53 protein-coding genes (2 of these 53 running past the window's edge) are annotated in these 55,495 nt (G+C 67.8%); 31 read left to right on the plus strand and 22 right to left on the minus strand.

Annotation, left to right across the window (positions count from 1 at the left end; translation table 11 throughout):
* Together argJ and AC1DW4_RS08535 are read left to right on the plus strand one after the other, a co-directional pair.
* Window positions 1-659 carry the end of a bifunctional glutamate N-acetyltransferase/amino-acid acetyltransferase ArgJ gene (gene argJ, locus AC1DW4_RS08530; RefSeq protein WP_477016814.1) on the plus strand. It extends 745 nt beyond the left edge of the window, so 659 of the gene's 1,404 nt are visible here — the last part of the coding sequence; the start codon falls outside the window, past its left edge; it ends in the stop codon at window positions 657-659.
* The gene (locus tag AC1DW4_RS08535) at window positions 659-883 is read left to right on the plus strand and encodes a hypothetical protein (protein WP_477016815.1); all 225 of its coding nucleotides are present in this window, start codon (window positions 659-661) and stop codon (window positions 881-883) included. The genes argJ and AC1DW4_RS08535 overlap by 1 nt, the downstream gene beginning before the upstream one ends.
* Window position 884: 1 nt before the next feature.
* Here the strand turns inward: AC1DW4_RS08535 and rlmN are convergent, their stop codons facing one another.
* The 3 genes from rlmN to hslV form a co-directional block, all read right to left on the minus strand.
* Complete coding sequence (gene rlmN, locus AC1DW4_RS08540) at window positions 885-2,042, minus strand: dual-specificity RNA methyltransferase RlmN (protein ID WP_477016816.1); 1,158 nt, start codon at window positions 2,040-2,042, stop codon at window positions 885-887.
* 73 nt (window positions 2,043-2,115) lie between these two features.
* The gene (gene hslU, locus AC1DW4_RS08545) at window positions 2,116-3,417 is read right to left on the minus strand and encodes an ATP-dependent protease ATPase subunit HslU (protein WP_477016817.1); all 1,302 of its coding nucleotides are present in this window, start codon (window positions 3,415-3,417) and stop codon (window positions 2,116-2,118) included.
* On the minus strand, window positions 3,414-3,983 hold the full coding sequence (gene hslV / locus AC1DW4_RS08550; RefSeq protein ID WP_477016818.1) for an ATP-dependent protease subunit HslV: 570 nt from the start codon (window positions 3,981-3,983) through the stop codon (window positions 3,414-3,416). Before hslV ends, hslU begins: the two co-directional genes overlap by 4 nt.
* A gap of 142 nt (window positions 3,984-4,125) precedes the next feature.
* Between hslV and AC1DW4_RS08555 the strand changes: the two genes are divergently transcribed.
* Complete coding sequence (locus AC1DW4_RS08555) at window positions 4,126-4,515, plus strand: BLUF domain-containing protein (RefSeq protein ID WP_477016819.1); 390 nt, start codon at window positions 4,126-4,128, stop codon at window positions 4,513-4,515.
* Between the two features lie 31 nt (window positions 4,516-4,546).
* Window positions 4,547-5,284, plus strand: a complete 738-nt coding sequence (locus AC1DW4_RS08560) for a HesA/MoeB/ThiF family protein (protein WP_477016820.1) — start codon at window positions 4,547-4,549, stop codon at window positions 5,282-5,284.
* A gap of 81 nt (window positions 5,285-5,365) precedes the next feature.
* Here AC1DW4_RS08560 and typA read toward each other — a convergent pair whose 3' ends face one another.
* The gene (gene typA / locus AC1DW4_RS08565) at window positions 5,366-7,204 is read right to left on the minus strand and encodes a translational GTPase TypA (protein ID WP_477016821.1); all 1,839 of its coding nucleotides are present in this window, start codon (window positions 7,202-7,204) and stop codon (window positions 5,366-5,368) included.
* A 181-nt stretch (window positions 7,205-7,385) separates the two neighbouring features.
* On the opposite strand from typA, the gene AC1DW4_RS08570 reads away from it, so the two are divergent.
* Window positions 7,386-7,847 carry a c-type cytochrome gene (locus AC1DW4_RS08570; RefSeq protein ID WP_477016822.1) on the plus strand — a complete coding sequence of 154 codons (462 nt, stop codon included), beginning with the start codon at window positions 7,386-7,388 and terminating at the stop codon, window positions 7,845-7,847.
* 9 nt (window positions 7,848-7,856) lie between these two features.
* Here the strand turns inward: AC1DW4_RS08570 and AC1DW4_RS08575 are convergent, their stop codons facing one another.
* Together AC1DW4_RS08575 and AC1DW4_RS08580 are read right to left on the minus strand one after the other, a co-directional pair.
* Entirely contained in the window at window positions 7,857-9,908 is a 2,052-nt protein-coding gene (locus AC1DW4_RS08575; protein ID WP_477016823.1) for an OPT family oligopeptide transporter, read from the minus strand.
* A gap of 84 nt (window positions 9,909-9,992) precedes the next feature.
* The gene (locus AC1DW4_RS08580; RefSeq protein WP_477016824.1) at window positions 9,993-10,817 is read right to left on the minus strand and encodes a phosphatase PAP2 family protein; all 825 of its coding nucleotides are present in this window, start codon (window positions 10,815-10,817) and stop codon (window positions 9,993-9,995) included.
* A 191-nt stretch (window positions 10,818-11,008) separates the two neighbouring features.
* On the opposite strand from AC1DW4_RS08580, the gene mutM reads away from it, so the two are divergent.
* From mutM to AC1DW4_RS08595, 3 genes are all read left to right on the plus strand, one after another.
* Window positions 11,009-11,872, plus strand: a complete 864-nt coding sequence (gene mutM / locus AC1DW4_RS08585) for a bifunctional DNA-formamidopyrimidine glycosylase/DNA-(apurinic or apyrimidinic site) lyase (RefSeq protein WP_477016825.1) — start codon at window positions 11,009-11,011, stop codon at window positions 11,870-11,872.
* A complete protein-coding gene (locus tag AC1DW4_RS08590; protein ID WP_477016826.1) occupies window positions 11,869-12,405 on the plus strand; it encodes a DUF1697 domain-containing protein in 537 nt (178 codons plus the stop codon). Before mutM ends, AC1DW4_RS08590 begins: the two co-directional genes overlap by 4 nt.
* 71 nt (window positions 12,406-12,476) lie before the next feature.
* Window positions 12,477-13,412 (plus strand): pirin family protein, encoded by a 936-nt coding sequence (locus AC1DW4_RS08595; RefSeq protein WP_477016827.1) that lies wholly within the window; start codon window positions 12,477-12,479, stop codon window positions 13,410-13,412.
* Here the strand turns inward: AC1DW4_RS08595 and AC1DW4_RS08600 are convergent.
* On the minus strand, window positions 13,409-14,785 hold the full coding sequence (locus AC1DW4_RS08600) for an alpha/beta hydrolase family protein (RefSeq protein ID WP_477016828.1): 1,377 nt from the start codon (window positions 14,783-14,785) through the stop codon (window positions 13,409-13,411). The genes AC1DW4_RS08595 and AC1DW4_RS08600 overlap by 4 nt on opposite strands.
* A gap of 140 nt (window positions 14,786-14,925) precedes the next feature.
* On the opposite strand from AC1DW4_RS08600, the gene AC1DW4_RS08605 reads away from it, so the two are divergent.
* Together AC1DW4_RS08605 and AC1DW4_RS08610 are read left to right on the plus strand one after the other, a co-directional pair.
* The gene (locus AC1DW4_RS08605) at window positions 14,926-15,891 is read left to right on the plus strand and encodes an alpha/beta fold hydrolase (protein ID WP_477016829.1); all 966 of its coding nucleotides are present in this window, start codon (window positions 14,926-14,928) and stop codon (window positions 15,889-15,891) included.
* A gap of 290 nt (window positions 15,892-16,181) precedes the next feature.
* On the plus strand, window positions 16,182-17,009 hold the full coding sequence (locus AC1DW4_RS08610; RefSeq protein WP_477016830.1) for an aldo/keto reductase: 828 nt from the start codon (window positions 16,182-16,184) through the stop codon (window positions 17,007-17,009).
* Between the two features lie 33 nt (window positions 17,010-17,042).
* Here AC1DW4_RS08610 and gyrB read toward each other — a convergent pair whose 3' ends face one another.
* Window positions 17,043-19,490 carry a DNA topoisomerase (ATP-hydrolyzing) subunit B gene (gene gyrB, locus AC1DW4_RS08615; protein WP_477016831.1) on the minus strand — a complete coding sequence of 816 codons (2,448 nt, stop codon included), beginning with the start codon at window positions 19,488-19,490 and terminating at the stop codon, window positions 17,043-17,045.
* 230 nt (window positions 19,491-19,720) lie between these two features.
* Here gyrB and AC1DW4_RS08620 point away from each other — a divergent pair, with 230 nt between their 5' ends.
* Window positions 19,721-20,944 (plus strand): cation:proton antiporter domain-containing protein, encoded by a 1,224-nt coding sequence (locus AC1DW4_RS08620; RefSeq protein ID WP_477016832.1) that lies wholly within the window; start codon window positions 19,721-19,723, stop codon window positions 20,942-20,944.
* 163 nt (window positions 20,945-21,107) lie between these two features.
* On the opposite strand, the gene recF is transcribed toward AC1DW4_RS08620, so the two are convergent.
* Window positions 21,108-22,253, minus strand: a complete 1,146-nt coding sequence (gene recF / locus AC1DW4_RS08625) for a DNA replication/repair protein RecF (RefSeq protein WP_477016930.1) — start codon at window positions 22,251-22,253, stop codon at window positions 21,108-21,110.
* A 66-nt stretch (window positions 22,254-22,319) separates the two neighbouring features.
* On the opposite strand from recF, the gene AC1DW4_RS08630 reads away from it, so the two are divergent.
* Complete coding sequence (locus tag AC1DW4_RS08630) at window positions 22,320-23,393, plus strand: lysozyme inhibitor LprI family protein (protein WP_477016833.1); 1,074 nt, start codon at window positions 22,320-22,322, stop codon at window positions 23,391-23,393.
* Window positions 23,394-23,472: 79 nt separating this feature from the next.
* On the opposite strand, the gene dnaN is transcribed toward AC1DW4_RS08630, so the two are convergent.
* From dnaN to AC1DW4_RS08665, 7 genes are all read right to left on the minus strand, one after another.
* Window positions 23,473-24,591, minus strand: a complete 1,119-nt coding sequence (dnaN, locus tag AC1DW4_RS08635) for a DNA polymerase III subunit beta (protein WP_477016834.1) — start codon at window positions 24,589-24,591, stop codon at window positions 23,473-23,475.
* Between the two features lie 192 nt (window positions 24,592-24,783).
* Window positions 24,784-26,220 carry a chromosomal replication initiator protein DnaA gene (dnaA, locus tag AC1DW4_RS08640; protein ID WP_477016835.1) on the minus strand — a complete coding sequence of 479 codons (1,437 nt, stop codon included), beginning with the start codon at window positions 26,218-26,220 and terminating at the stop codon, window positions 24,784-24,786.
* 524 nt (window positions 26,221-26,744) lie between these two features.
* Window positions 26,745-27,014 carry a 30S ribosomal protein S20 gene (gene rpsT, locus AC1DW4_RS08645; RefSeq protein ID WP_013270743.1) on the minus strand — a complete coding sequence of 90 codons (270 nt, stop codon included), beginning with the start codon at window positions 27,012-27,014 and terminating at the stop codon, window positions 26,745-26,747.
* Between the two features lie 249 nt (window positions 27,015-27,263).
* A complete protein-coding gene (locus AC1DW4_RS08650) occupies window positions 27,264-28,052 on the minus strand; it encodes an enoyl-CoA hydratase-related protein (protein WP_477016836.1) in 789 nt (262 codons plus the stop codon).
* Between the two features lie 40 nt (window positions 28,053-28,092).
* Window positions 28,093-28,311: a helix-turn-helix transcriptional regulator gene (locus AC1DW4_RS08655; RefSeq protein ID WP_477016837.1), complete on the minus strand. Its 219-nt coding sequence runs from the start codon at window positions 28,309-28,311 to the stop codon at window positions 28,093-28,095.
* On the minus strand, window positions 28,308-28,775 hold the full coding sequence (locus tag AC1DW4_RS08660; RefSeq protein ID WP_477016838.1) for a hypothetical protein: 468 nt from the start codon (window positions 28,773-28,775) through the stop codon (window positions 28,308-28,310). The genes AC1DW4_RS08655 and AC1DW4_RS08660 overlap by 4 nt, the downstream gene beginning before the upstream one ends.
* A gap of 96 nt (window positions 28,776-28,871) precedes the next feature.
* Complete coding sequence (locus tag AC1DW4_RS08665) at window positions 28,872-29,363, minus strand: Lrp/AsnC family transcriptional regulator (protein ID WP_477016839.1); 492 nt, start codon at window positions 29,361-29,363, stop codon at window positions 28,872-28,874.
* A gap of 142 nt (window positions 29,364-29,505) precedes the next feature.
* Here AC1DW4_RS08665 and AC1DW4_RS08670 point away from each other — a divergent pair, with 142 nt between their 5' ends.
* From AC1DW4_RS08670 to AC1DW4_RS08725, 12 genes are all read left to right on the plus strand, one after another.
* On the plus strand, window positions 29,506-30,738 hold the full coding sequence (locus tag AC1DW4_RS08670; protein ID WP_477016840.1) for a thiamine pyrophosphate-dependent enzyme: 1,233 nt from the start codon (window positions 29,506-29,508) through the stop codon (window positions 30,736-30,738).
* Window positions 30,735-31,853 (plus strand): alpha-ketoacid dehydrogenase subunit beta, encoded by a 1,119-nt coding sequence (locus AC1DW4_RS08675; RefSeq protein WP_477016841.1) that lies wholly within the window; start codon window positions 30,735-30,737, stop codon window positions 31,851-31,853. The genes AC1DW4_RS08670 and AC1DW4_RS08675 overlap by 4 nt, the downstream gene beginning before the upstream one ends.
* Window position 31,854: 1 nt before the next feature.
* Window positions 31,855-33,543, plus strand: a complete 1,689-nt coding sequence (locus tag AC1DW4_RS08680) for a 2-oxo acid dehydrogenase subunit E2 (protein WP_477016842.1) — start codon at window positions 31,855-31,857, stop codon at window positions 33,541-33,543.
* A 60-nt stretch (window positions 33,544-33,603) separates the two neighbouring features.
* Complete coding sequence (locus AC1DW4_RS08685) at window positions 33,604-33,819, plus strand: ribbon-helix-helix protein, CopG family (protein WP_477016843.1); 216 nt, start codon at window positions 33,604-33,606, stop codon at window positions 33,817-33,819.
* A complete protein-coding gene (locus AC1DW4_RS08690) occupies window positions 33,813-34,178 on the plus strand; it encodes a PIN domain-containing protein (protein ID WP_477016844.1) in 366 nt (121 codons plus the stop codon). Before AC1DW4_RS08685 ends, AC1DW4_RS08690 begins: the two co-directional genes overlap by 7 nt.
* Window positions 34,179-34,189: 11 nt before the next feature.
* Window positions 34,190-35,584, plus strand: a complete 1,395-nt coding sequence (gene lpdA, locus AC1DW4_RS08695; protein WP_477016845.1) for a dihydrolipoyl dehydrogenase — start codon at window positions 34,190-34,192, stop codon at window positions 35,582-35,584.
* Between the two features lie 49 nt (window positions 35,585-35,633).
* Window positions 35,634-36,455 (plus strand): ABC transporter permease, encoded by an 822-nt coding sequence (locus tag AC1DW4_RS08700; protein WP_477016846.1) that lies wholly within the window; start codon window positions 35,634-35,636, stop codon window positions 36,453-36,455.
* 67 nt (window positions 36,456-36,522) lie between these two features.
* Window positions 36,523-36,855: a hypothetical protein gene (locus AC1DW4_RS08705; protein ID WP_477016847.1), complete on the plus strand. Its 333-nt coding sequence runs from the start codon at window positions 36,523-36,525 to the stop codon at window positions 36,853-36,855.
* 123 nt (window positions 36,856-36,978) lie between these two features.
* Window positions 36,979-38,160: an acetylornithine transaminase gene (locus tag AC1DW4_RS08710; protein ID WP_477016931.1), complete on the plus strand. Its 1,182-nt coding sequence runs from the start codon at window positions 36,979-36,981 to the stop codon at window positions 38,158-38,160.
* Window positions 38,161-38,349: 189 nt separating this feature from the next.
* Entirely contained in the window at window positions 38,350-39,264 is a 915-nt protein-coding gene (gene argF, locus AC1DW4_RS08715; protein ID WP_477016848.1) for an ornithine carbamoyltransferase, read from the plus strand.
* Between the two features lie 39 nt (window positions 39,265-39,303).
* Entirely contained in the window at window positions 39,304-39,567 is a 264-nt protein-coding gene (locus AC1DW4_RS08720; protein WP_477016849.1) for a type II toxin-antitoxin system ParD family antitoxin, read from the plus strand.
* Complete coding sequence (locus tag AC1DW4_RS08725) at window positions 39,564-39,863, plus strand: type II toxin-antitoxin system RelE/ParE family toxin (RefSeq protein ID WP_477016850.1); 300 nt, start codon at window positions 39,564-39,566, stop codon at window positions 39,861-39,863. Before AC1DW4_RS08720 ends, AC1DW4_RS08725 begins: the two co-directional genes overlap by 4 nt.
* 66 nt (window positions 39,864-39,929) lie before the next feature.
* Here AC1DW4_RS08725 and AC1DW4_RS08730 read toward each other — a convergent pair whose 3' ends face one another.
* Both AC1DW4_RS08730 and AC1DW4_RS08735 read right to left on the minus strand, forming a co-directional pair.
* A complete protein-coding gene (locus tag AC1DW4_RS08730; protein ID WP_477016851.1) occupies window positions 39,930-40,439 on the minus strand; it encodes a pyridoxamine 5'-phosphate oxidase family protein in 510 nt (169 codons plus the stop codon).
* Between the two features lie 73 nt (window positions 40,440-40,512).
* Entirely contained in the window at window positions 40,513-40,722 is a 210-nt protein-coding gene (locus AC1DW4_RS08735; RefSeq protein ID WP_477016852.1) for a hypothetical protein, read from the minus strand.
* A 207-nt stretch (window positions 40,723-40,929) separates the two neighbouring features.
* Here AC1DW4_RS08735 and AC1DW4_RS08740 point away from each other — a divergent pair, with 207 nt between their 5' ends.
* The 4 genes from AC1DW4_RS08740 (at window position 40,930) to AC1DW4_RS08755 (ending at window position 46,172) form a co-directional block, all read left to right on the plus strand.
* Complete coding sequence (locus tag AC1DW4_RS08740; protein ID WP_477016853.1) at window positions 40,930-43,926, plus strand: SEL1-like repeat protein; 2,997 nt, start codon at window positions 40,930-40,932, stop codon at window positions 43,924-43,926.
* A 97-nt stretch (window positions 43,927-44,023) separates the two neighbouring features.
* Window positions 44,024-44,950 carry a sulfite exporter TauE/SafE family protein gene (locus tag AC1DW4_RS08745; protein WP_477016932.1) on the plus strand — a complete coding sequence of 309 codons (927 nt, stop codon included), beginning with the start codon at window positions 44,024-44,026 and terminating at the stop codon, window positions 44,948-44,950.
* Complete coding sequence (locus AC1DW4_RS08750) at window positions 44,947-45,756, plus strand: TIGR02186 family protein (protein ID WP_477016854.1); 810 nt, start codon at window positions 44,947-44,949, stop codon at window positions 45,754-45,756. The genes AC1DW4_RS08745 and AC1DW4_RS08750 overlap by 4 nt, the downstream gene beginning before the upstream one ends.
* A complete protein-coding gene (locus tag AC1DW4_RS08755) occupies window positions 45,753-46,172 on the plus strand; it encodes a DUF3429 domain-containing protein (RefSeq protein ID WP_477016855.1) in 420 nt (139 codons plus the stop codon). Before AC1DW4_RS08750 ends, AC1DW4_RS08755 begins: the two co-directional genes overlap by 4 nt.
* Here the strand turns inward: AC1DW4_RS08755 and pdeM are convergent.
* Genes pdeM through AC1DW4_RS08775 form a run of 4 tightly spaced genes read right to left on the minus strand, consistent with a single transcriptional unit; the run spans window position 46,169 to window position 50,062 of the window.
* Window positions 46,169-46,912: a ligase-associated DNA damage response endonuclease PdeM gene (pdeM, locus tag AC1DW4_RS08760; protein WP_477016856.1), complete on the minus strand. Its 744-nt coding sequence runs from the start codon at window positions 46,910-46,912 to the stop codon at window positions 46,169-46,171. The genes AC1DW4_RS08755 and pdeM overlap by 4 nt on opposite strands.
* The gene (locus AC1DW4_RS08765) at window positions 46,909-49,398 is read right to left on the minus strand and encodes a ligase-associated DNA damage response DEXH box helicase (RefSeq protein WP_477016857.1); all 2,490 of its coding nucleotides are present in this window, start codon (window positions 49,396-49,398) and stop codon (window positions 46,909-46,911) included. The genes pdeM and AC1DW4_RS08765 overlap by 4 nt, the downstream gene beginning before the upstream one ends.
* Complete coding sequence (locus tag AC1DW4_RS08770) at window positions 49,395-49,811, minus strand: PIN domain-containing protein (protein WP_477016858.1); 417 nt, start codon at window positions 49,809-49,811, stop codon at window positions 49,395-49,397. The genes AC1DW4_RS08765 and AC1DW4_RS08770 overlap by 4 nt, the downstream gene beginning before the upstream one ends.
* A complete protein-coding gene (locus AC1DW4_RS08775) occupies window positions 49,811-50,062 on the minus strand; it encodes a type II toxin-antitoxin system Phd/YefM family antitoxin (protein ID WP_029417302.1) in 252 nt (83 codons plus the stop codon). Before AC1DW4_RS08775 ends, AC1DW4_RS08770 begins: the two co-directional genes overlap by 1 nt.
* 107 nt (window positions 50,063-50,169) lie before the next feature.
* Between AC1DW4_RS08775 and AC1DW4_RS08780 the strand changes: the two genes are divergently transcribed.
* The 3 genes in view from AC1DW4_RS08780 to AC1DW4_RS08790 are tightly spaced (at most 51 nt apart) and all read left to right on the plus strand, a layout consistent with a single transcriptional unit that may run on beyond the window.
* Window positions 50,170-53,055 carry an ATP-dependent DNA helicase gene (locus AC1DW4_RS08780; RefSeq protein WP_477016859.1) on the plus strand — a complete coding sequence of 962 codons (2,886 nt, stop codon included), beginning with the start codon at window positions 50,170-50,172 and terminating at the stop codon, window positions 53,053-53,055.
* 51 nt (window positions 53,056-53,106) lie between these two features.
* Window positions 53,107-54,657, plus strand: coding sequence for a DUF1800 domain-containing protein (locus tag AC1DW4_RS08785; RefSeq protein ID WP_477016860.1), 1,551 nt, complete (start codon window positions 53,107-53,109; stop codon window positions 54,655-54,657).
* Window positions 54,654-55,495, plus strand: partial view of a DUF1501 domain-containing protein gene (locus AC1DW4_RS08790; protein ID WP_477016861.1) — the 5' portion only. 322 nt of this gene lie beyond the right edge of the window; the window shows 842 of its 1,164 coding nt (coding positions 1-842); it begins with the start codon at window positions 54,654-54,656; the stop codon falls past the right edge of the window. The genes AC1DW4_RS08785 and AC1DW4_RS08790 overlap by 4 nt, the downstream gene beginning before the upstream one ends.

A 55,495-nucleotide genomic window follows, 5' to 3' on the forward strand; every position in this document is an offset into this window, starting at 1 on the left:
ACATGGCGACCATGCTGGCCTTCATCGTCACCGACGCCAGCATCCATCCGAATGTCCTGCGCGCCATGCTGGGCCTGCATGTCAGGACCACCTTCAACAGCGTGACTGTCGATGGCGACACCTCGACCAACGACACCTGTCTGCTGTTCGCCACGGGGGCCTCGGGCGCGCCGCGCATCGGCCGGCTGGGCGACCGGCGGCTGAAGGAGTTCTCGGTCGCGCTCGACAAGGTCATGCTGGACCTGGCGCACCAGCTGGTCCGGGACGGCGAGGGCGCGACCAAGTTCGTCCGCGTCACCGTGGACGGCGCCGCCAGCCCGGCGTCTGCCCGCAAGCTCGCCAAATCGATCGCCGACAGCCCCCTGGTCAAGACCGCCATCGCGGGTGAGGACGCCAACTGGGGTCGCGTCGTCATGGCGGTGGGCAAGACCGAGGAGCCGGTCGACCGCGACCACCTGGCCATCCGCTTCGGCCCGCATCAGGCCGCCGTGGATGGCGCGATCTCGCCCACCTACGACGAGGCGAAGATGAGCGCCTATATGAAGAACTCCGATATCGACATCAGCGTGGATGTGGGCTCGGGCCGGGCGTCGGCGACGGTGTGGACCTGCGATCTGACCAAGGGCTACATCGAGATCAACGGGGACTATCGGAGCTGATGATCGGCGCGATCGCATGCAGCGCTTTGAGCGACGCATGCCGCGTCATTCTTGAGCCATGCGAGGGCGGTGCCTGCTTGTTCGTTTTTCGAACACAGCATTCAGGCTCGCCGGAAGCGGATTACTTCTTCGAATCCGTAAATCAGGCCAAGGCCGTCGCGGAGAGTGATTACGGCGTGCCGTCGGATGGTTGGACGCCTTGGGCAGGCCCGACGTTCGGCTAGCCTAGGCCGCCGCCTGCTCGGCCTTCCTGACCGCGCTGGCGCGAATCTTTTCGCTCTCGGACTTCAGCTGCCCGCACGCCGCCAGGATGTCCCGTCCCCGCGGCGTGCGGATCGGCGAGGCATAGCCCGCCTTGTTCAGGATGGCGGCGAAGCGTTCGATCGTCTTCCAGTCCGAACATTCATAATCGGTGCCGGGCCAGGGGTTGAAGGGGATCAGGTTGACCTTGGCGGGGATGCCCTCGATCAGCTTGACCAGGGCGCGGGCCTCGTCGGGGCTGTCGTTGACCCCCTTCAGCATCACATATTCGAAGGTGACCCGGCGGGCGTTGGAGATGCCGGGATAGGCGCGGATGCCGTCCATCAGCTGTTGCAGCGGATACTTCTTGTTCAGCGGGACCAGGACGTCGCGCAGCGGGTCGTTGGTGGCGTGCAGGCTGATGGCCAGCATGGCCTGGGTGCGGGTGCCCAGCGGCTCCAGCATCGGCACCACGCCACTGGTTGAGACCGTGATGCGGCGGCGCGACAGGGCGATGCCCTCGTTGTCCGAGATGATGTCGATGGCGTCCGAGACGTGATCCAGATTGTAGAGCGGCTCGCCCATGCCCATGAAGACGATGTTGGACAGGCGGCGGTCTTCCTTGGGCGACGGCCATTCGTTCAGGTCGTCACGCGCCACCTGCACCTGGGCCACGATCTCGGAGGCGGTCAGGTTCCTGACCAGGGCCTGGGTGCCCGTGTGGCAGAAGGTGCAGTTCAGCGTGCAGCCGACCTGGCTAGACACGCAGAGGGCGCCCGCGCGGCCCACGTCGGGGATATAGACGGTCTCGATCTCGATGCCCGGCGCGGTGCGGATCAGCCATTTGCGCGTGCCGTCGGCGGACACCTGGCGCTCGACGATCTCGGGCCGGGCCAGGGTGAAGGCGTCGGCCATCTTCGCCTTGGCGTCCTTGGCCATGTTGGTCATGGCGTCGAAGTCAGTGACCCCGAAATGGTGGATCCAGCCCCACACTTGGCTGGCGCGCATCTTCGCCTTCTCCGGCGGACAGATGTCGGCGTCGATCAGCGCCTGACGCAGACCGCTGCGCGTCAGACCGGACAGGTTGACGGGAGCCTTGTGCGCGGGCGCGGAAACACGGGACAGGTCGAGCGTGACGCTCACGGGCAGGGATCCTTGGGTGGGGAGGCGAGGCGTATAGCACAAAACCCTCTCCCACTGGGAGAGGGACCGAAACTCACAAAATGAACCGGCTCAGGTCCGCGTTCTTCGACAGGTCGCCCACCTTCTCCCGCACCGCGTCACCGTCGAAGGCGACCGTCTGGCCCGACAGATCGGAGGCCTTGAAGGAGGTCTCCTCCAGCACCCGCTCGATCACGGTCACAAGCCGCCGCGCCCCGATGTTCTCGACCGCGCCATTGGCCGCCACCGCTGCGTCGGCCAGGGCCTCGACCGCATCCGGGGTGAAGGTCAGGGTCACATCCTCCGTGGCCAGCAACGCCTGGTTCTGGCGGATCAGGTTGGCCTCGGGCTCGGTCAGGATGCGCACGAAGTCGTCGCGGGTCAGGGCTTTCAGTTCGACCCGGATCGGCAGCCGGCCCTGAAGCTCGGGCAGCAGGTCGCTGGGCTTGGCGACATGGAAGGCGCCCGAGGCGATGAACAGCACATGGTCCGACTTCACCGGCCCGTATTTGGTCGAGACCGTTGTGCCCTCGATCAGGGGCAGCAGGTCGCGCTGCACGCCTTCGCGGGACACGTCGGCCCCGCCGCGATCCTGTCGTCCCGCGACCTTGTCGATCTCGTCGATGAAGACGATGCCTTCGTTTTCGGCCAGCAGCAGGGCCTCGCGGGTCAGGCTGTCCTGATCCAGCAGCTTGTCGCTCTCCTCGGCCAGCAGGGGTGCCATGGCGTCGCGCACGGTCGTCTTGACCGACTTCGTGCGTCCGCCGCCCAGCTTGCCCAGCATGTCCGAAAGATTCAGCAGGCCTACATTGCCGCCGCCCCCGACATCCAGGCCCTGGATCGGCGAGGATGTATCGGCCAGCTGCAGCTCGATCTCCTTGTCGTCCATCTCGCCGGCCCGCAGCTTCGTTCTGAAACTGTCGCGGGTCGCGGGCTGCGAACCGGGCCCCACCAGGGCGTCCAGGATCCGCTCCTCCGCCGCGCTTCCGGCCTTGGCCCGCACGCCGGTGCGGCGCTGGTCGCGCACCATGACCAGGGCGGCTTCCACCAGGTCTCGCATGATCTGATCCACGTCACGTCCGACGTAGCCGACCTCGGTGAACTTGGTCGCCTCGACCTTCAGGAAGGGCGATCCCGCCAGCCGGGCCAGACGTCGCGCGATCTCGGTCTTGCCGACGCCCGTCGGCCCGATCATCAGGATGTTCTTGGGCGTGACCTCGTCGCGCAGGTCGGCGGGCACGCGCTTGCGCCGCCAGCGGTTGCGCAGGGCGACCGCGACGGCGCGCTTGGCGTCATCCTGGCCGACGATGTAGCGGTCGAGTTCGGAAACGATCTCGCGGGGGGACAGGTCGGTCACGCGCGAGCTCCGCCCAGGGTCTCTACCGTCAGATTGCCGTTGGTGTAGACGCAGATGTCGGCGGCGATCGCCATGGCGCGACGGGCCACGGCTTCGGCATCCATGTCGGTGTTGTCGATGAGCGCGCGGGCGGCGGCCAGGGCATAGTTGCCGCCCGACCCCACGGCCGCGACGCCATATTCGGGCTCCAGCACATCGCCGACCCCGGTGACGGTGAAGATGGCGTCCTTGTCGGCCACCAGCAGCATGGCCTCCAGCCGACGCAGATAGCGATCCGTGCGCCAGTCCTTGGCCAGGTCGACGCAGGCCCTGGCCAGCTGATCCGGATATTGCTCCAGCTTGGCCTCCAGCCGCTCGATCAGGGTGAAGGCGTCGGCGGTGGCGCCGGCGAACCCCGCCAGCACCTTGCCGCCCGCCAGGGTCCGGACCTTGCGCGCCGCGCCCTTGACGATCGTCGCGCCCATGGAGACCTGGCCGTCACCGGCGATGACGGTGCGCCCGTCTTTGCGCACGGCCAGGATCGTGGTGCCGTGCCAGTCGGGGAAGGTGGGTGATGTCTGGCTCATGAATGCCAGATGGAGACGCAAATGCGGCGCGGCAAGCCGAAAGCTGAGCAAATACAATATGGCGGGCCGGCCACATTTCTACCAATGTAACAGGTTACATTGACACAATCATTTCAATAAATCTTCAATCCTGGGGTATGTCGTGCTTCACCGCCTCATCTATGTCAGCGAAGCCGTTGGGTCCACGGGCGTTTCGACCCTGTCCGTCGCCCAAATATTGGGCATCGCCGAACGCAACAATCGCCGTGACCACATCACGAGCGGCGTGATGTTTCACGACGGGTGGTGCCTTCATGCCATCGAGGGGGCGCGCGTCGATATCGATCGGCTGATGGGTCGGCTGCGTGAGGATCGGCGCCACAGGAACATCCGGGTGCTGGTCGACAGGCCGATCACGGCGCGCCGCTTCTGCGAGCCGATGGGATTGTGCCTCGACCCCGTGGCCATGCTGAAGGCGATCGGATCCCCGGACATGGCGGCCATCACCGGCTACGACGCCGAACGCATCGTCGAGATCAAATTGGCGGCGTGACGCCGTTCGCTCCAGCGCCTAGTGGGAGCGAATGGCATTTTCCCCCGAAGAGGTCGAACGCTACGCCCGTCATCTGGTCCTGGCCGAGATCGGCGGCCCGGGTCAGCAGAAACTGGCGGCCGCGACGATCCTGATCGTCGGTGCCGGCGGCGTCGGAGGACCGGCCGCCCTTTATCTGGCTGCGGCGGGCGTCGGGACGATCCGGATCGTGGATGGCGACACGGTCGCCCTGTCCAATCTGCAGCGCCAGATCCTGTTCGACACAGCCGATGTCGGTCATTCCAAGGTCGAGGCGGCCGCCGACCGGCTGGCCGCGATCAACCCCCACAGCCGCGTCGAGGCACTGTATTATCCCCTCATCGCGAACAACGCCGCAGCCCTGATCGCCGGCGCCGATATCGTGATCGACGGCACGGACGATTTCGTCACACGGCACGCCGTCAACGCGGCCTGCGTCATCGCGGGCTTGCCGCTGGTGTCCGGGGCGCTGGGTCGATGGAGTGGCCAGGTTGGGGTGTTCGCGGGCCGGCCCTGCTATCGCTGCCTGGTCCCCGACAGCCCCCCGGATGCGGAGACCTGCGCGCGTGTCGGCGTCGTCGGGGCCTTGGCGGGCGTCATCGGCGCGATGGCGGCGCTGGAGGCGATCAAGCTGATCACCGGGGCGGGCGAGCCCCTGACGGGTCGGCTGCTGATTTACGACGGCCTGTCGGCGACCAGCCGGACGGTGACCGTCACGGCCGATCCGGCGTGTCCGGTGTGCGGGCAATAGGCAATAGGGAACAGCAACCGTTTCAGAGCGGCAGCGGCTTGACCCGCTGTTGCCCGTTGCCTGTTCCCTATTCCCTGATCGTCACGCCCAGTCGGGACGCGCGCGCTTCTTGCGGAACGAGGGGTTCAGCGTCTGCTTGCGCAGACGGATCGACTTGGGCGTGACCTCAACCAGCTCGTCGTCCGAAATGTAGGCGATGGCCTGTTCCAGCGACATCTGGCGCGGTGGCGTCAGGCGGACGGCCTCGTCCTTGCCGGAGGCGCGGACGTTGGTCAGCTGCTTGCCCTTGATCGGGTTGACGTCCAGGTCGTCCCAGCGGGCGTTCTCGCCGATGATCATGCCCTCATAGGTCTTCTCGCCGGCGCCGACGAACATCACGCCGCGATCCTCGAGGTTCCACAGGGCGAAGGCGGCGGTGTCGCCGTCGGAGTTCGAGATCAGCACGCCCTTCAGACGGCCGGCGATCTCGCCCTTGAATGGCTCGTAGTGGCTGAACACGCGGTTCAGCACGCCCGAGCCGCGCGTGTCGGTCAGGAACTCGCCCTGATAGCCGATCAGCGACCGCGACGGCGCCTTCAGGCTGATGCGGGTCTTGCCGGCGCCCGACGGACCCATATCGGTCAGCTCGGCCTTGCGCTGCGACAGCTTCTCGATGACGACGCCGGAGTATTCGTCGTCGACGTCGATCATGACGTCCTCGATCGGCTCCATCTTCTCGCCGTTCGGGCCTTCCTGATAGACCACGCGCGGACGGCTGATGGAGACCTCGAAGCCTTCGCGGCGCATGTTCTCGATCAGCACGCCCAGCTGCAGTTCGCCACGGCCCGCGACCTCATAGGCGTCGCCGCCTTCGGTCGTCGTGACGCGGATGGCGACGTTGGCCTCGGCTTCCTTCAGCAGGCGGTCGCGGATGACGCGCGACTGGACCTTGTCGCCCTCGCGACCGGCCAGGGGGCTGTCGTTGACCGAGACCGTCATGGAGATGGTCGGCGGATCGATCGGCTGGGCGGGCAGGGCGTCGGTGACTTCCATGGCGCACAGGGTGTCGGCCACGGTCGCCTTGGACATGCCGGCGATGGCGACGATGTCGCCCGCCTCGGCGCCCTCGTCGACGGCCTGACGCTTCAGGCCGCGGAACGCCAGCACCTTGGTGATGCGGCCGCGTTCGATTTCCTTGCCTTCGCGGTCCAGGGCGTGGATCGCCATGCCGGGAACGGCCTTGCCGCTTTCGATGCGGCCGGTCAGCAGACGCCCGAGGAAGGGGTCCGACTCGATCAGCACGTTCAGCATCTGGAACGGCTTGTCCTTGTTCTCCTGCACCTTGGGCGGGGGAACGTGGTCGACGATCAGGTCGAACAGCGGGGCCAGGTTGTCGTTCGGCTGGTTCAGATCCATCGTCGCCCAGCCGTTGCGGCCCGAGGCGTAGATATGGGGGAAGTCCAGCTGCTCGTCGGTCGCGCCGATGGCGGCGAACAGGTCGAAAGCTTCGTTGTGCACGCGGTCCGGGTCGGCGTGGGCGCGGTCGACCTTGTTGATGCAGAGGATGGGCTTGAGACCCATCTTCAGGGCCTTGGTCAGGACGAACTTGGTCTGGGGCATCACGCCCTCTTCGGCATCCACCAGGATGACGCAGCCGTCCACCATGCCCAGGATGCGTTCGACCTCGCCGCCGAAGTCGGCGTGGCCGGGGGTGTCGATGATGTTGATGCGCGTCTCGCCGGCCTTGCCGTTCCAGAGCACGGAGGTGCACTTGGCCAGGATGGTGATGCCGCGTTCCTTCTCCTGATCGTTGGAGTCCATCGCGCGCTCGGTCGTCGCCTCATTGGCTCGGAAGACGCCGGACTGGGCCAGGAGCTGGTCCACCAGGGTCGTTTTGCCGTGGTCGACGTGGGCGATGATGGCGACGTTACGTAGGTTCATGGCCGAGGTTCTAATCTGTCAATGCGAAAAGGCGGCCGACAAATGCGGGGGCCGCTCGTTAGGGGCGTCATGCGGGGAGCGCGCGCCTCATACAGGCTGGACGCAGGAAAGGCCATAGGGGCGGTTTGACAGTCCACCGCGCCGGGCGCAGCCTTCGCCTTCAATCAGCGGGAGTGGGTCGATGAAGCGGACGATCGTTCTGGGCGTGGTCGCCCTGATGTGCGTGGCCGGGGTGGCGGGGGCTCAGGGCCAGGCGTCGCCCAGCCCGGCCGAGATCGTGGCCGCCCGCCAGGCCTCCTTCGACATGTCGGCGGTGACGCTCGGGGCCATCAAGTCCCAGCTGGATGCGGGCGCGCCGATGCAGGGCGTCGGTTTCGCGGCTTCCGGCCTGAACAAATGGGCCACGGCCCTTCCGACCATGTTCCCGGCCGGAACCGGCTCCGACAGCCTGCCGGGCGCGACCAAGGCCAAGGCCGAAATCTGGACGAACCGCGCCGACTTCGAGGCCAAGGCCGCCGCCTATGCCGCCGCGACGGCCGATCTTCAGGCCAAGGTCGCCGCTGGCGACACGGCGGGGGCTCTGGAGGCCTGGGGCACCGTGCGCGGCACCTGCGGCTCCTGCCACGACGCCTATCGGGAATAGACCGCCGCCTCAGACCTTGGCGGAGCGGCCTCGCACCCAGGCATAGAGGGCGACGGTCAGAGCGGCGAAGGCGACGATACCCGCCAGCATCGCGGGCCAGGTCGAACCCTCCGCGATCAGGGCGAAGGGGGCATCGTTCTTGGTCGCCACGATGACCCCGGCCGTCATGACCAGGAACAGGCTTTCGCCCACGATCAGACCGGAGGCCAGCAGCACGCCCATCCGGCGGCCGACATCGGCGAAGCGCGTTGTCTTGATCGCCCGGTCATAGACCCAGCCCGCGATGGCCCCGATCACCAGCATGGTGGTCACCGCGGCGGGCAGATAGAAGCCGATGCCGACGGCCAGGGGCGGCAGCTTGACCTTGCCCTTGGTGGTCGCGTTCAGCACGGCGTCCAGCACGATGATGACCACGCCGATCACGGCCCCGATGCCAATCAGGTCCCAGCGCAACCCGCCGTCGATCACGCCCTTGGCCAGGGCCGAGATCAGCGTCGCCTGGGGTGCCGCCAGGGGCTCGTCGGCGATGCCGGCCGGGCCGCCCTCGAAGCCGAAGGCCTGGTTCAGAAGATTCAGGATCAGGGGAATGACGATCGCGCCCGCGCCGACGCCGATGATCAGGGCGGTCTGCTGACGCCAGGGGGTGGCGCCGACCAGCTGGCCGGTCTTCAGGTCCTGCAGGTTGTCGTTGGCGATGACGGCCACGGCGAAGACCACCGCCGTCACGATCAGGGCGAAGGCCACCACCGACGGATCGGCGGGCAACCCCGACAGCGCCATGACCCCCAGCATCAGTACCGAGGCGATGACGATGGCCAGGATGCCGACGCCCGACACGGGGCTGTTGGACGACCCGATCAGCCCGGCCATATAGCCGCAGATGGCCGCCACCGCGAAGCCGATCACGACGACATAGACCAGGCCCCCGCCGACCAGCAGGGCGGTCGAACCCGCCAGCGTCGGATTGCTCTGGGCGAACACGGCCAGGATGCCTGCGATGCCGACCAGACAGGCGACGGAAAGAATGCCGACCAGATTGATCGGGATATCCTGCTCGGACCGCTCCAGAACCTCGCCGCCCACGCGACGTGCGTTGGCGGCCAGGGCCGAGGTCAGGCCGCCGACCAGCGGTCCGGCCAGTTTGATCAGGGTCCACAAGGCGGCCACGCCAATGACCCCCGCGCCCATGAAGCGGACCTCGTTGCGCCAGACGGTCGTCGCCAGCTCTTCCGGCGGCGCGCCCGCCGCGACGGTCGAGGCGATCGAGGAAATCCCGTGCGCGGCCAGCCAGGCCACCACATCGGGCGAGGTCATCAGCGGCACGAAGACGAACCAGGCGACGATCAGGCCGAACAGCTGGGCCAGACCGACCGTCAGACCGATCAGATGGCCAGCCCCCAGCAGGGCGAACTGCATGCCGAATCCCAGGCCCGTCGCCCCTCCGCCCAGCGACGCCGGCAGTTTGACGAATCGTGCCGCCTCGCCCGCGAACACCCGGGCCGAGACCAGCCAGGCATAGAAGGTCGAGACAATCGCGCCGACGACCACGACGGCCAGCCCGGCCTTGTTCTCGCGCACCGCGCTGTCGGTCTGCTCGGCCCCGCGCGATCCGACGGTCAGGACCTCCGCCGCCGCGACGCCTTCGGGGTAGGGCAGGCCCGCGTCGACCACCAGCGCCCGGCGCAACGGGATGGAGAAGGTGACGCCCAGCACCCCGCCGAACACGCAGATCAGCACCGATTCCCAGAACGGAAATCCGGTCCACCAGCCGACCATGACCAGGCCGGGAAGGACAAAGATGATCGAGCTCATGGCCCCACCGACCGACGCCACGGTCTGGACCGTCATGTTCTCCCAGATGGTCGAGGTCTTGAAGGCCCTCAGGATGGCCATGGAGATGACCGCCGCCGGGATCGCCGAGGCGAAGGTCAGACCCACCTTCAGGCCCAGATAGGTATTGGCGGCCGTGAAGATCACCGCCAGCAGACAGCCCAGGATCACGGCCCGGACGGTCAACTCCACACGCTTCGTGGGCACGGTGGGGGCGGTGGTCTGGGTCATTCGGCGATCCTTGCGGCTTCGGTCCGCGCGACCTAATCGAGAAAACCCCGCTTCGGCAACGTCCCTCTCACACCGGGCGAAGGCTCAGGCCGCGCCGGGGCGGTTCCGCTGTTCGCGCCGCGCACGCCGTGCCTCGACCGGACAGGCCAGGGTCAGGCGATGCAGGACGGCCAGAACCAGCCCGGTTATGGCCCACGATAGCAGCGTGTCGGACAGATAATGCCCGCCGAACGCCATCCGGTTGGCCGACAGGGCGACGCAGTAGATCAGGACGGTCGGCACGGTCCAGCGACGCCACTCGGGCGGTGTCATCACCCAGACGGCGGCCACCATCCACGCAGCCGACGAGGCCTCTCCGGATACGAAAGAGCAGTTGTGCGCGCAGCCGTCGCTGATCGTCCAGGCGGGCGTAAAGGTCGCGTCGCCGCCGAACAGATCCGTCTGGATCGGGCGCGGCCGTCCCCACATCGACTTCAGCAGCCCGTTGACGATCAGCCCTGGCCCGATGGCCAGCCCGGCCAGCAGCACGACCGCGCGGCGGCTGTAGTGCCGGAACCGGCCGACCTGACCCCTCAGCCCAAGAGCCACTTCACCCAGCAGGCCCAGAACGATCATCATCAGCGCATAGGTGGACGACTTGCGGAATGCCTGCAGCACGACATTGTCGGCCAGGAAGAAGCCCGCGTCCTGCGAATAGAACAGTCTGGCCACCGCCAGATCGACGCCCGGAAGCAGCACGAAATAGGCCGAGAGGGCCAACAGGGCGATCCCCGCGATCGCCACGGGCTCCTGGATACGCACGCCTGCCGCCAGGGACAGGCGCACGCGCGCGGCCTCGCGACGCAGGCCGTGCAGGCTGAACCGGGGTCGGGACCGTCTGCGTGTCCCGTCCGCTGTGATGTGAGCCATCGAACCCCCCGACACGAAGCTGAGCCCAAGCCCTGCCTCTTTATTGCGGAGGATGCATCACGGAAACATAGGTGTTCGGTGGCGATCACGTTGCGGTTCGGTTGAAAACGTTCCGTTATCGGTCGAACTGGTGCCGCAGGGTCTGTTCCGAACCCCCTTCACCCCATGTATCCTGTCCGCTAGACCGCGCCATGCCTGAACTTCCCGAGGTCGAGACGGTCCGCAGGGGCCTTGAGCCCGTCCTCGTCGGGGCGCGACTGACCCATGTGCGACAGAATCGCCCGGACCTGCGCTTTCCGTTTCCCGAGCGGTTCGTGGAGCGGCTGTCGGGCGCGGTGGTCGAGCGGATAGACCGCCGCGCGAAGTATCTGCTGACGGCCCTGTCCACCGGCGAGACCTGGGTCACCCACCTGGGCATGACCGGCCGTTTCACGGTCGATGGCCAGCAGCTCGGCGAGTTCGAGGAGCCCGCCCCGATCAGCGGCAAGCACGAACACATGAGCCTGTGCGCGCTCCGCGACGGCGCGGCGACCCGGATCGGGTTCGCCGACGCCCGCCGCTTCGGCTTCATGGGCCTGATGGCGACCGACGCGGTCGACAGCCACCCCTGGTTCGCCGGATTGGGGCCGGAACCGCTCGGCAACGGCTTCTCAGGCGCGCATCTGGCCGAGGCCTTCGACGGCAAGAAACAGAACATCAAGGTGTCGCTGCTGGATCAGCGGATCGTGGCGGGGCTGGGCAACATCTATGTCTGCGAGGCCCTGTATCGCGCCCGCATCTCGCCGAAGGCTGCGGCGGGCAAGGTCTCGCGGCCCCGGCTGGAGCGGCTGGCGGTCGTCGTTCGCGACGTGCTGAACGACGCCATCGCGGCCGGTGGATCGACGCTGAGGGACTTCGCCAACGCCGACGGCGGCCAGGGCTATTTCCAGCACCGGTTCGACGTCTATGGCCGCGAGGGTCAGCCCTGTCTGGGCGAGGGCTGCACAGGCGTGGTGAAGCGCATCGTCCAGGGCGGCCGCTCGACCTTCTACTGCCCGACCTGCCAGAAGCGATGACCGATCACCGCATCATCCTGTTCCGTGCCATGAACACCGGCGGCATCCGCGCGCCCGTGACCGAGCAGCGTACGATGGCCGAGGCGATGGGGCTGAGCAATCCGCGCACCCTACTGGCCAGCGGCAATCTGGTGGTCGAGAGCGACCGCGACCCCGCCGAGCTGGAAGCCGCGATCGAGGCGGAGACGGAGCAGCGCTTCGGTCGACGTATCGAGGCGCTGGTTCGCACGCCCGCGCAGTGGACCGAGCTGATGGCGGCTAACCCCTTCCCAGAGTCCGCTAAGACCGATCCGTCGCGGTTGCTGGTCATGGTGATGAAGGGCGAGATCAAGCCGGGCGCGGTCGAGGCCCTGCGCGGCTTCGCGGTCGGCGACGAGGGTGTCGAGGCGGCGGGCGGCAACCTCTACATGTGGCACCCCGACGGCATCGGTTCGTCGAAGATGGCCGAGAAGGCCCAGCCGCGGCTGATCGGCGCCGGCACCGGTCGCAACTGGAACACGGTGGTCAAGCTCGCGGCCATGGTCGGGCTGTGACGACGCAGGCTTGATCCAGAGCCCCGGCTCGCGCGATGCTGTCGCTTACAGCCTCCCCAAGGACGACCGACATGATCGAGATGGTGATCGATGCCCGCAAGAAGGACCTTGGCGGGTTCGAGGTCGGGCGCATCCTGCCCTTCCATTCGCGCCGGATGGTCGGGCCCTTCATCTTCCTGGATCACATGGGGCCGGCCGAGTTCGCGCCGGGTTCCGAGGCGATTAACGTGCGGCCCCACCCCCACATCGGCCTGTCGACCCTGACCTATCTGTTCGAGGGCGAGATCATGCACCACGACAGCCTGGGCTATAACCAGGCGATCCGTCCGGGCGAGGTCAACTGGATGACGGCGGGCAAGGGCATCGTCCATTCCGAACGGACCGACCCGCTGAAGAAGGCGCAAGGCGGCCCCATGAACGGCATGCAGGCCTGGATCGCCCTGCCCGACGAGGCCGAGGAGACGGATCCCAGCTTCCAGCACTATGGCGAGGATGCCTTGCCGGCCTATGACAACGCCGGCCTGTTCGCGCGGCTGGTGGCGGGCGAGGCCTATGGCGCCAAGGCCAATGTGAAGACCTCCTCGCCGCTGTTCTACGTCCACTGGGAGATGCAGCCGGGCGTGCGCACCACCCCGCCGGCCGGCAAGGGCGCGGGCGGCATGTCGGAGCGGGCGCTGTATGTGGCCAAGGGCCAGGTCGAGGTGGGCGACCGAACCTTCCACGAGGGCCAGATGATCGTGCTGGAACCCCACGCCGAGCCGACCGTGAAGTCCCTGACCCAGGCTACCGTCATGGCCCTGGGCGGCGAGCCGGTGGGTCAGCGGATCATCTGGTGGAACTTCGTCTCGTCGTCCCAGGCCCGTCTGGACCAGGCCAAGGCCGACTGGCAGGCGGGCCGGATGAAGCTGCCCGACGAGGACGATCTGGAGTTCATCCCCCTGCCGGAGGACGCGGCCGTCACGACCCGGTCCGAGCCGATCAAGCCCGAGCCGACGCACCCGGTCTAGTCACCAAACCGCACTCCCGTGACCTTGGCTACCCAGTCGGTCACGGTGGTCAGCGCCAAGGGCGAGACCGTCTCCTCGATCGTTCCATATTCTCCAGGCAGACCGGTGGTCGCGGTCTGCATCAGATGGTTGAGGCCGGGCAGGACGACGATCTCGGCCGATGGCTGGATTCGGCGCAGAGCCTCGACGTCCAGGGCTGCGGGCACCTGCACATCCTTGTCGCCATAGACGGCCAGCAACGGCACGGTCAGGGCGGCGAGCGCCGGTGCAGGGTCGTAGGCGGCGAAGTGGCGATACCAGCCCGAGGCGAAGGCGGCGGTGCTGCCATGAGCCTGCGCCAGAGGCGTTCCGGCCTCGACCAGTATGGCCTCGGCGGCTGAAGCGGCTGCGGGGCCGTCGTCCTTGTTGGCGACCACGGCGGCCATGATCCGGCCCTGCATGTCACGGACCTCGGCGACCTGTTCGGGGGTGCGGCCGGCGGCGGCGGCGATCATCGCTGCCTGTTCGGTGATGATCTCGGCACCCGGCACAGCCGGTCCCGCGAGCATGACGACAAAGGCGGCGGGCGCGCCGTCCTGCACAGCCAGCGGCGCGATGGCCCCGCCTTCGCTGTGGCCCATCAGGCCGATGCGGGTGGGATCGATCTGTGCCTGCGTCTGCAGGAAGGCGATCGCGGCCTGGGCGTCGGTGGCAAAGTCGGCCGTGGTCTCATTCGGCCCGCCGCCGCCCGACCCGCCTATGCCCCGGTCGTCATAGCGCAGGACGGCGATGCCGCGACGGGTCAGGGCGTCGGCCCAGACGGCGAAGGGCTTGTGATCGAAGATGGTCTCGTCCCGGTCCTGCGCGCCCGATCCCGTCAGCAGGACGACAGCCGGAAACGGCCCCGCACCATCCGGCACGGTCAGGGTGCCCGCCAGCGTGATGTTGGCCCCCTCGTTGCGGAACGTCACATTCTCGGCCGCGTAGGGAAACGATGGCTGTGGCGTCTGGGGCCGTTTCGGACCGGCGGGCTCGGCCGTGCTGGCGGCACGCGTGAGGATCAGCGGCAGGGAGGCCGACCCTTGGGTCCAGGTCCCGGTCCACGTTTTTCCATCAGCCGCGACCGCGCCCTCGAAACCGCCCCGCGCCGCCGGGACGGCGAAGCGGACGACGCCGCCGGTCTGAGCAAGGCTTGAGACCGGGATGCCGCGCACGTTCTGGGCCGGGCTGTCCATCGCGGTCACCAGGCCGTCGGGACCCTGTTCGACCCGGATGACGATGGGCAGGGACGTTCCGCCGACGTTCAGCACGCCCTCCCACCGACCGACCAGATCGGCCCCCTCGCTCTGGGTCTGGGCCGCCTCCGCCTGAACCATTTCCATCGCCACGATCATCACAGAAGCCCCTGACAGGTTGCGTCGTGAGATTGCGCCTGTGCGAGGCCCCTATCCAGTCCAATCGGAGCGGTCCGATCCGATTGCGGCGGGCGTGTCGCCGGTGCACGGTGCCGCCCGAACCGAGAGCGAACCGGCCCATGCAGACCCGCATCATAAAGACAGACGGCCTGACCCAGCAGGTGCTGGAGGACGGTCCCGAGGGCGGGCCGCTGGTCCTGCTGATCCACGGCTTCCCGGAGCTGGGCGTCAGCTGGCGGGCGCAGGTCAAGGCGCTGGGCGAGGCAGGTTACCGCGCCGTCGCGCCGGACATGCGCGGCTATGGCGGGACCGACAAGCCGGAGCGCACCGAGGACCACTCGATCCTCCATCTGGTCGGCGACATGGTCGATCTGGTCCGGGCGCTGGGGCGGAGCACATGCACCGTCGTCGGTCACGACTGGGGGGCACCCGTCGCCTGGCACTGCGCGCTGATGCGGCCGGACCTGTTCACGGCCGTGGCGGGTTTGTCGGTGCCGTTCCAGCCGCGCCGGGCGGGCGGACCGCCGACCCCGGCCATGGCGGCCCTGGCGCGGCGGGCGGGCAAGGGCGAGCTGTACATGAACCAGTTCCAGGCCCCGGACGCCCATCTGATCTTCGAGACGGACGTGGCGGCGGGCTTGCGCAAGGGCTTCTACAGCTATGACGGGGCGACGCCGGACGAGCGGCAATCGACGGGCTTCATCGCGCCCGGCCACGACTTCCTGTCCGAGGTTCCCGACGACGCCACCCTGCCGCCCTGGATGAGCCCGGGACATTTCGCCGAATACGTCTCGGCCTTCGGCGCGGGCGGGTTCAAGGGGCCGATCGACTGGTATCGGTGCCTGGATCTGAACTGGTCCCTGACCGCCTTCCTGCAGGGCCAGAAGATCCGTCAGCCGTCCATGTTCATGGTCGGGGAACGCGATCCTGTCCGCCACTATGCCGGTCAGCACGAGGCGGGGCTGAAGGACTGGCTGACCGACCTGCGAAAGCAAACGGTGCTGCCGGGCGCGGGCCACTGGCTGCAGCAGGAACGGCCGGATGACGTCAACGCGGCCCTGATCGAGTTCCTGAAGTCGCTGTGATCCCGGCTGAAAAAAATCGTCTGCACCGTGCAGACCGTGCAGACCGTGTGTTTTTCCTCCTCGAAAAAAATTCGTCGCCATAGTGCAGACCGTGCAGATCGAGCGGTCTGTCGCTCCCTCTCCGCTCACCAAGCTGGCATCATAAACCCCGCGGGAGGCATGTTCGGTTCACGACGTCATTCGAATGAACCGTCGTTGATCCGTCGAAAGATTTCCGGGCCAGTTCGACACAGTCCAAACCATCTTGGCACCCACCGGGCCGGTCGTGCATTGTCCCTGCCATGACGCGCATGACCAGTTTCTCCGACGGCACCTCCGTCCCCATCCTCGGTCAGGGGACCTGGATGATCGGTGACGATCCGAAGACGCGCGATGCCGAGCAGGCGGCGCTGAGCCGGGGCATTGATCTGGGGCTGACCCTGGTCGACACGGCCGAACTGTATGGCGACGGGCGGTCCGAACGGCTGGTGGGCGAGGTCATCGCCGGGCGGCGCGACGAGGTCTTCCTGGTGTCCAAGATCAAGCCCGAGAACGCGGGCGAAATGACCATGATGCTTCACTGCGAGAAGAGCCTCGAGCGGCTGGGGGTCGAACGGCTGGATCTGTATCTGCTGCACTGGTCGAGCCGCCATCCGCTGGAGGAGATCGTCGCCGGGTTCGAGGAGCTGATCGACGAGGGGATGATCGCGCGCTGGGGCGTGTCCAACCTGGACATCAAGACCATGAACCGGCTGGAGCAGATCGAGGGCGGGGACCTGTGCTCGGCCAATCAGGTCCTCTATCACCTGGGCTCGCGCGGCATCGAGTTCGACCTGCTGCCGTGGGCGCAGGAGCGGATCATGCCGGTGATGGCCTATTCGCCGCTGGGCCGGGGCGACATCCTGAACCACCCGGCGATCCAGGCCGTCGCCGACCGCCACGACGCCACCCCGGCGCAGATCGCCCTGGCGGCAGTGCTGCGTCAGGAGGGGGTGATCGCCATTCCCAAGGCGTCGACGGTGGAGCACGTCGAGGCCAACGCCGCCGCGCTGGAGATCGAACTGGACGCCGAGGACATCGAGACGCTGGACCGGGCGTTTCCGCCGCCGACGGAAAGCCGTCCGCTGGATATCATTTGAGTTTCCTTCTCCCCTTGCGGGAGAAGGAAAGGCTTAAACGTCCACCGCCGCGTCGAGGGCGTTGTCCTGGATGAACTCGCGGCGCGGTTCGACGACGTCGCCCATCAGCTTGGCGAACAGGTCGTCGGCGTCGTCGGCGTGATCGACCTGGACCCGCAGAAGCGTGCGGGCATTGGCGTCCAGCGTGGTCTCCCACAGCTGTTCGGGGTTCATCTCGCCCAGACCCTTGTAGCGCTGGATGGCGAGGCCCTTCTTGCCCTGGTCGAGCACGGCGTTCAGCAGGTCGATCGGGCCCCGAATGGTGATCGACTTGTCCTTGCGCCGATAGGTGGCGGGGGCATCGAACAGGCCCTCGAAGGCGGCGGCGCGCTCGGCCAGGCGACGGCCGTCCAGCGAGCGGATCAGGGCTTCTTCCAGCACGATGGTTTCCTGGACCGCGCGACGGGTGCGGCCGAACACGACGGCCCCCTGCTCACCCGGCGCACCGGACCAAACCCCGTCGCCTTCCTCGGCATACAGGTTCAGGCGCTCGGCGGCGGCAGAGGAGGCGCCGACCGGGTCGGCATCCTCGGCGAACAGGCCGGCAAGGGCACCCTGTTCGATGGCGAAGGCGGGCGCGCGCTGGCTCAGGCGATCGACCTGCGCCTTGAAGGCTTTGGCGTCGCGGACCAGGGCCTGAAGGTCGTGGCCGGTGCGGCGTTCGCCGGTGGCCATGTCCAGTTCAGCGTCCGACGAGCCTTCCTCGATCAGATAGGAGTCCATTTCGGACTGGTCCTTCAGGTAGCGCGACTGCTTGCCCTTGGAGACCTTGTAGAGCGGCGGCTGGGCGATGAAGACGTGACCGCGTTCGATCAGCTCCGGCATTTGACGATAGAAGAAGGTCAGCAGCAGGGTCCGGATGTGGGCGCCGTCCACGTCGGCGTCGGCCATCAGGATGATCTTGTGATAGCGCAGCTTGTCGGCGTTGAAGTCGTCGCGGCCGATGCCCGTGCCCAGCGCCAGGATCAGGGTGCCGATCAGTTCCGACGACAGCATCCGGTCGAACCGGGCGCGCTCCACGTTCAGGATCTTGCCCCTCAGCGGCAGGACCGCCTGGTTCTCGCGATTGCGGGCCTGTTTGGCCGAGCCACCGGCGGAATCACCCTCGACGATGAACAGTTCGGACTTGGCCGGATCGCGTTCCTGGCAGTCCGCAAGCTTGCCGGGCAGGGACGAGATATCCAGCGCCGACTTGCGCCGCGTCAGGTCCCGCGCCTTGCGGGCGGCCTCACGCGCCGAGGCCGCCTCGATGATCTTGGCGACGACCGCCTTGGCCTCGACCGGGTGTTCCTCGAACCACTGGTTCAGGCCGTCGGTGCAAAGGCCCTCGACCGCCGGGCGGACCTCGGACGAGACCAGCTTGTCCTTGGTCTGGGAGCTGAACTTGGGGTCGGGCACCTTGACCGACAGCACGCAGGTCAGGCCCTCGCGGGCATCTTCGCCAGTGGGCGCGACCTTCTCCTTCTTCAGGGCGCCCGAGCTCTCCATATAGGCCCCCATGACCTTGGTCAGGCTGGTGCGGAAGGCCGACAAGTGGGTGCCGCCGTCCCGTTGGGGGATGTTGTTGGTGAAGCACAGCATGGTCTCGTGGTAGGAATCGTTCCACCACAGGGCCAGGTCGATCTCGATGTTGTCGCGCTTGCCGCGAATGACGATGACGTCCTTCAGGATCGGCGTCTTGGACTTGTCCAGGTGACGCACGAAGGCCTCGACGCCGCCCTCGTAGTGCAGGATTTCCTCGAACGGCTCGACGCCGCGATGGTCCTGCAGCTTGATGACCACGCCCGAGTTCAGGAAGGCCAGTTCACGCAGGCGGTGCTCCAGCGTCTTCAGGTCGAAGTCGATGTGGGCGAAGGTCGTGACCGATGGATAGAAGGTCACCTGGGTGCCGCTGAGCACCTTGCCGTTGTCGCGCATCGGGGCCTCGCCCGTGACGCGCAGGGATTCTACCGTGTCGCCGCGCTCGAACTTCATCTCGTGGCGCTGGCCGTTCCTGAAAATGACCAGCTTCAGCCAGTCAGACAGGGCGTTGACCACCGACACGCCGACGCCGTGCAGGCCGCCGGAGACCTTGTAGGAGTTCTGGTCGAACTTTCCGCCCGCGTGCAGCTGGGTCATGATGACCTCGGCCGCCGAGACGCCCTCTTCGGCATGGATGTCGACCGGGATGCCGCGCCCGTTGTCGGTCACGGTGACGGAGCCGTCGGCGTTCAGGATCACCTCGACGAGATCGGCGTGCCCGGCCAGGGCCTCGTCGATGGCGTTGTCGACCACCTCATAGACCATGTGGTGCAGGCCCGAGCCATCGTCGGTGTCGCCGATATACATGCCGGGGCGTTTGCGCACCGCATCCAGGCCCTTGAGAACCTTGATGGATTCGGCGCCGTAGGCGGCCTCCTCGGCATTGTCGGCAGTCCGTTCGTGCAGCGGTTCGTCGGTCATTCGGTCGTCCGGAGACGCGGGCGTCGCGGGCCGCGCCACGCGCCGCCCAACCCGCTGAAAAGGGTCGTAGCCGGACAGGGCGATTCACCCCGTCCGGATGTGACGTTTATATAGGAATTTCCACGCCGAAAGCGAGGCTTTAGGCCGATCTCGCAGGTTGTCCGGCGACGCTTCGGACCCATATGTTGGGTTCACCCATCGAGAGACCCACCACCGACGCTGGAGCGCCGATGCCGCATGCCGACAGCCTGATTTCCACCCTGGTCGCCGGCTTCGTGCTGGCCTTCGTGTTCGGGATGATCGCCAATCGGCTGAAGCTGTCGCCGCTCGTGGGCTATCTGGTCGCCGGGGTGGTGGTGGGGCCCTATACCATCGGCTTCGTCGCGGACACGACCCTGGCCCCGCAGCTGGCCGAGATCGGCGTGATCCTGCTGATGTTCGGGGTCGGGCTGCATTTCTCGCCCGCCGACCTGATGAAGGTTCGGAAGGTCGCCATTCCCGGGGCCCTGGTGCAGATCGCCTCGGCGACGCTGATGGGCTGGGCGCTGGGCCGGTTCGGGCTGGGTCTGCCCGATGTCGAGGCGCTGCTGATGGGGTTCGCCCTGTCGGTCGCCTCAACCGTCGTGCTGATGCGGGCGCTGGAGGAGCGGCGTCAGAACAGGGGCGAGGTCGGGCGCATCGCCGTGGGCTGGCTGATCGTCGAGGATCTGGTGATCGTCATCGCCTTGGTCATGCTGCCGATGATCGTCCTGCCGGCCGGGGCCGTGGTCGATCCCGGAGCCCTGGCGCTGAACGTCGGCTGGACGCTGCTGAAGGTCGCGGGGTTCGTGCTGGCCATGCTGTTCGTGGGCGGACGGGTTCTGCCCTGGCTGCTGGTGCGGATCGCCCATACCCGGTCGAGGGAGCTGTTCACCCTGGGTGTGCTGGCCATCGCGCTGGGTATCGCCTGGATCGCCTATTCCCTGTTTCACTCCTTCGCGCTTGGGGCCTTCCTGGCCGGCCTGGTGCTGAACGGCACACCGCTGGGGCACAATGCGGCGGAGCGGTCACTGCCGCTGCGCGATGCGTTCGCGGTGCTGTTCTTCGTTTCGGTCGGCATGCTGTTCGACCCGACGATCCTGTGGCGCGAGCCCCTGTCGGTGCTGGGCGTGCTGGGCATCGTCATCGTCGGCAAGACGATCGCGGCCCTGGTCATCACCAAGATCTTCAGGCTCGACCGCGCCACCGGCCTGACGGTCGGGGCGAGCCTGGCGCAGGTGGGGGAGTTCTCGTTCATCCTGGCGGCGCTGGGCATGACGCTTGGGGCCATGAGCCAGCAGACGCACGACCTGGTGCTGGCCGCCGCCCTGCTGTCGATCTCGCTGAACCCGTTCGTGTTTCTGTTCATGGATCGGATCGGCGGAAAGCCACCCGGCGCGCGTGTCGAAGGCGAGGCCAATCCGGCGACGGCTTGAGCGGGCCGCAGGCCTTCAAGAGGTTCATCACAAAGGGCACGAAGAAGAGTCACGAAGATCACGAAGAGACCCTGTGCGCGGTCCCCTTGACGCTCTCTCCGTGTCCTTTGTGATCCCTTTGTGCTCTCTGTGATGAACCCTTCGGGTTCGGCAGGAAGAAGGTTTAGTCCGAAACCAGCATCCCGCCCTCGACCCGCACGAAAGCGGCCCGGCCCCTCAGCGGCGCGAACAGGTCGGCCTCGGTCCCGGTCATGAAGGCCTGAAGGTCCAGCGCCACGATCTCGTCGAACAGGGCCGCGCGGCGGTGGGCGTCGAGGTGCGCCGGAGCCTCGTCCAGCAGTAGGACGGGCGGGGCGAGGGTAGGGCCGCCCATCGCCTTCAGCCGCCCGATCTGAGCCAGGATCAGGTTCAGGACCAGGGCCTTCTGTTCGCCCGACGACCCCTCGGCCGCCGGGCGGTTCTTCTCGCGGTGAAGCGCGGTCAGGTCCGTGCGGTGCGGCCCGAACAGGGAGCGTCCAGCAGCGGCGTCGCGGGATCGGGCGCGGGCCATGCCCTCCCGGATGTCGGCGGCGATGGCCGTTTCGTCGGACCCGATCGCCGCCGCCGTCTCGGCCGCGCCGGTCAGACCGAGGTCGGCCTGGGGGAAGGGGCGTTCGGCCCGCGCGTCGATCGCCGCCTGAAGCACGCCCAGTGCCCGCGCCCGTGCCCCGGCCGCCCGCGCCCCGGTCTCGCCCAGCCGGGCCTCCAGCGCGTCGAGCCACAGGGGATCGGCCTCGCGCCCTTCGGCACCGTCGACCAGCAGTCGCAGTCGCTCGCGCAGCGCCTTCTCATAGCCCGCGACCGCCGCCGCATGGCCGGGGTCGGCGGCGAACACCAGCCGGTCGAAGAACTTCAGCCGCTCGGCCCGGGCGTCGGAGAACAGCCGGTCCTGCTCCGGCGTCGCCCAGACCGGCCTCAGATAGTCCAGCAGCCGCCCCGGCTGGGCCGTCTCGCCCTCGATCCGCACCATGCGCCGCCCCGCGCCCGCGACCTGGACCCCGGTGCCCAGCCGGACCGCGTCGCCTTCTGCACCCTCCAGCGTCAAGGCCACGGCCCAGGCCCGGCCGCCGGTCTCGCCCGGTTCGCGTCGACCCATCTCCTGCGCCGTCGCGCCCCGCAGCCCCTTGCCGGGGGTGAACAGGCTGAGCGCTTCGAGCAGATTCGTCTTGCCCGCTCCGTTGGGCCCGTGCAGCACGACAGGCCCCGGTCCGATGGACAGGGTGGCGGCGGCATAGGACCGGAAATCGGTGAGGGTCAGAGCGGTGATCAAGCCCGCGACATAGCGCGCTTCGTGGTCCTGGGCACAGCGTCCGCTGGCCCCGGCATCAGATTCCGTATGGCAACGCTGGACCAGGGCCCGGACTACGGTCACATTTCGACCACCGTGGGGGCGGTCGGCGTCATGGGGGCGCGGGACATGAGGACACTCTGGATCGTGGCGGCGGCGATGATCGCCGTGGCGGGGGTCGGGAGCGTGGTGACGCGCGCGGTCGCCATCGCCGGACGAGCCCCTCAAGGGCTGGACGCCTGTCGCAGCTCCGAGACGCGCGCGGGCTTGCGCGACGCCATCCTGACGCGGATCGCGGCCAAAGGAGGCGAGGTGGACGGGGCCTTCGCCTTCTCGCTGGATACGCCGCGCCTGGAATCCGTTGACTACACCGCCGATCGCACCGTCTGCGGCGGCGTGGCCCGGCTGTCGGTGCCGGAATACCGCCGCGCGGCGCTGGACGGGGTGTCGGAGCTGTCCGACAGCGTCCGCTTCATGATCGAGCCGTCTCGCACCGGCTCGGGGCGGGTGGTGGCCCTGGTCGGTGGAGGGGACGTCATGGCCAACTGGCTGGGCGCACCGCCGTCGCCGCCCTCCCCGCCGTCGCCGGAGTTATTGCAGGCCGGCTATGTCGCCGAGGCCGTCGCGCCGGTGGAGGTCGATGCAGCCGAGGAGGCGACCGATCCGGACGCCGTGGAGCCGGTCCGGGCCGTCACGCGCCCCGTGGAGCGGGTGCCCGTTCGCGCGCGCGCGCCGTCGCGACCGACGGCCCCAACGCCTCCGACCCGGCCTGTGCCGCGGGCTGCGCCACCCGTCCCCGCGCCGCGTCGACCCCCGCCGGCGCCGCCGGTCCGTCGGGTCGAGGTCCCACCGCCACCACCGGCCGCAAGCCCCAGCTTCGACTGCCGCCGCGCCCGCAACAACGCCGAGCGGGCGATCTGCGCCGACCCCGGTCTGGCCGACCTGGATGTCCGCATGGCGCGCCGCTATGCCCGGATGCAGAACAACGTCGACGGCAAGGCCGCCCAGATCCTGCGCGACGAACAGCGCGAGTGGCTTCGCCGCCGCGATGCCTGCGAGACGCGATCCTGCGTGGCTCTGATGTATGAGACCCGCGCGGCGCGGATGGACCGGATGGGGTGAGGGCTCAGGGTTTGGGCCCGCCAGACTGCTGCGAAAGCACTGGGTCCCGACTTTCGTCGGGATGAGCGGATAGGCTTCGTTAAACCCGCAGCGGCATCAGCACATACTGGACGCCCGGATCGCCCGGATCGAGCACGAGCGTGGGCGAGGCCGGATCGGCGAACAGGAAGGTGGCGTTCTCGCCGGTGATCTGGCCGGCGACGTCCAGCAGGTAGCGGGCGTTGAAGCCGATTTCGAAGGGGGCCTCGGAATAGCCGATCTCGACCTCCTCGACGCCCTGACCGGCCTCCATGTTGCGCACCGTCAGGGTGACGCGGTCCAGCTCGAACGCCAGTTTCACCGAGCGGCTCTTCTCGGCCGAGATGGTGGCGACGCGGTCGACGGCGGAGGCGAAGACGGCGTTGTCGATGTCGGCCTGTTTGTCGTTCCCCTTGGGGATCACGCGCATGTAGTCGGGGAAGGCCCCGTCGATGACCTTGGAGGTCAGGCTGGCCTGGCCGAACTCGAAGCGGATCTTCTGGGGGCTGACCGAGATCTCGACCGGGCCGGTGCCGTCGTCCAGCAGGCGGCGCACCTGATCGATGGTCTTGCGCGGCACGATCACGCCGGGACCGCCCGCGGCCCCCTCGGGCGCAGGCGTCTCGGCCAGGGCCAGGCGGTGTCCGTCGGTGGCCACGGCGCGCAGCAGCGGAATGCCGGCTTCAGACACCGTGTGCAGATACAGGCCGTTCAGATAATAGCGCGTCTCCTCGGTCGAGACCGCGAACCGGGTCTTGTCGATCAGACGGGCCAGATCGTCCTTCATCAGGGTGAATCGCGCGCCCGACTGGTCGGTCGACATGACCGGAAAGTCGCCCGCCGGCAGGACCGGCAGGTTGAACTTGGAGCGGCCCGCCTGGACCGTCAGACGGGGATCGTCGCCGTTGTAGGTCAGGGCGACCTCGGCCCCGTCGGGGAGTTTGCGCACGATCTCGTACAGGGTGTGGGCGGGGGCGGTGATCTGGCCCTCGACCTGAACGGTGGCGTCGGCCTCGTCCACGATCTCCATGTCCAGATCGGTGGCGGCGAAGCTCAGCCGGTCGCGGCCCGCCGACAGCAGGACGTTGGACAGGATCGGAATGGTGTTCCGGCGTTCGACCACGCTCTGCACATGGCCCAGGGCCTTCAGGAGCGCGGATCGTTCGATGGTCAGTTGCATGGTGTCTCAGGCGTCCGGGGCGAAGGCGGAATCATCCCTCGCGTAAACAGTGGCTCCAGACACTAGAGGATTGGCGGCGCGGGGCAAGAAAGGGACTGGGGATTAGGGATTAGGGAAAGTTGTCCCTCATCGCTCCAGGCCTTCCGGCCACTCGACCTAATCCCTAATCCCTAATCCCTAATCCCTAGCCGCCTATCCCCGCAGCTTGCGCGTCAGCGCCTCGACGTCGCGGGCGATCTGGTCGTCCTGGGGCATCAGCTCCTCGATCTTGCGCACGCCGTGCAGGACCGTGGTGTGGTCGCGCCCGCCGAAGCGACGGCCGATGTCGGGATAGGACCGTGTCGTGTGCTGCTTGCACAGCCACATGGCGATCTGGCGCGGGCGGGCGACGGCGCGGGTGCGGCGCTCGCTCAGCAGGTCGGCCTGTTTCATGTTGAAATGCTCGGCCACCGTCTTCTGGATCTCGTCCACGGTGATGCGGCGCTCGGGGCCGCCGCGCAGGGCCGAGCCCAGCAAGGTCAGGGCCTCGTCCACGCCCAGGGTGGTCAGGCGCGTGCCGGCGGCGGCGGCCAGGGTGTTCACGGCACCCTCCAGCTCGCGCACCGAACCCGGCGTGCGATCGACCAGCTGTTCCAGCACCTCGGCTTGCGCCTCGCCGTTGACGACGCCCAGGCGGGCGAATGCGGCGATGCGGTTCTGGGCCACGGCGATCTTCAGGCTGCGATCGGCGGGCTCGACCGGGCAGGTCAGGCCGGCGGCCAGGTGGCTGCGCAGGCGCGGCTCGACCTCGGTCAGGGCCATGGGCGGACGGTCGGCCGACAGGACGATGCGCTTGCCGTCCTCGATCAGGGCCGTCAGGGTCGAGAGCAGTTCTTCCTGCGTCGACGCCTTGCCGCCGACGAACTGGACGTCGTCCAGCAGCAGCATATCGGCCGAGCGCAGGCTCTCCTTGAAGGCGGCGGTCGAGCGGTCCTGCATCGCCTTGACGAAGGTCGACAGGAAGCGCTCGGCCGTCAGATAGACGACCTTGGCGTCGGGGCGCAGGCGCTGCGCCTCCCAGGCGATGGCGTTCAGCAGGTGGGTCTTGCCGTAGCCATAGGGGCCGCAGAAGAAGATCGGATTGAAGTGGCCGTCGGCCCAGGACGCCGTCTGGCGCGCGATGGCCAGGGCGAAGGCGTTGCCCTGACCCTCCACGAAGCTGTCGAAGGTCAGCCGTTCCTGCAGGCCCGCGGCGCGGACCGCGCGCGCCCCGTCGGTCACGGGGGCCACGGTGGGCATGAGAGAGGGCGGCGCCACCGGTGTCTCCAGCCCGGCCGACGACAAGGCCGAGAGCGCCTGGGCCTGAAGGGCCACGGCGGAGGCCGGCGGCGCAGAGGACACCTCTGCCCGGCAACGGACGTCCAGGCGGCGCGACAGACCGTCCAGGCCCAGCCAGAGTTCGTTCAGGCGGCGCAAGGCGTTCTTGCGGACCCAGTCGCGGGCGTAGCCGGTGGGCGTGACCAGGATCAGGTTGCCCGACGCATCGATCCGCACGGCGGACGGGGCGATATAGGAGCTGAAAGGACCCTCGCCGATTTCAGCCCGCAGCCTCACCGAGGCCTCGTTCCAGATGCGGTCCGGATCCGTCATGCCCGTCGTCGTCAGTCCTGCCGCCAACCCAGTCGCCCCCATCGCCCGTCACCACCCCAGAAAACTCACCACAACCCGCAACCGAACGGTTGCGCGCCACGCCGGGAGGCCCTTGTCCGAGGGACGCGTTCTCCTGCCCCGAAAAGCATGCGCTTTTCGGGCGGGGCGACCTCGCGGACAGACGTCTCCCGCCGGCGCAGGGGTTCGCCCCCGCTCCGTCTTCATCCGTGCTGGATGGAAGTGCGTTAGAGCCCAAAACTTACGCCGGGCGGGGCGGGGGTCAACGCTGATTCGAAGCCGATTCGCGAACTAAATTGTTTGACTCCGCTAAAGGTAAATCCCGCTTGGGAAAATCCGGGTTTCGCCTGTTCGGCGAGCGTGGATTCCCCAGCGACAACTTATCCGCACACGGCGAAACGGCGAGTAAGCTGGTGCTCACTCGCCGTTGAAATCGTTCGCTTTTCGTGTGTCAGGCCCGTGACGGATCGTCTGCGGGCCTGTTTAGGTAGACCTACCTATAGGCGTCAGGCGGCCGACATTTTCTTCAGTTGGGCATGCAGGCGCGACACCTTGCGCGAGCCCGTGTTCTTGTGAACCACGCCCTTGGTCACGGCGCGCATCAGCTCGGATTGGGCCTCGACGAAAGCGCCCTTGGCGGCTTCGGCGTCGCCGCCCGTCACGGCTTCCTGAAACTTGCGCAGGAAGGTGCGGACGCGGGTGCGGCGCGACTTGTTCACTTCGGTACGCGCGGCGATCTTGCGGATCGCTTTCTTGGCGCCGGGATTGTTGGCCATCGTCAGAACCTATCAACGGAAACGCCGCGGACACCCCGTCCACGGCGCGGAAATCTTCAAGAGCGGGCGGCTATAGCGGAAGGGGGTGCGCGGGGCAAGTGCCACGCGAGGGACTAGGGATTAGGGGATAGGGATTAGGGCAGAAAGCTGCATCTTCCACGGCTCGGATCGCCTCAAGGCCCTTTTCTAATCCCTAATCCATAGTCCCTAGTCCCTAATCCCTAATCCCTAATCCCCAATCCCTAGAACCTACCTCCCCTTGAACTCCGGCTTTCGCTTCTCGACGAAGGCGGCCATGCCTTCCTTCTGGTCCTCGAAGGCGAACAGGGAGTGGAACAGGCGGCGTTCGAACTGGACCCCCTGCGTCAGGGTCGTCTCCAGGGCGGCGTTGACCATCTCCTTGTTGGCCATGACGGCCAGCGGGCTCTGGGCGGCGATCTTCGCGGCGATCTTGCGGACCTCGTCCAGCAGGGTCTCGTGGGGGAAGACGCGCGAGGCCAGGCCCGCGCGTTCGGCCTCGGCCGCGTCCATCATCCGGGCGGTCAGGACCATGTCCATGGCCTTGGACTTGCCGACCAGCCGCGTCAGCCGCTGGGAGCCGCCGATGCCGGGCGCGACGCCCAGGTTGATCTCGGGCTGGCCGAACTTCGCCTTGTCCGAGGCGACGATGAAGTCGCACAGCATGGCCAGTTCGCATCCGCCGCCCAGGGCGAAACCGTTGACCGCCGCGATGATCGGCTTCCTGAACCGGACGATGCGGTCGTGACCCAGGGCGAAGTAATTGCCCGTGTACATCTGGGCATAGGTCTGGTCCGCCATCTCCTTGATGTCGGCCCCGGCGGCAAAGGCCTTTTCCCCCGATCCCGTCAGGATCAGGCAGCGGACCGTGTCGTCATGCTCGACGGCGTCCAGAAACGCCGCCAGATCCGCGAACAACGCCGCGTTCAGTGCATTCAGCGCCTCGGGCCGGTTCAGGGTGACGACCGCATAGCCGTCGGCATGCCGCTCGATCAGCAGGTTGGCGTAGGTGTCGGTCATCGGGCGGGGCTCCTTGCGTCAGGCCGCAGGGTCTACCGCGTCACCCGTCCCACTGGAACACCTCGGTGATCTCGACCCCGAACACGTCGGCGATGCGAAAGGCGGCCTCCAGGCTGGGGGAGTATTTGCCCTGTTCCATGGCCACGATGGTCTGGCGGGTCATGCCGATCCGGGCCGCGAGGTCAGCCTGGGTCATCTCCCCGGCGTGGAAGCGCAACTCGCGGATACGGTTCCGGATCGGCGGCGGGGCCTTGGTCACCGGCCGCGCCGCAAGAAATAGATCGTCAGGGAAAACCGCGTCAGCTCCGACACCACCACACAGGCCACCAGCACATTGGCCAGCACAACCATCGCGCCGGGACCGTTCAGGATGGCGTGGCGGAACAGGCCGTTGAACCACAGGGCGACGCCGAGGCAGATCACCAGGGCGATCAGCATCATCAGGGACATGTGACTGCCCTTGTAGGCGGCCAGCATCTCGCGCTCGTCCCGGGTCTCGCGATCGACCTTGGGCGTGGTGAAGGTGGCGAACAGGGTCAGGACCACCTCGATCACGACCAGGACGAACAGGGCCCCCGCGAACCCCACGCCCATGACCATGGCGAAGCGGGGATCGTCGATCCAGCCGTGCATCAGCCGTACCGCCAGCTCTCGGAAATAGACCGCCCACACCACCACCGTGGCGAAGATGGTGATCCACAGATGCTTTTCACGAAACGACATGGCGACCCTCCCGTCACGACGATGCGACGAGAGCCGTGTCCTATAGATCGGACATTATGTCCAGTATTTTTTACACTGTGTCGGATTAAGCCGACATCAGTGGGCCACGTGGGGGGTGATGATCCCCAGGGGCAGGGTCGTCACGTTCTTCACGCCGCGCGTCACGATATGGCTCTCGCAGTCCGACACGATGCCGAGCGTCAGCAGTTTGTCGCGCAGGAATTTGTCGAAGGCATGCATGTCGGAGGTGATGATGCGCAGCACATAGTCCTCGCGCCCCGTGATGGTCGCGCACTGGACCACCTCGGGCCAGGTGGCGACGGCGGCCTCGAAGACATCCAGGTTCTCGCGCGACGGCAGGCTGAGCTTGACGATGGCATAGACCTCGAAGTCCAGACCCAGCAGGGCGGCGTCCAGCAGGGTGACCCGCTTGCGGATCAGGCCGCTATCCTCCAGTCTCTTGATCCGGCGCCAGCAGGGCGAGGCCGACAGGCCCACGCGCTCGGCCACATCCGCGACGGACAATCCGGCATCCTGCTGCAGGATGTCCAGAATTCGCGCGTCGATCGGATCCAGTTCGTCGGCCAATGCGTTTCTCCCTTTATCGTTATTGCGCAATAAATAACCCCAATACCGCTTGACGCAAGGCGAAAATAGGCGAGCCTTGATTTCGCGCCCATGCTATCCAGCCGCCAAGAGTGCGGTCGGATCAACCGAACGGCAGGATGGAATGACCAGGAATACCCAGCCGCTTTCATTACGCGTGCCCGAACCCTCGGGTCGTCCCGGCGATGCGCCGGACTTCAGCCACCTGAAGCTGGATGCGGCGGGCGCGGTCGATCGCCCGCCCGTCGACGCGCGCCCGGTCCAGATGCTGGACCTGGCGTTCCGGCTGGTCCGCGTGCTGGATGATGAGGGCAATGCCGTCGGCCCGTGGAACCCGCGCCTGGACGCCGAGACCCTGAAGAAGGGTCTGAAGGCCATGATCCTGACCCGCGCCTTCGACGACCGGATGCACCGCGCCCACCGCCAGGGCAAGACCAGCTTCTATATGAAGTGCACGGGCGAGGAGGCCATCGCGGTCGCGCAGGGGATGATCCTGTCGCGCGAGGACATGGGCTTTCCCACCTATCGCCAGCAGGGGCTGCTGATCGCGCGCGGCTATCCGCTCGTCGATATGATGAACCAGATCTATTCCAATGCCAGCGACCCGATCAAAGGCCGCCAGCTGCCGATCATGTATTCCGCCAAGGACTATGGGTTCTTCACGATCAGCGGAAATCTGGGCACCCAGGTGCCGCAGGCCGTGGGCTGGGCCATGGCCAGCGCCTACAAGGGCGACGACAAGATCGCCATCACCTGGATTGGCGACGGGGCGACGGCGGAAGGCGACTTCCACAACGCCCTGACCTTCGCGGCCGTCTATCGCGCGCCCGTGATCCTGAACATCGTCAACAACCAGTGGGCCATCTCGTCCTTCCAGGGCATCGCGGGGGGGCTTGAGACCACCTTCGCCTCCAAGGCCATCGGCTACGGCTTGCCGGCGCTGCGCGTCGACGGCAACGACTTCCTGGCCGTCTGGGCCGCGACGCAATGGGCCGAGGAGCGCGCCCGCTCGAACCAGGGCGCGACGGTGATCGAGCTGTTCACCTATCGCGGCGCGCCGCACTCCACCTCCGACGACCCCAGCCGCTATCGCCCCGGCGACGAGCACGAGAGATGGCCGCTGGGCGATCCGGTGCTGCGGCTGAAACAGCACCTGATCGCGCTCGGTGAGTGGTCTGACGAGGCTCAGGCCGAGGCCGAGGCCGATGCGGTGGCGCAGGTCCGCGCGGCCGGCAAGGAGTCCGAGGCCATCGGCACCCTGGGACAGTCGCGCCCCAGCGTGAAGACGATGTTCGAGGAGGTCTTCGCGACCGAGGACTGGCGCCTGACCGAACAGCGCCGGGAGGTGGGCGTATGAGCGAAGTCTATTCCGAGGCCGATCAGCACGACGGCATCGCCCCCGACATGGTCGATCAGACGGAGGCCCCCGCCTCGGTCGCGCCCGACAGCGGCGTCGTGCCCATGAACATGATCCAGGCCCTGAACTCGGCCCTGCACGTCAAGATGGCCGAGGATCCCAACGTCCTCAGCTTCGGCGAGGACGCGGGTTATTTCGGCGGCGTGTTCCGCGTGACGGACCAGCTGCAACAGAAGCACGGCCTGACCCGCAGCTTCGATACCCCCATCAGCGAATGCGGCCTGGTCGCCGCAGCCATCGGCATGGGCGCCTATGGCCTGCGGCCGGTGGTCGAGATTCAGTTCGCCGACTACATCTATCCGGCCTACGACCAGATCGTCAGCGAGGCGGCCAAGATGCGCTACCGCTCGGGCGGCCAGTTCACCTCGCCGATCACGATCCGCAGCCCTTATGGTGGCGGCATCTTCGGCGGCCAGACGCACTCACAGAGCCCCGAGGCCCTGTTCACCCATATCGCGGGCCTGAAGGTCGTCATCCCGTCCAACCCCTATGACGCCAAGGGACTGCTGACCGCGGCGATCGAGGACGACGATCCGGTCGTCTTCTTCGAGCCCAAGCGCCTCTACAACGGCCCGTTCGACGGCTGGCACCAGAAGCCGGTCTCGCCGTGGAAGGCCCAGGACCTGGCCCAGGTCCCGACCGGCAAATACGCCGAGCCGATCGGCAAGGCCCGCGTCATGCGCGAGGGTTCGGACGTCACCATCCTGGCCTACGGTACCATGGTCTGGGTGGCGCTGGCGGGCGCGGAGCACGCGGGCGTGGACGCCGAGGTCATCGATCTGCGCAGCCTCGTTCCGCTCGACATCGAGACCATCGAGGCCTCGGTGAAGAAGACCGGCCGCTGCGTCATCGTGCACGAGGCGCCGAAAACGTCCGGGTACGGAGGAGAGCTGTCCGCCCTGGTCCAGGAACGCTGCTTCTATCATCTGGAAGCGCCCGTCACCCGCGTCTGCGGCTGGGACACGCCCTATCCGCACGCCTTCGAGTGGGAATATTTCCCGGGTCCGGAACGGGTCGCGACCGCCTTGAAATCCGTGATGATGGGAGGGCGCTGAGATGGGTCGCTTCGTCTTCAAACTGCCCGACGTCGGTGAAGGCACGGCCGAGGCCGAGCTGGTCGGCTGGCACGTCAAGGTCGGCGACACCGTCGCCGAGGACCAGATCCTGGCCGACATCATGACCGACAAGGCGACGGTCGAGCTGACCTCGCCCGTCGCCGGCGTCGTCACCGCCCTGCACGGCGAGCCCGGCGTCATGTCGCCGGTCGGCGGCCCGCTGGTGGAGTTCGAGGTCGAGGGCGCGGGGAATGCTTCCGCCGAGGCCACGCCTGCCCCGGTCGCAGAGCCAGAGGCGGCGCCTTCTCTGGAAGCGCCTGAGGCCGAAGAGACGGTCGAGGCTGCACCGGTTTCCGCCGCAGCCGGCAATTACGTCTTCAAACTGCCCGACGTCGGCGAAGGCACGGCCGAGGCCGAACTGGTCGCCTGGCACGTCGCGGTCGGGGACACGGTCGCCGAGGACCAGATCCTTGCCGAGATCATGACCGACAAGGCCACGGTCGAACTGACCTCGCCCGTCGCCGGCGTCGTCACGGCCCTGCACGGCGAGGTCGGCAGGGCCTCGCCGGTGGGCGGTGCCCTGGTCAGCTTCGACGTCGAAGGCGCGGGCAACATTTCGGCTGCTCCGGCGAAAGCCGCATCCGCTCCGGCCCCCTCCACCGCTTCGCGGTCCCCCTCCCCCGATGGGGGAGGATCGCGCACGGCTGTCCCCACCAAATCTCCCCCCGTCGGGGGGAGTACCCGCGAAGCGGGGGAGGGGGGCAAGTCCGCACCCGTCGCCCGCACCGCCCAGACCCCCGGCGTCCGTCCCCTGGCCTCGCCCGCCGTGCGCAAGCGCGCCCGCGAATTGGGTCTGGAACTGCAGTTCGTGCCTGGCTCCGGCCCCGCCGGACGGATCGAGCACGGCGATCTGGATGCCTTCGTCGCCCACGGCGCGCGTGGTCCGTCCGAACACGGAACGTCATCGTCGTCGACCTATGCCAAGGCCGATGGCACGACCGAGGTGCGCATCATCGGCCTGCGCCGCAAGATCGCGGAGAAGATGGCCGAGAGCGTCCGGCGCATCCCCCATATCACCTATGTGGAGGAGATCGACGTCACGGCGTTGGAAGAGTTGCGCGCTCACCTGAACGCCCAGGCCAAGACGACGGGCAAGGGCAAGCTCAACGTCTTGCCCTTCATCGCCCGCGCCATCGTCGTGGCCCTGCGCGACCAGCCCCAGATCAATGCCACCTATGACGACGAGGCCGGCGTCCTGACCCAGCACGCCGCCGTGCATCTGGGCATCGCCGCCCAGACGCCGAATGGCCTGATGGTCCCGGTCGTCCGCCATGCAGAGGCGCTCGACCCCTACGCCACCGCAGCCGAGATCGCGCGCGTTTCCGGTGCGGCCAAGGACGGCTCGGCCAAGCGTGAAGAGCTGTCCGGCTCGACCATCACCATCACCTCGCTGGGCACGCTCGGCGGCGTCGTCCACACCCCGATCATCAACCACCCGGAGGTCGCCATCGTCGGCCCCAACAAGATCGAGGAACGGGTCGTGGTCCGGAACGGCCAGATGGTCGTGCGCAAGATGATGAACCTGTCTTCCAGCTTCGATCACCGCATCGTCGACGGCCACGACGCGGCGGTCTTCGTGCAGCGGATCAAGGGGCTGCTGGAGCATCCTGCGACGTTGTGGATGGGGTGAGCTGGACCTTCTGTTGCGCGACGCTATGTGATATACGCAACGTATATCAAGGAGGATTCGATGCGTATTCTTGTTGACGCCGACGAAGCTCAGGTCGCTGCGCTGGATGCTCTCGCTAAACACGAAAAGCGTCCGCGCGCAGCGGTCATCCGCGCCGCCATCGACGACTATGTCGTACGAAACAAGCGTCAGGCCGTGAAGGACGGTTTCGGTCTGTGGGGCAAGAATGGTGAAGATGGTCTCGCCTACCAGGAGCGACTTCGCAGCGAATGGTAGCAGCGCTCTTCGACACCAATATTCTGATCGACCATTTGAATGCCGTGCCGCAAGCGGATGCAGAGATCGACCGATATGAAGATCGCGCCATCAGCGTCGTGACCTGGATCGAGGTCATGGCCGGTGCCGGAGCCGGTCTGGTCGAAGAAACGCGCCTCTACCTCGGCGGCTATACGATCATTGGACTGGAAGGGCGGATTGCAGAGCAGGCCGTGTCCATCCGCCAGTCGCGACGGCTCAAACTGCCCGACGCGGTGATCTGGGCGACGGCGCAGACCACCGGCCGCCTGCTGGTCACCCGCAACACCAAGGACTTTCCGGCCGATGAGCCGGGTGTCCGCGCGCCCTACGTTCTCTGACGAGTTATCCAATGCAGCAGATCAAAACCAAAGTCCTCATCATCGGCGCCGGTACCGGGGGCTATGTCGCAGGCATCCGCTGCGGCCAGCTGGGGCTGGAGACTGTGCTGGTGGACGGCTCGGACGGGCTGGGCGGGACCTGCCTGAACGTCGGCTGTATTCCGTCCAAGGCGATCATCCATGCGGCGGGCAAGTTCGAGACGGTCGCCAAGGCCGCCGGCGACGGGACGCTGGGCATCACGGCGTCGGAACCGGCGATCGACTTCACCCAGACCGTCGCCTGGAAGGACGGTATCGTCCGTAAACTGAACAACGGCGTCGCGGCCCTGCTGAAGAAGGCGAAGGTCAAGGTCATCAAGGGCTGGGCGACCTTCCAGGACGCCAAGACCTGCCGCGTCGAGACCGAGGACGGTCCGATCACGATCACGGCCGAACACGTCATCCTGGCCACGGGATCGGAGCCGGTCGAGCTGCCCTTCCTGCCGTTCGGCGGCGACGTCATCTCCTCGACCGAGGCCCTGTCGCTGGACGCGGTGCCGGGCAAGCTGGTCGTGGTCGGCGGCGGCTATATCGGGCTGGAGCTGGGCATCGCCTATCGCAAGCTCGGGGCCCAGGTCGCCATCGTCGAGATGGCCGAGCGCATCCTGCCGCTCTACGACAAGGCCCTGACCGACCCGGTCATGAAGTGGCTGACCGACCATGGCGTCGAGATGCACCTGGGCGCCCGCGCGGGCGGGTTCGGGGACGGCAAGCTGTCGATCACGACGAAGGACGGCGAGCCGGTGCAGCTAGAGGCCGATAAGGTGCTGGTCACCGTGGGCCGTCGTCCGCGCACCGCCGGCTGGGGTCTGGAGAACATGGGCGTGGCCATGGCCGGGCCGTTCGTCAGGATCGACGACCGCTGCGCCACCTCGATGAAGAACGTCTGGGCCGTCGGCGACCTGACCGGCGAACCCATGCTGGCCCACAAGGGCTCGGCGCAAGGGGAAGTGGTCGCGGAGATCATCGCGGGTCACCACAAACGCTTCGACCCGGTCACCATTGCCGCCGTCTGTTTCACCGAGCCGGAGATCGTCTCGGCGGGCCTGGGGCCGCTCGACGTCGCGGGCCGCGACGATGTGATCACCGCCGTCTTCCCGCTGGCCGCCATAGGCCGGGCCCTGGCCATCGAGGCGGGCGAGGACGGGGGCTTCGTCCGGGTGCTGGCGTCCAAGGCGGATCACCGTCTTCTGGGCGTCCAGGCCGTCGGCCAGCACGTCGCCGAACTGTCCAACAGCTTCGCCCAGATGCTGGAGATGGGCGCGGTGCTGGAAGACGTCGCGGGCGTCATTCACGTCCACCCGACGCTGGGCGAGGCCTTCCACGAGGCGTCGCTTAGAGCTCTGGGGCACGCCATCCATATCTGATGGAAGGCAGCCCTTGCATCCCGGACCCCGCCCGCGCATCTGAGCGCGCATGACCGATCTTGCCTCCACCCGCCCCTCCGGCCTGCCGACCCCGCGCCACTATGCGGGGGTCAATTGGATCGGGGTGCAGACGCTTTATCTGCGCGAGGTCCGCCGCTTCTGGAAGGTCGGCGCACAGACGGTGGCGGCGCCCGTGGTCACCTCGCTGCTCTACATGCTGGTGTTCGTGGTGGCGCTGAAGGGGGCGCGGCCGCCGCTGCACGGCACGCCCTTCGCCGAGTTCGTGGCCCCCGGGCTGGTCATGATGGCGATCCTGAACAACGCCTTCGCCAATGCCAGTTCCAGCCTGATCCAGGCCAAGATCATGGGCACGGCCACCGATTTCCTGACGCCCCCGCTCAGCCCGCTGGAACTGACCATCGGCTTTTCGCTGGGCGCGGCGACGCGGGGCCTGGCGGTCGGTGCGGTGACGGCTCTGGCGGTGGTCTGGTTCACGAAGCTGGGCGTCTTCAACATCCTGGCCATCGTCTATTTCGCCCTGATCGCTTCGCTGCTGATGGGGATGATCGGCGTGCTGGCCGGGCTGTGGTCCGAGAAGTTCGACCAGCTGGCGGCGGTCCAGAACTTCGTCGTCATGCCCATGACCTTCCTGTCGGGCACCTTCTATCTGGTCGAGAACCTGCCGGGCCCGTTCGCGGCCATCAGCCACTGGAACCCCTTCTTCTATCTGATCGACGGCTTCCGCTACGGCTTCATCGGCCATGCCGAGGGCAGCCTGCTGATCGGCGTGATCGGCAGCGGCGTGCTGACGATCGTCATGGCCGTGGCCTGCTGGCTGGTGTTCCGGTCCGGCTGGCGGTTGAAGAGTTAGACAACCCTAAGCTAGACAGTTAGCTATAGATCCTGCAGGCTCTAGCGAGAGCTAATTCGGGATTGGGATGAGCGATAAACTGTTAGCTATGGGTCCTGTGGCTCTCATCGTCTTGAACTTGGTTTTGGGCGTTGCGCAGCTCCTCGCGTTTGCCGCTGGCGTCGAGGTTTGGCTCGGTTGGAACTGGATCGGCGCAATCGTTGTGTTCGCGGTGCTGAACATGATCCCGTTCGGCACGATTGGCAGCACGATCGTAGCTTATATCGGCGCCACTAAGGGCTGGGGCTGGGATTGGTGGCAGGCCGTCCTACTGGTTGCACCGTTCCTTATTCTTGGGCTGCTAACCTCAAGCCTAGGCGGCCTGGCTGCTGCCATCGGCAAGAGCCGTAGTAGCCACTAGTAAGGCGACGCGGTGTTGACACACCCCCGCCCCCGTCCGACAACCCACGCTCCTGAAAAAGTCCCGTCGCACCCGCGCCGGGGCTTCGTTTCTTTTGGAGGTACGTCCGTGTCCGGTCATTTGATGGGTGTCTACAATCGCGCGCCGCTGGAAGTGGATCGCGGGCGAGGCGCGCGTCTGTGGGCGAAAGACGGCACCGAGTATCTGGACTGCGTCCAGGGCATCTCGACCAACGGCCTGGGCCACGCCCACCCCGTGCTGGTCGAGGCGGTGAAGGCCCAGGCCGAGAAGCTGTGGCACGTCTCCAACATCTTCAGGATTCCGGGCCAGGAGGAACTGGCCGACGCCCTGACCGAAGCCAGCTTCGCCGACGTGGTCTTCTTCACCAACTCGGGCACCGAGGCGGTCGAGTGCGCGATCAAGACGGCGCGCAAATATCACTCGGCCAATGGCCAGCCGGAACGGATCGACATCTATGGCTTCGACGGGGCCTTCCACGGCCGGACCTACGGCGCGATCAATGCGGCCGCGAACCCCAGCTATACCGAGGGCTTCGGCCCCAAGATGCAGGGTTTCCACCAGCTGAAGTGGGGCGATCACGAGGCGCTGAAGGCCGCTATCGCCGAACCCAACACCGCCGCCATCATCGTGGAGCCGGTGCAGGGCGAGGGCGGGTGCCGCGCCATGCCCGACGTCTGCCTGCGCGGGCTTCGCGAACTGTGCGACGAACACGGCGTCCTGATCATCTTCGACGAGGTCCAGTGCGGCATGGGCCGGTCGGGCAAGCTGTGGGCGCATGAATGGGCGGGCATGGCCCCCGACATCATGGCGGTTGCCAAGGCGCTGGGCGGCGGTTTTCCCATCGGGGCGTGCCTGGCCACGACCGAGGCGGCCAAGGGAATGACGGTCGGTGCCCACGGCTCGACCTTCGGCGGCAATCCGCTGGCCATGGCGGTGGGTCTGGCCGCGTTCAAGACGATCAACTCCCCGGAGATCCTGGGCAACGTCAACGAGATCGCCGGCTACCTGAAGCAGCAGCTGCACGGGCTGAAGGAACGCTTCCCCGACGTGATCGAGGACGTGCGCGGCAAGGGCCTGCTGATCGGGCTGAAGCTCAAGCCGAACAATCGCGAGTTCATGGGCTGGGCGCGCGACGAACAGCATCTGCTGATCGCCGGCGGTGGCGACAACTGCGTGCGGATGCTGCCGCCGCTGAACCTGACGCTGGAAGAGGCGCGCGACGCTGTCGAACGGCTGGAGCGGACCTGCGAAGGTGCGCGGGGCAAGATGAAGGCGGCGGCGTGAGCCTCCCTCTCCCGTCGGGAGAGGGCTTGAGGCTCGCAGAGCGAAGCGATGCGTCTTCAGCCGAAAGGGTGAGGGGTTTTGCCCTCACCGGTTGGCACCGTAACCCCTCACCCCTTCGCGCAAGTCCGATCGCCTGACGGCTCTCGGGCGCTCAAGCCCTCTCCCGGCGGGAGAGGGAGGAGATCGATCATGACCCGCCACTTCCTCGACATCCACCGGCTGGACGCCGCCGATCTGCGCGCCATCCTGGATGACGCCCACGCCCGCAAGGCCGCTCGCAAGGGCAGGCCCCAGGGGTGGATCGATGCCGATGCGCCCGCGAAGGATCGTGTGCTGGCGATGATCTTCGAGAAGAACTCGACCCGCACGCGGTTCAGCTTCGACGCCGCCATCCGGCAGCTTGGCGGGTCGTCGATCATCGCCAACGCCGGCGATATGCAACTGGGCCGGGGCGAGCCGGTGGAGGACACGGCGCGGGTCCTGTCGCGCATGGTCGATGCGGTGATGATCCGGGCCAACAGCCATGAGGATGTCGAGCGGTTCGCCCGGATCGCCACCGTGCCCGTGGTCAACGGCCTGACCGACCGCAGCCACCCGTGCCAGATCCTGGCCGACATCATGACGATCGAGGAACAGCGCGGGCCGATCCAGGGCAAGACGATCGCCTGGATCGGCGACGGCAACAACGTCTGCCACAGCTTCATGCATGCGGCACCCAAGCTGGGCTTCCACCTGAACGTGGCCTGTCCGGCGGAATATCATCCGAACCTCCACGACCTGGCCAAGGGCGGCAATGCCGTGACCCTGACCAGTGATCCCAAGGACGCCGTGCGCGGGGCGGACGTGGTCGTCACCGACACCTGGGTGTCGATGGGCGACAGCGACTACGAGGCGCGCCTGCATGCCTTCGAGAGCTACACGGTCGATGAGGCGCTGATGGAGTTGGCCGACCCCGACGCGGTTTTCCTGCATTGCCTGCCCGCCCACCGCGGCGAGGAGGTCACCGACGCTGTGATCGACGGACCCAGGTCGCTGGTCTGGGACGAAGCCGAAAACCGCATCCACGCCCAGAAGGCCGTGCTGGCCTGGTGCTTCGCAGAGTGATATCTATTATCGCCTGACGAACCCGTTTGGAGGTTTCTGGTGGCGAGCAGTGTCGATCTCGGCCGGCAGCTGGAAGGCGTCGTCACGCGTCTCGTCGCCGACGGCCGCTACAACTCCCGCAGCGAAGTCATGCGTGAAGGTGTCCGGTTGATCCATGAGCGCGAGACCCGCCTGGCGGCGCTCGATGCAGCACTCCAGCGAGGGATCGCGGACGCAGACGCCGGGCGAACCGTCGACATCGATGAAGCCGCCCGTCTACTGAATGAACGCTTCGGCGGCGAGGCCAAGGCTGCTGCCCGTTGAAGGTTACGCTGACGCAGTCGGCATTGAGCGACCTTCAGGCCATAGGCGATCATATCGCAGCCGACAGTCCACGGCGGGCGCGGTCCTTCGTCGCCGAACTGCTCGCGAAGGCCCGCGACATCGGCAAGGGGCCGATGCGATATCCACTGGTGGCGCGCTATGAGACGTTCGGCGTCCGGCGACGTGTGCATGGATCGTATCTGATCTTCTATCGCAACGAGCCGGATGCGGTCGTGATCCTGCACGTGCTCCACGGAGCGTATGACTACGAGCCGCTACTCTTCCCGGACCCCTGAGCAGGAAGACAATGAAAAAGGGCACCGCCGCGAGGCGATGCCCTTTTGTCTCTTAGATCGTCGAACCTACTGCAGGTTCACGTCCGCCACGCCGCCCGCGTCGGGCACGGTCTTGGTGATGTTGGCCTTGGCGATCTCGAAGGCGAACTTCAGCAGGCTACCGTCGGAAACCCACACGCGGCCGTCGTCGCCGTCGAAGCGCAGGATGGTCAGGTGCGGATCGTCCTTGCCCTCGGGATACCAGGCGGCCAGCACCGGGTTCCAGTAGCGGTCGATGATGCTGCGGTCCTGGCCGTGCACGGACAGTTCGCCGTGGATGCAGGCCCAGACCTTCTGATCCTTGGATCCATAATGGAACATGGCGCTTTGGCCGCCCCCGATCCCGGCATCCCTGGCCAGATCGGTGTCGTCACGGGTGAAGAACCAGATCGTGCCGGTCTCTTCCTCGCGGAAGGCGGTCATGGGCTGGGCGTGATAGCCGGGCTGGTCCAGTCCCAGCAGCCCCGTGTTGGACTCCTTCAGGGCCTTCCAGAAATGGTCCTTGGCCTCGTCGGCGGTCAGGGTCTTGTCGGACATGGAGTGCTCCTTGGCGAATGGGTCGGCCGCTTTAACCGCCCAGCCGCGACACCGTTCCCTCAAGCCGGGTGCGTCATGACGGCCGGGTGAAGCCCGCCAGCGCGCCCAGATGCACAAGCAGAAGGAAGGTCGCCGTCCCCGCCAGCAGCATGATGAACCGCCACGGCACCATGCGGGGCCGCAGGAAATCGCTGGGCCTCGCGCCGCGCCATCCGGCGAACACGGCGACGATCAGGGCGGCCGCCAGCAGCCAGAGGGTAAGGGTCAGGGACACGGCCGTCATGTGGGCGAGCCGTCCGTCCCCGGCAAGCGAAACCCTTGCCGAGAGGTTAATCTTCACGCCCCGTTAACCACGATCGGGCGACAGATTTCGATCTGGCGAACCCTGTCCACAGGAGAATGGATGGTCCGCTAGATGTTGGGGTTAACCACACGTTTACACCCCGGATATGGGCGATTAGCGTGGCCAAATGGGTCGGGAGCCGAATCAGTGAGCGCAGCCGCCGCGCCTTGGAGCGTAAAGGGCATAGACCCGAAGGCGCGTGAGGTGGCCAAGGATCTGGCGCGCCGATCCGGCATGACGCTGGGCGAATGGCTCAACACCATGATCATGGAGGACGGCGAGGAGGACGACGGGGTCCAGCCCCTGCCGCGCCGCCCGCATGCGTCCGAGATGTTCGATCGCCGCGGCCGCTCGCGCCGCCTGGACGACGCCTACGAGCCCGAGGATCGGTCCTATCGCGGCGCGCCGGACGAGACGCTGCAGCGTGTCGCCGCCTCGGTCGACGCGATCGCCGCCCGTCTGGAGGCCGCCGAGCGCCGCTCGACGATCGCCATCCAGGGCGTGGACCAGGCCGTGTCCGGCCTGGTGCGCCGGATGGAGGCGCAGGATCAGCAGGCGGGTCAGTACGGTCGCCGCATCGACGACATCTCCGACGAACTCAAGGAAGGACACCGCCGTCTGCGGGCCTTCGAGCGCGAGGTCGGACCCAAGTCCGCCGAGACCCTCAGCAAGGTCGAGCAGGCGCTGGGCACTCTGTCGGGCCGTCTCTATGACATGGAGGAGCGTCAGCGCACCGGCCTGACCGAGGTCCGCCAGCGCCTGGACGGGTTCGACAAGACCGACACCGCCGTCGCCGCCCTGACCAGCCGCCTTTACGACATCGAGGAGCGCCAGCGGGCTGCGGGCCAGACCCTGATCCAGCGCATCGAGGCGGTCGAGAAGGCTGCCGGCGCCGGTGTCGGCACAGAGCTTCTGGCCCAGGTCGGGCAGCGGCTGGACGCGGCCCAGAACCAGACGTCCGAGGCGCTTCGCAATCTGGAGCGCTCGTTCGCCGGGCTGGATCAGCGCCTGCGCGCCGCCGAGACGCGGGTGGAGCCCGAAGGCATGCGCGAGGCCGCCCGCTTCGAGAAGCTGGCCGAGACCCTGTCGCGCCAGGTCGAGACCAACCGCACCGAGATGATGCGTCGCCTCGAAACGGCCGAGAGCGAAGGCCGGATGAGCCGGATCGAGGCCACCGTCCAGGGCTTGAGCGAACAGGCGCGTGCCGCCGAGCAGCGCTCCGCCCAGGGGATCGAGGCCATGGGCCGCGAGGTCCTGCGCATCGCCCAGAACCTGGACACCCGTGTCGACCGGATCGAGACGGTCGGCGACGCGCGGCTGGAAAAATTCGAAGCGGCGCTGACCCGCACGATCTCGGCCAAGATCGAACAGGACATGGGTCGTTACGGTCAGGCCGTCGAACAGCGTCTGACCCGCGCCGAGGACCAGCATTCCATCGCCCTGGAAAAGCTGGGCGTCGAGATCACCCGGATTTCCGACCGTCTCGCCGACCGCATCGCCCAGTCCGAACGCAAGTCCGCCCAGGCGCTGGAGGATATCGGCCGTCGCATGGCCGAGGGCTCGGACCGGGTCGAGCAACGCTACGACCGGGCTTCGGGCGAACTGGCCGAGCGCATGCGCCTGTCCGAGGAACGCACCTCACGCCTTCTGGCCGAGGCTCGCGAGACGCTCGAGAACCGCCTGGCGCAGCCGGTCGCGACGGCACCGCTGCCGGAGCCCGAACCCGTCGCGCCGCCGGTGGTGGCCACGCCCGCATCGGAGTTCGTGCAGCCCGACTGGCGCGCCGCCGCCTTCCCGGACGACCGGTTCGATTCCGGGTCCGACGCCCCGGCCGACGGCTGGTCGATCGACCCCCTGTCCGCCGATCTGGAACCCTTCCCCCAGGCCCCCTCCGAGACGGTTGCCCCGGAAGAGAGTTTCGACAGTCTGCCGCGCCGGTTCGAACCGGTAGAGCCGCAAGCGGCCGTTGCCGACCCCGTGCTGGAAGACCCCGCCCCGGGTCAGCCCGCGCCGTTCATCGGCGGTCCGTTCGGGAGCTACGGCGGTGCCGACGTGTCCGACGCCCTGGACGCGATCGCCGATGTCGAGGCTCAGCCCGAGCCTTTCGGCGGAACGGTCGCAGCCGGCGGTGCCGCTCCCGCCCGGCTCTACGATGACGGTATCGAGGAGTATTCGGCCGAGACCGAATTCGTCGATCCGCGCCGGATGCGCGCCAGCATGGCGGCGGGCGCGGCCGCCGGACGCTCCGCCTCGACCCGCGACACCATCGAGGCCGCGCGCGCCGCGATGAACGTCGCCCCGGCCGAGCCGGCACCGCGGGCCAGCTTCGGCCTGGGACTGAAGCGCGGTGGCAAATCCAAGCTGCAGGAGCGGCTGGACAAACAGGCCCAGCGCAGCGACGGCACGGTCAAGAAGGCCTTCATCGCCTCCGTCACCGGCATGGCGGTCGTCGGCGGCCTGTGGGCGACCGGGCGCGCCACCGGCTACGATTTCGACGATGTGGCTCGCCTGACCGGCCTTTCCTCGTCGAATGCAGAGGCGACGCCGATCGCCGCCCTGGCCCTGACGCCTACGGACGGCACGGTGGATGCGGCCCCTGTCGATGCGACTGAGGCCCAGACCCTGTATGCCCAGGCGCTGGAGCAGCTGGACCGCAACGATCCGGCGGGTGTCGAGACGCTGACCCGCGCCGCCAATCTGGGTCATCCCGAGGCGCAGCTGAAGCTGGCGGGTCTTTATCAGACCGGTTCCACGGGCCTGACGGTCGACCAGTCCGAGAGCCGACAATGGGCCCGGCGCGCGGCCGAAGGCGGAGATGCTGCCGGCATGCACGCCTATGGCATGTATCTGTTCGACGGCGTCGGTGGATCGCGCGACCGCGTGGAGGCCCTGGACTGGCTCAAGAAGGCGGCCAATCGCGGCCTGGTCGACAGCCAGTACAACGTCGCCCGCATCTACGAGAACGGCGACGAGGGCATCGCGCCCAACCCGACCCAGGCCTATCGCTGGTACCTGATCGCCGCCCGCGCCGGCGACCCCCAGGCCCAGGCCGCGGTCGACCGGCTGGCCCCGACCATTCCGGCCGCCCAGCGCCAGACGGCCCGCGCCCAGGCCGAGGCCTTCGCCACCGAACCGCTCGCCTGACGCATGATGCGGGTGGCCCTCACCGGGTCGCCCGGTTAAGACACCCGCACTCGCCTTCCGGCGCCTTGCATTGTTGTTCCAGCCGAAGGCCCGCCCTTTGGAGATCTATCTGCCGATCGCCGAGGTTTCGGTGAACTGGCCGCTCCTGGTCCTGCTGGGGGCGCTGGTTGGATTCGTGTCCGGACTGTTCGGCATCGGCGGCGGTTTCCTGATGGCCCCCGTGCTGGTCTTCCTGGGAATCCCGCCCGTCGTCGCCGTCGCCAGCCAGGCCAGCCACGTCGTCGCCTCCTCCACCTCCGGCGTGATCCGATATTCGGGCCAGGGCGCCGTCGACTACCGGATGGGGGCGATCATGGCCGGGGGCGGTGCGGCCGGTGCCATCGGCGGGGTCGAGCTGTTCCGCTACCTGCGTCTGCTGGGTCAGGCCGATCTGGTCGTGGCCCTGTCCTATCTGCTGCTGCTGGGGGCCATCGGGCTTCTGATGCTCTACGAAAGCCTCAGCGAAATCCTGCGCCGCCATCGGGGCGAGGTCGCGCCCCACAAGGAGCGCCGCCGACCGCTGTGGCTGTATGGTCTGCCGTGGAAGGTGCGCTTCCCGAAATCCGGCCTCTACATCAGCGCGATTCCCCCGTTCGGCCTGGGCGTCTTCGCGGGCGTCCTGTCGGCCATCATGGGCGTCGGGGGCGGCTTTATTCTGGTGCCGGCCATGCTTTATGCCCTGCGGATGCGCGCCAGCGTGGTCGTCGGCACCAGCCTGTTCCAGATCATCATCACGACCGCCATCACCACAATCCTGCAGGCGGGCCGCAACCAGACGGTCGACATCGTTCTGTCGACCCTGCTGCTCACCGGCGGCGTGATCGGGGCGCAGCTGGGTGCACGTTTCGCGGGTCGTTTCCGGGCGGACGTTCTGCGCGCCGCCCTGGGCCTGCTGATCCTGTTCGTCGGCATCCAGATGGGTCTGAGCCTGTTCGTCCGACCCCACGACATCTTCCTGCTGGCCCCCGGGATTTCCGACCGGTGATCCAGGCTCTCCCACCCCCGCCGCCTGTGATCGAGGCGCCCGCCCCGGAACGCTCCGAGGCCACGGCGACCGAGCTGCGCGTGGCCGCCGCCCTGACCGATGCCCAGGTCAAGGTCGATTCCAGCTTTCGCGGCGCGACGCTGGTGCTTTACGGCGCGGTGTTCAATCCGACCGACGATCCCACCGACGTGGTGGTCGTGGTCCGCGGGCCGGACGCGCCCGTTCGTCTGGTCAAGAAGACGCGCAACACCGGCGTGTGGCTGAACAGCCGCCCTGTCCTGTTCGAGGGGGCACCCGGCTTCTACATGACGGCCTCCACCCGACCGCTCAGCGACATCGCCGACTTCGGCCAGCTGCGCCGTCTGGGCGTCGGCGTCGATCACCTGCGCATCGACGCGCCCGAGGAAAGCCGCACCGTCACCCGCTATGGCGTTCGCGACGTGGTCATCTCGAGGCTGGGCGAGGACTACCTCGACTGGCGCCGCGCCGTGATCCGTTTGAGGGAGGAGGCGGCCCTCTACGATACAGATCCGGATGGCGTGACCTTCGTCGACAAGGGCCTGTTCCGCGCGGAGGTCAAACTTCCGGCGACCGCGCCCACGGGGCCCTATTACGCCCAGGTCTGGTTGTTCCGCGACGGCGAGCCGGCCGGCGTGTCCAACCTGACCCTGACGGTGGAAAAGGTCGGGTTCGAACGCGACGTCTACGAGTTCGCCCACCGCCGTCCGTGGACCTATGGCGTGCTGTGCGTCTTCCTGGCGCTGGCCATGGGATACGGCACCAGCCGGGTGTTCAGGAGGGGATGATGCGAAATATCCGGATCGTGGCCTGGGCCCTGGCGCTCGCGGGGTTGATCCCTTTCGTCGGCTGCGCGGCCCTGTTCGTCATGCGACCCGAGGCCGGAGATTTGTGGGTCGGGCCTCTGGCTGCCTATGGAGCGATCATCCTGTCCTTCCTGGGCGGCGCGCGCTGGGGCAGCGCGCTGGCCGGGCCGGAGCCGAAGGTCGGCGCCCTGATCGCCAGCAATCTGCCCGCCGTGGCCGCCTGGCTGACCTTCCTGCCGGGCGTGCCGTATGCGGTCCAGCTTCTGGTGCTGATCTTCGGCCTGGTCTTCATGCTGGTCTGGGACTATCGGGGCGCGCCGTCCTGGTATCGAAACCTGCGGATCGTCGCGACCATCGGCGCGGTGCTCAGTCTCGGCGTTGTCCTGACGGCGCTCTAGACCAGCCCCGCCCAGGCCAGGGCATGGACGCGGTCCTTGCCCAGTGCCGCCGCCATCGGCCGCTCCGTGAACAGCCCGGCGATCGCTGCGTCCAGCACGTTCAGCCCCCCCGTAAAGGCCCCGAACGCCGGCAGGATCAGCCTTTTCCCATCTGTCACGAAGCACGGACGGCGCACCATCCGCGCATGAGCGACCACGCGGGCACAGGGATGCAGATGCCCGGCCACCTCGCCCGGCCGCGCGTCGGGTGTCGGTTCGTGGGTCAGGAACAGCGCCCCAAGAGCCATGTCGCCGACGACCCGGCCGGGCAGGCGCGACATCGCGTCCGCGTCCGCCGCCGTCAGGGCCTCGCGGTCGTGGTTGCCCTCCAGCCAGACCCAGTCGCGGCCGAAGGCTAGCCGGTCCAGTCGCGCCCGGTCATCGGGCGCCATCCGTCCGATGGATTTCGAATCGTGGAAACTGTCGCCGAGCAGGACGATGCGGTCGGGCCTCAACTCCGCGATCTCCGCCTCAAGGCGATCCAGCGTGGCGCGACTGTCGTAGGGCGGCAGCATCTGGCCGCGCGCCGCGAAGGCCGAGCCTTTCTCAAGGTGCAGGTCGCCCGCCACGACCGTCGAATGCGCGGGCAGCCACAGCGCGCCCGAACACCGCAGCACGCACAGCTCGCCCATGACCCGCACGGACAGCGACCCGCAGGGCCGCCGCGCCGGGGTCAGTGCCTCCCTCAACGCCGCGTTCATGCCGCCCCCATCAGTTCTGCAGGCGCATCCTCCATGACCTCGTCAATCAGCTCCTGGGCGGAAGCGTCGAGGATCATCTCGGCCGCGTCGCCGCCGACCCGCTCGCGCCCGATCATGACCAGCACCGGCACGCAGAAGGGCGAGGCCCGCTCCAGCGAGGCATGGCGGATATGTCCGGCAATGCGAGACAGAAGTTGGCCCAGGCGCGCGACGTCCAGCAGCCCGGCGGCGGCATCCGATCGAGCGGTTCTCAGCAGGAGGTGATCGGGTTGGTGGCGGCGCAGCACGTCGTAGATCAGATCCGTCGAAAAGGTCACCTGACGCCCCGTCTTCTCGGCCCCCGGCTGTCGACGCTCGATCAAGCCGGAAACGAGGGCGCAATTGCGGAAGGTCCGCTTCATCATGAAGCTCTCCTCCAGCCACGCCTCCAGATCGTCGCCCAGCATGTCGGGCTGAAACAGGGCGTCCCAGTCCAAGCCGTCCATCGGCCGGATGGACCATATGGCGAAGGCATAGTCGGTGACGACGAAGCCCAGCGGCCCGACGCCCAGCCGGTCCAGCCTGCGGGTCAGCAGCATGCACAGGGTCGAATGCGCCAGCCGTCCCTCGAACGGATAGCCCACCATGAAATGGCGGCTGCCGCGCGGAAAGGTCTCGATCAGCAGGCTGTCGGCGTCGGGGATCAGGCTGCGCTGGTCCTGCAGCTCCAGCCATTCCTGCACGTCGACGGGAAGGACGCGCCAGTGGTCCCGGTCCTGCACCATGGCCCGTACGCGGGCGGCCAGTGAGGTGCCCAGCGGAAACTGCGCCCCGCCCCAGGACGGGATCTTGGGGTCCTTGTCGGTGGCGTGGGTGACCAGGGCGTCCATGCCGTTGATGCCCTGAAACGCCCAGACTTGCCCGGCGAAGACGAAGGTGTCGCCGGGGCTGAGCTGTTCGAAATACCACTCCTCGGCCTCGCCGACCTTGCGTCCGCCGATCAGCTGCTTGGACGCGCCACCACGCCGCGAGGCGACCTTCACGTTCAGCGTCCCCGCCGCCACGATGGCCCCGACGTTCATCCGGTGCCGCTGGGCGATCAGTTGATTGCGCACGGTCCATTTGCCCTCGGGCGTCCGCACGATCCGCGCGAACCGGTCGTAGGTGCGCAGCGCGTATCCGCCGGTGGCGACGAAATCGACCACCTCCTCGAACGCCTCATAGGTCAGATCGCGATAGGGGGCGCAGGACGTGATCTCGGCATGCAGGGCGTCCAGATCGAACGGCTCCGAACAGGCCACGCCCATGACGTGCTGGGCCAGGGTGTCCAGCGTGCCGATGTGATGCGGCTCCCAGTCGAAGGCGTTGTCGGCCACGGCCTCCTTGGCCGCCTGGCATTCCAGCAGTTCGAACCGGCTGGCCGGGACCATGAGGGCGCGCGACGGCTCGTCCAGCCTGTGGTTGGCGCGACCGATCCGCTGGACGAGGCGGCTCGATCCCTTGGGCGCCGCCATCTGGATGACCAGATCCACGTCCCCCCAGTCGATGCCGAGGTCCAGCGTCGAGGTGCAGACCACGGCCCGCAGGTCGCCTCGCGCCATCGCCGCCTCGACCTTGCGACGTTGCTCGGCCGCCAGCGAGCCGTGGTGCAGGCCGATGGGCAGGTTCTCGTCGTTTATGGCCCACAGCTGCTGGAACACGAACTCGGACTGCCAGCGCGTGTTGACGAAGATCAGGGCCAGGTTCGCCCGCTGGATGGCCGCATAGACCTCCGGGATCGCATGCTGGCCGGTATGCCCGGCCCAGGGGACGCGGCCCTCGGACACCAACACGTCGATGATCGGGACGGCCCCGGGGTCGCCCTTCACCATCGCCACCTCGGCACCGGCGGGCGCCAGCCACTCCGCGATCAGTCTGGGATCATCGATCGTCGCCGACAGGGCCACCCGCCGCAGCCCCGGCGAAAAGCTCTGCAACCGCGCGAGGCCGAGGTTCAGCAGATCCCCCCGCTTGCCCGACCAGATGGCGTGGACCTCGTCCAGCACGATGCATTTCAGGTCGGCGAAATAGGCCCGCGCGCCGCCCCAGGCGCAGAACAGGGCCAGTTGCTCCGGCGTTGTCAGCAGGATGTCTGGCGGAAACTCGCGTTGCCGCTGCTTCTTGGATGTCTTGGTGTCGCCGGTGCGGCTCTCGACATGGATGTTCAGCCCGATCTCGCGGATCGGCGTCATCAAGTTGCGCTCGACGTCGGTCGTCAGCGCCTTCAGCGGCGAGACATAGATCGTATGGATCCCGCTGCCGGGCCCGAACGCCGGCCTGGGCCCGCGCTCGCTGAGGTCGATCAGGCTGGGCAGAAAACCTGCCAGCGTCTTGCCGCCACCGGTCGGCGCGACCAGCAGGGCGTGCGAGCCGGCCTCTGCGGCGGCGATCATCTCCAGTTGATGTCTGCGGGGAGACCAGCCGCGAGAGGCGAACCAGTCGGCGAATAGGGGGGGCAGCGTCGTCATTCGCTCCACGGAGAGAGCACCCGGCATCCGCTGTGCTCGAAATGGCGGACGTTGCGGGTCACGACGGTCAGGCCATGGACGTGCGCGGTGGCTGCGATCAGTTCGTCCGTCATTTCCGAGGCGCGTCCGGCCGCCCGGTTGGCCTCGGCCAAGGACGCCCACCGCTCTGTGACCGCCAGATCGACCGGCAGGATGCGTTGGTCGTAACGGAAGATCATATCCTCAAGCCAGAAGTCGAGATCGTCACGCCGGCGACCCGGCTCCAGTCGCACGATGCCGCGCCGAAGCTCCCCTACGGTGATCACGCTCAGGTGCAGGTCCGAAAGCAGTTGGTCGGACAGCCAACGTACGACGTTGGGATCGGGCCGCGCGCGCTTGGGCTCGCTGATCGCGTTCGTATCGAGCAGATACATCAGAAGGGATCGATTTCGCGGGCCGGCCGTCGATCCCGCTCAAGATCGACCCCCTCCAGCGACGGACCGTTCAAAAGCCAGTCCTTGAAGTCACGGGACGCACGAGGGTCCTTCAACCGTTGAAAATCTTCGGCGGACACGACCACAGCCGTCGCCTCCCCATGCGAGGAGATTTCCTGAGGCCCCTCTGTCTTCGACCGACGGATCACCTCGGACAGGTTGTCTTTCGCCTTGGCGACGCTCCAGCTCATGGCGAACTCCCGTTATAGCTATGGTTGATGGCCATAACAGAGGTCTGGGATTTGGTCAATCCAATGTTCCCGTTCCGTTTCCACTTCGCAATCGCTATCTTCCCGACGTGCAAGACGAATCCCTCATCGCCAGACACGACCTGACCGGTGCCAAGCCGTGGCTGGTCCTGCCGCCCACACTGGCTGTGCCGCCCGGCGCGGGGGCGATCTGCGATGACGAGGGAGCGCGTAAGATCGGGCGGGGTGCGGCGGAGGGCGTTTTCACGGGCGGGCCGGTGCTGGTGGCGCATGCCTCGCTGACGGCGCGGCGTCTCGGGCTGTCCCCACCGCCCCGGTCGCCTGACCTGCTCGACGTGCTGGAGTTGTGGGCCTTCGTGCGGCCGGCGATGTTCTGCGCGCCGTCGCCGAGCGGGCTGGCGCTCGCCCTCGGGATGGCCGAACCCAAGGGCGCGGAGGCGCAGGCCGCCGCGCTGCGCGACGCTGCGGCCGTCCTGCTGAAGGAACTGGCCGACCCGGCCTATCCGAACCGCGAGGACGCCTTCACCCTGGCCGAGACGCTGGGCCGCGCGGGCTGGTCCTGGGCAGACCGTGTCACCGGCGCGCTTCAGGCCGGACCTCTGCGTCAGCGTCAGTATCGCGGCTCGGGCCTCGACGCCTGGTCGCGCCTGGCGGAGTGGGAGGACGAGGCGCCACGCGGGGAGGCGGGGTCAGCCCCTGTGGACTCGGAATCCGCCCGCATCCGGCTGGAAAAACTGCTGCAGGCGTCCGGCCTCGACGAGACGCGCCCGACCCAGTCCGACTATGCCGCCGAGGCCGCCTACGCCTTTTCTCCCCGCAACGAGGAGGGCCGCCCCCGCATGCTGCTGGCCGAGGCCGGCACCGGGACCGGGAAGACGCTGGGTTATCTGGCCCCCGCCTCCCTGTGGGCCGAGCGCAATCAGGGTGCGGCCTGGGTGTCTACGTATACACGCGCTTTGCAACGCCAGATCGACCGCGAGAGCGCCGCCCTGTGGCCGGACCCCGCCGAACGGAGGCGGAAGACCGTGGTTCGTAAGGGCCGCGAAAACTACCTGTGCCTGCTGAATCTTCAGGACATGGTTCAGGCGGCGCAGTTGGGCAACGGCGACCTGATCGGCCTGGCCCTGACCAGCCGCTGGGCCTTGCACAGCCGCGACGGCGACATGACCGGCGGCGACTTCCCCGGCTGGCTGCCCGGCCTGTTCGCCACCCCCACGGCGCAGCAGGCGTCGGCTGGCAATCTGGTGGACCGGCGCGGCGAATGCGTCCACGCGGCCTGCCCCCACTACCGCACCTGTTTCGTGGAGAAGACCATCCGGGCCAGTCGCCGGGCCGATCTGGTCGTCGCCAACCACGCCCTGGTCATGACCCAGGCCGCCTTCGACGGCGCCCGTTCGGCGCGGGGCCTGAAGCAGGACGGAGAGACCGCGGCCCTGAAACGCATCGTCTTCGACGAGGGCCACCATCTGTTCGACGCGGCGGATTCGGCGTTTTCCGCCTGTCTGTCGGGCCAGGAGGCGGCCGAGCTGCGGCGCTGGATCCGGGGCCCGGAGGGACGCGGCCGCAGAGGGCGCGGCTTGGAACAGCGGCTGGGCGACCTGTGCGCCGACAACGAGGCGGCGGCGAAGGCGCTGCAGGACGCTATCCGCGCGGCCGCCGCCCTGCCGGGCGAAGGCATCTCCGGCCGCATCGCGCCGCCGTCGGGCGAGGTCAATCCGGTCGGGCCGATCGAACAGTTCCTGATGGCCGCGCTGGAGCAGATCCGCGCGCGGACGTCGGAGGCGGCCTCCTCAGGGTCATCGGAGTTCGGTACCGAATGCGCCGTCCGGCCCGCGACCGAGCCCCTTTTGGAGACCGCCCGATCCGCCGCCCAGGCCATCGCCGCGGTCGAAGCCCCGCTGCTGGCCCTGGCCCGGCATCTGGAGGACATCCTCGACGACGAGGCGGCCGAGCTGGATGGGTCCGCCCGCGCCCGGATCGAGGGGGCCTTGCGCGGCCTCGACCGTCGCGCCCGCATGACCCTGCCGGGCTGGCGCTCGATGCTGGCGGCGCTTCAGGACGGCGGCGACGAACCGGACCCCGATTTCGTCGACTGGGTGTCGGTCGAGACGGCGTTTGGCCGCATCCACGACGTGGCCCTGCGTCGCCACTGGATCGACCCGACGGTGCCGCTGGAGGCCGCCGTCATCCTTCCCAGCCACGGCGTGCTGGTGACCTCTGCGACGCTGTCCGACCCGATCGCCGAGGCCGCGGGCGGCGACCTGTTCGGCATGGCCCGGATGCGGACAGGTGCGGCCCGGCTGATCGAGCCGGCGCGGACGCTGAAGGTCGAAAGCCCGTTCGATTATGCGTCGAACAGCCGGGTCATCGTCGTCAACGACGTGGCCAAGGACGACCCGCGCCAGACGGCGGCGGCCATGCGCGAGCTGTTCCTGGCGTCCGGAGGCGGGGGGCTGGGCCTGTTCACCGCCATCCGCCGGCTGAAGGCGGTCTACGAGCGGCTCGGCCCCGATCTGGCCAAGGCTCAGATCCCGCTCTACGCCCAGCATGTCGATCCGCTGGAGGTCGGTGCCCTGGTCGACATCTTCCGCGCCGAACAGGACAGCTGCCTGCTGGGCACCGATGCCGTCCGCGACGGCGTCGATGTGCCCGGTCGGTCCTTGCGCCTCCTCGCCTTCGACCGCGTCCCCTGGCCCCGCCCCGACCTGCTGCACAAGGCGCGGCGCGAGAAGTTCGGCGGGATGTCCGACAAGGGTCGGGGATATGACGACGCCCTGGCCCGGGCGCGGATCGCCCAGGCGTTCGGCCGCCTGATCCGGCGCGCCGACGACAAGGGGGTCTTCGTCATGCTGGACGCCGCCACCCCGACCCGCCTGTTCGCGGCCCTGCCGCCGGGCACCGAGGTGCAGCGCATGAGCCTGGTCGAGGCGATCGAGGTGACGCGCGGGTTCCTGAGCCAGGCGGCGACGGATTAACGCTCCTGCGCCGTTTCATCTCCATCGAACGGGATCGATCGGATGCGAACCATGCCGCAGAACGACACCACCCTGAACGCCGCCATCGCCCTGACCCGGTTCGGCATGGGTGCCCGCCCCGGAGAGATCGAACGGGTCGCGGCCGATCCGACCGGTTGGCTCCAGACGCAGATCCGCCCGACCGGTACCCCGGTGCCTCCGGGGCGGTTTCCCTCATCCAGCGACCAGGTGCAGGCCTTCCTGTCGTATCGCCAGGACGGTCAGGCGCGACGCCAGACCCGCCGCCCGTCCGGCGGCGAGACGGCCACCGATATGGAGGCATCCTCGCCGACCGGCATGGCGACGCAGGACCAGGCCGATGGATCTCGCCCGATGGACCCCGCCGCCCAGGCCGCCTTCGATGCGCGGCGTGAGGGTCGTCAGGCGCTGACGCGTGACGCCGCCGATGCCTTGCTGGCGCGCGCCAGGCTGGCGGCGACCACACCCGACGGCTTCGCCGAGCGATGGGCCCTGTTCTGGGCCAACCATTTCACCGCTTCGGCCACCAAATTCCAGTCAGCGATCTTCCTGGATTCCTATGAGCGCGAGGCGATCCGCCCGAACGTCTTCGGCCGGTTCGAGACCCTGGCCCTGGCGGCGGAACAGCACCCCGCCATGCTGCTCTACCTGGACCAGGCCCAGTCCGTGGGCCCGAACAGCGTCGCCGGTCAACGCCGCAATGCCGGGCTGAACGAGAACCTGGCGCGCGAGATTATGGAGCTGCACACCGTCGGCTCCGATGCCGGCTACACCCAGGCCGACGTGACCGAGTTCGCCCGCGCCCTGACCGGCTGGTCGATCCCCGCCGCTCGCGATGCCATTGCTGGTGCGGGCCGGGGCGGCGGGCAGGGCAGGGGACGCGGGCGACGCGGCCTGGCCCAGGCGATCGCGGGCGAGCCGGGTGCCAACGGCTTCGTCTATCGGGCCATCGTCCATGAGCCGGGCGAGCGCACCGTGCTGGGCCGCCGCCATGCCGACACCGGGCGCGCGCAGGGCGAGGCGATCCTGAAGGATCTCGCCAACCGCCCCGAGACCGCGCGCCGCCTGGCCCGCAAGATTGCCGCGCACTTCGTGGCCGACGAACCGCCGCCCGCCCTGGTGGCGACGCTGGAGCGGGCCTGGACGACGTCGGGCGGCGATCTCTCCGCCGTCGCCCGCGCCCTGATCGTGGCGCCAGAGGCCTGGCAACCCGCTCCCGCCAAGGTCAAGACGCCCTATGATTTCGTCATCTCGGCCCACCGGGCCTTCGGGGCCGAGCCGCAGCAGGCCCAGACCCTGCGCCAGGCCCTGATCGCCATGGGTCAGCCGCCGCTGAGCGCGCCCTCGCCCGAGGGGTGGCCCGATACCGCCGCCGACTGGGCCGGGCCGGACGCCCTGGTCAAGCGGCTGGACTGGTCACGCGCGGCGGCCGACCTGGTGCAGGCCTCCGACCCCAACGCGGTCGCCGCCTCGGCCCTGGGGCCGCGCCTGGGCGAGCGCTCCCGCATGGCCGTGGCCCGCGCCGAAAGTCGCCCCGAAGCCTTCACCCTGTTCCTCATGTCGCCGGAGTTTCAGCGCCGATGACCCGCTCCCTCGATCTCACCCGCCGGTTCCTGCTGGGGGCTTCTGCCGCCGGCGTCAGCCTCGCCTTCGCCGGACAGGCGGGTGCCCAGAGCGGCTCCGGACCGCGAAACAAGCTTGTCGTCGTCATCGCCCGAGGGGCCATGGACGGCCTGTCCGTCGTGGTTCCGAAAGATGACCCGAACTACCGGCCCCTGCGCGGAGCACTGGCGATCGAGGACAGCCTGGCCCTGTCCGACGGGTTCGGCCTGCATCCGTCGCTGGCCGGGCTGCACGCGCTGCACGGGCAGGGTCAGATGCGGTTCGCCCCGGCCGTGGCCATCCCCGTTCGCGTCCGCTCGCATTTCGACGCCCAGGACGTGCTGGAGAATGGCGGCGAGGGTCTGAGACAACAGACCGATGGCTGGTTGAACCGGGCTCTGGCCGCGACCGGCGGGCTGAAAGGCCTGTCGATCGGTGCGCAGACGCCCTTGATCCTGCGCGGTGCCGCCGCCGCTTCCAGCTGGGCCCCCGGCGGACGGACAGGGGCGGAGGACCGGATCGCCTCTCTGCTGCAGGACCTTTATGTCGAGGACCGCCTGCTGGCCGACAACCTCGCCGCCGGGCTGCAGACCGAGGCCCAGGCCATGGCGATGGGCGGAGACGCGCGCCTGGCCCGCAACGACGTCGCGGGTCTGGGCCAGGCCGTGGCCCGCCTGATGACCGGCCCGGAAGGGGCCGACGTCGTCGCCCTTTCCGTCGACGGCTGGGACACCCATGCGCGTCAGGTAGGGCAGCTGCAGACGCGGCTGACCGGGCTGGATCAGGTGGTGTCGGGTCTGCGCGTGGGCCTGGGCGAGGA

Source organism: Brevundimonas sp. P2_A6 (assembly GCF_056404975.1).

Excerpts from the sequence above, each read along its gene's own strand:
- AC1DW4_RS08535 (WP_477016815.1), top strand. The coding sequence starts at position 659 with ATGATCGGCGCGATCGCATGCAGCGCTTTGAGCGACGCATGCCGCGTC.
- hslV (WP_477016818.1), bottom strand. The coding sequence starts at position 3,983 with ATGAGCCAGACATCACCCACCTTCCCCGACTGGCACGGCACCACGATC.
- AC1DW4_RS08560 (WP_477016820.1), top strand. The coding sequence starts at position 4,547 with ATGGCATTTTCCCCCGAAGAGGTCGAACGCTACGCCCGTCATCTGGTC.
- typA (WP_477016821.1), bottom strand. The coding sequence starts at position 7,204 with ATGAACCTACGTAACGTCGCCATCATCGCCCACGTCGACCACGGCAAA.
- AC1DW4_RS08570 (WP_477016822.1), top strand. The coding sequence starts at position 7,386 with ATGAAGCGGACGATCGTTCTGGGCGTGGTCGCCCTGATGTGCGTGGCC.
- AC1DW4_RS08575 (WP_477016823.1), bottom strand. The coding sequence starts at position 9,908 with ATGACCCAGACCACCGCCCCCACCGTGCCCACGAAGCGTGTGGAGTTG.
- AC1DW4_RS08580 (WP_477016824.1), bottom strand. The coding sequence starts at position 10,817 with ATGGCTCACATCACAGCGGACGGGACACGCAGACGGTCCCGACCCCGG.
- mutM (WP_477016825.1), top strand. The coding sequence starts at position 11,009 with ATGCCTGAACTTCCCGAGGTCGAGACGGTCCGCAGGGGCCTTGAGCCC.
- AC1DW4_RS08590 (WP_477016826.1), top strand. The coding sequence starts at position 11,869 with ATGACCGATCACCGCATCATCCTGTTCCGTGCCATGAACACCGGCGGC.
- AC1DW4_RS08595 (WP_477016827.1), top strand. The coding sequence starts at position 12,477 with ATGATCGAGATGGTGATCGATGCCCGCAAGAAGGACCTTGGCGGGTTC.
- AC1DW4_RS08600 (WP_477016828.1), bottom strand. The coding sequence starts at position 14,785 with ATGATCGTGGCGATGGAAATGGTTCAGGCGGAGGCGGCCCAGACCCAG.
- AC1DW4_RS08605 (WP_477016829.1), top strand. The coding sequence starts at position 14,926 with ATGCAGACCCGCATCATAAAGACAGACGGCCTGACCCAGCAGGTGCTG.
- AC1DW4_RS08610 (WP_477016830.1), top strand. The coding sequence starts at position 16,182 with ATGACCAGTTTCTCCGACGGCACCTCCGTCCCCATCCTCGGTCAGGGG.
- gyrB (WP_477016831.1), bottom strand. The coding sequence starts at position 19,490 with ATGACCGACGAACCGCTGCACGAACGGACTGCCGACAATGCCGAGGAG.
- AC1DW4_RS08620 (WP_477016832.1), top strand. The coding sequence starts at position 19,721 with ATGCCGCATGCCGACAGCCTGATTTCCACCCTGGTCGCCGGCTTCGTG.
- AC1DW4_RS08630 (WP_477016833.1), top strand. The coding sequence starts at position 22,320 with ATGGCAACGCTGGACCAGGGCCCGGACTACGGTCACATTTCGACCACC.
- dnaN (WP_477016834.1), bottom strand. The coding sequence starts at position 24,591 with ATGCAACTGACCATCGAACGATCCGCGCTCCTGAAGGCCCTGGGCCAT.
- dnaA (WP_477016835.1), bottom strand. The coding sequence starts at position 26,220 with ATGACGGATCCGGACCGCATCTGGAACGAGGCCTCGGTGAGGCTGCGG.
- rpsT (WP_013270743.1), bottom strand. The coding sequence starts at position 27,014 with ATGGCCAACAATCCCGGCGCCAAGAAAGCGATCCGCAAGATCGCCGCG.
- AC1DW4_RS08650 (WP_477016836.1), bottom strand. The coding sequence starts at position 28,052 with ATGACCGACACCTACGCCAACCTGCTGATCGAGCGGCATGCCGACGGC.
- AC1DW4_RS08660 (WP_477016838.1), bottom strand. The coding sequence starts at position 28,775 with ATGTCGTTTCGTGAAAAGCATCTGTGGATCACCATCTTCGCCACGGTG.
- AC1DW4_RS08670 (WP_477016840.1), top strand. The coding sequence starts at position 29,506 with ATGACCAGGAATACCCAGCCGCTTTCATTACGCGTGCCCGAACCCTCG.
- AC1DW4_RS08675 (WP_477016841.1), top strand. The coding sequence starts at position 30,735 with ATGAGCGAAGTCTATTCCGAGGCCGATCAGCACGACGGCATCGCCCCC.
- AC1DW4_RS08680 (WP_477016842.1), top strand. The coding sequence starts at position 31,855 with ATGGGTCGCTTCGTCTTCAAACTGCCCGACGTCGGTGAAGGCACGGCC.
- AC1DW4_RS08685 (WP_477016843.1), top strand. The coding sequence starts at position 33,604 with ATGCGTATTCTTGTTGACGCCGACGAAGCTCAGGTCGCTGCGCTGGAT.
- AC1DW4_RS08690 (WP_477016844.1), top strand. The coding sequence starts at position 33,813 with ATGGTAGCAGCGCTCTTCGACACCAATATTCTGATCGACCATTTGAAT.
- lpdA (WP_477016845.1), top strand. The coding sequence starts at position 34,190 with ATGCAGCAGATCAAAACCAAAGTCCTCATCATCGGCGCCGGTACCGGG.
- AC1DW4_RS08700 (WP_477016846.1), top strand. The coding sequence starts at position 35,634 with ATGACCGATCTTGCCTCCACCCGCCCCTCCGGCCTGCCGACCCCGCGC.
- AC1DW4_RS08705 (WP_477016847.1), top strand. The coding sequence starts at position 36,523 with ATGAGCGATAAACTGTTAGCTATGGGTCCTGTGGCTCTCATCGTCTTG.
- AC1DW4_RS08710 (WP_477016931.1), top strand. The coding sequence starts at position 36,979 with ATGGGTGTCTACAATCGCGCGCCGCTGGAAGTGGATCGCGGGCGAGGC.
- argF (WP_477016848.1), top strand. The coding sequence starts at position 38,350 with ATGACCCGCCACTTCCTCGACATCCACCGGCTGGACGCCGCCGATCTG.
- AC1DW4_RS08730 (WP_477016851.1), bottom strand. The coding sequence starts at position 40,439 with ATGTCCGACAAGACCCTGACCGCCGACGAGGCCAAGGACCATTTCTGG.
- AC1DW4_RS08735 (WP_477016852.1), bottom strand. The coding sequence starts at position 40,722 with ATGACGGCCGTGTCCCTGACCCTTACCCTCTGGCTGCTGGCGGCCGCC.
- AC1DW4_RS08755 (WP_477016855.1), top strand. The coding sequence starts at position 45,753 with ATGATGCGAAATATCCGGATCGTGGCCTGGGCCCTGGCGCTCGCGGGG.
- pdeM (WP_477016856.1), bottom strand. The coding sequence starts at position 46,912 with ATGAACGCGGCGTTGAGGGAGGCACTGACCCCGGCGCGGCGGCCCTGC.
- AC1DW4_RS08765 (WP_477016857.1), bottom strand. The coding sequence starts at position 49,398 with ATGACGACGCTGCCCCCCCTATTCGCCGACTGGTTCGCCTCTCGCGGC.
- AC1DW4_RS08770 (WP_477016858.1), bottom strand. The coding sequence starts at position 49,811 with ATGTATCTGCTCGATACGAACGCGATCAGCGAGCCCAAGCGCGCGCGG.
- AC1DW4_RS08775 (WP_029417302.1), bottom strand. The coding sequence starts at position 50,062 with ATGAGCTGGAGCGTCGCCAAGGCGAAAGACAACCTGTCCGAGGTGATC.
- AC1DW4_RS08785 (WP_477016860.1), top strand. The coding sequence starts at position 53,107 with ATGCCGCAGAACGACACCACCCTGAACGCCGCCATCGCCCTGACCCGG.